43 protein-coding genes and 2 pseudogenes are annotated in these 45,871 nt (G+C 73.7%); 18 read left to right on the plus strand and 27 right to left on the minus strand.

Features of this window, described 5'->3' with window-relative positions:
- Positions 1-635, plus strand: a 635-nt coding sequence (locus ACEPPI_RS22220; protein ID WP_373917001.1) for a CAP domain-containing protein, incomplete at its 5' end; no start/stop codon positions are given.
- Between the two features lie 212 nt (positions 636-847).
- Entirely contained in the window at positions 848-3,322 is a 2,475-nt protein-coding gene (locus ACEPPI_RS22225; RefSeq protein WP_373917002.1) for a Helicase associated domain protein, read from the plus strand.
- A 10-nt stretch (positions 3,323-3,332) separates the two neighbouring features.
- Here the strand turns inward: ACEPPI_RS22225 and ACEPPI_RS22230 are convergent, their stop codons facing one another.
- Positions 3,333-4,724 (minus strand): glutamate decarboxylase, encoded by a 1,392-nt coding sequence (locus ACEPPI_RS22230; protein ID WP_373917003.1) that lies wholly within the window; start codon positions 4,722-4,724, stop codon positions 3,333-3,335.
- Between the two features lie 300 nt (positions 4,725-5,024).
- Here ACEPPI_RS22230 and ACEPPI_RS22235 point away from each other — a divergent pair, with 300 nt between their 5' ends.
- The gene (locus ACEPPI_RS22235) at positions 5,025-5,417 is read left to right on the plus strand and encodes a tyrosinase cofactor (RefSeq protein ID WP_030229777.1); all 393 of its coding nucleotides are present in this window, start codon (positions 5,025-5,027) and stop codon (positions 5,415-5,417) included.
- Positions 5,414-6,262 (plus strand): tyrosinase family protein, encoded by an 849-nt coding sequence (locus ACEPPI_RS22240; RefSeq protein WP_373917005.1) that lies wholly within the window; start codon positions 5,414-5,416, stop codon positions 6,260-6,262. The genes ACEPPI_RS22235 and ACEPPI_RS22240 overlap by 4 nt, the downstream gene beginning before the upstream one ends.
- On the opposite strand, the gene ACEPPI_RS22245 is transcribed toward ACEPPI_RS22240, so the two are convergent.
- Positions 6,217-6,921: a response regulator gene (locus ACEPPI_RS22245; protein ID WP_373917006.1), complete on the minus strand. Its 705-nt coding sequence runs from the start codon at positions 6,919-6,921 to the stop codon at positions 6,217-6,219. The genes ACEPPI_RS22240 and ACEPPI_RS22245 overlap by 46 nt on opposite strands.
- Positions 6,918-8,738 (minus strand): ATP-binding protein, encoded by a 1,821-nt coding sequence (locus ACEPPI_RS22250; RefSeq protein ID WP_373917039.1) that lies wholly within the window; start codon positions 8,736-8,738, stop codon positions 6,918-6,920. The genes ACEPPI_RS22245 and ACEPPI_RS22250 overlap by 4 nt, the downstream gene beginning before the upstream one ends.
- A gap of 155 nt (positions 8,739-8,893) precedes the next feature.
- On the opposite strand from ACEPPI_RS22250, the gene ACEPPI_RS22255 reads away from it, so the two are divergent.
- Together ACEPPI_RS22255 and ACEPPI_RS22260 are read left to right on the plus strand one after the other, a co-directional pair.
- Positions 8,894-10,309: a cation:dicarboxylate symporter family transporter gene (locus ACEPPI_RS22255; RefSeq protein WP_373917007.1), complete on the plus strand. Its 1,416-nt coding sequence runs from the start codon at positions 8,894-8,896 to the stop codon at positions 10,307-10,309.
- 289 nt (positions 10,310-10,598) lie between these two features.
- On the plus strand, positions 10,599-12,368 hold the full coding sequence (locus ACEPPI_RS22260; RefSeq protein ID WP_373917008.1) for a S8 family serine peptidase: 1,770 nt from the start codon (positions 10,599-10,601) through the stop codon (positions 12,366-12,368).
- Here ACEPPI_RS22260 and ACEPPI_RS22265 read toward each other — a convergent pair.
- From ACEPPI_RS22265 to ACEPPI_RS22280, 4 genes are all read right to left on the minus strand, one after another.
- The gene (locus tag ACEPPI_RS22265; RefSeq protein ID WP_373917009.1) at positions 12,365-13,756 is read right to left on the minus strand and encodes an alpha/beta hydrolase family protein; all 1,392 of its coding nucleotides are present in this window, start codon (positions 13,754-13,756) and stop codon (positions 12,365-12,367) included. The genes ACEPPI_RS22260 and ACEPPI_RS22265 overlap by 4 nt on opposite strands.
- 86 nt (positions 13,757-13,842) lie before the next feature.
- Positions 13,843-14,511 carry a (2Fe-2S)-binding protein gene (locus tag ACEPPI_RS22270; RefSeq protein ID WP_373917010.1) on the minus strand — a complete coding sequence of 223 codons (669 nt, stop codon included), beginning with the start codon at positions 14,509-14,511 and terminating at the stop codon, positions 13,843-13,845.
- An 83-nt stretch (positions 14,512-14,594) separates the two neighbouring features.
- Positions 14,595-15,848 carry an MFS transporter gene (locus tag ACEPPI_RS22275; protein ID WP_373917011.1) on the minus strand — a complete coding sequence of 418 codons (1,254 nt, stop codon included), beginning with the start codon at positions 15,846-15,848 and terminating at the stop codon, positions 14,595-14,597.
- A gap of 119 nt (positions 15,849-15,967) precedes the next feature.
- Entirely contained in the window at positions 15,968-16,774 is an 807-nt protein-coding gene (locus tag ACEPPI_RS22280; protein WP_373917012.1) for an alpha/beta fold hydrolase, read from the minus strand.
- A 140-nt stretch (positions 16,775-16,914) separates the two neighbouring features.
- On the opposite strand from ACEPPI_RS22280, the gene ACEPPI_RS22285 reads away from it, so the two are divergent.
- Positions 16,915-17,601 (plus strand): GNAT family N-acetyltransferase, encoded by a 687-nt coding sequence (locus ACEPPI_RS22285; protein WP_373917013.1) that lies wholly within the window; start codon positions 16,915-16,917, stop codon positions 17,599-17,601.
- A 63-nt stretch (positions 17,602-17,664) separates the two neighbouring features.
- Here the strand turns inward: ACEPPI_RS22285 and ACEPPI_RS22290 are convergent, their stop codons facing one another.
- The 3 genes from ACEPPI_RS22290 to ACEPPI_RS22300 form a co-directional block, all read right to left on the minus strand.
- Positions 17,665-18,693 (minus strand): TolB family protein, encoded by a 1,029-nt coding sequence (locus ACEPPI_RS22290; RefSeq protein ID WP_373917040.1) that lies wholly within the window; start codon positions 18,691-18,693, stop codon positions 17,665-17,667.
- Between the two features lie 91 nt (positions 18,694-18,784).
- Positions 18,785-20,047 carry an MFS transporter gene (locus ACEPPI_RS22295; RefSeq protein WP_373917014.1) on the minus strand — a complete coding sequence of 421 codons (1,263 nt, stop codon included), beginning with the start codon at positions 20,045-20,047 and terminating at the stop codon, positions 18,785-18,787.
- Positions 20,048-20,049: 2 nt separating this feature from the next.
- A complete protein-coding gene (locus ACEPPI_RS22300) occupies positions 20,050-20,931 on the minus strand; it encodes an alkaline phosphatase family protein (protein ID WP_356222217.1) in 882 nt (293 codons plus the stop codon).
- Between the two features lie 263 nt (positions 20,932-21,194).
- Between ACEPPI_RS22300 and ACEPPI_RS22305 the strand changes: the two genes are divergently transcribed.
- Positions 21,195-22,640, plus strand: coding sequence for an alpha/beta hydrolase-fold protein (locus tag ACEPPI_RS22305; protein WP_373917015.1), 1,446 nt, complete (start codon positions 21,195-21,197; stop codon positions 22,638-22,640).
- Here the strand turns inward: ACEPPI_RS22305 and ACEPPI_RS22310 are convergent.
- Positions 22,618-24,072 (minus strand): carboxylesterase/lipase family protein, encoded by a 1,455-nt coding sequence (locus tag ACEPPI_RS22310; RefSeq protein WP_373917016.1) that lies wholly within the window; start codon positions 24,070-24,072, stop codon positions 22,618-22,620. The two genes, ACEPPI_RS22305 and ACEPPI_RS22310, sit on opposite strands and share 23 nt — an antisense overlap.
- Positions 24,073-24,189: 117 nt before the next feature.
- On the opposite strand from ACEPPI_RS22310, the gene ACEPPI_RS22315 reads away from it, so the two are divergent.
- Together ACEPPI_RS22315 and ACEPPI_RS22320 are read left to right on the plus strand one after the other, a co-directional pair.
- Positions 24,190-24,525, plus strand: a complete 336-nt coding sequence (locus ACEPPI_RS22315) for a hypothetical protein (protein WP_373917017.1) — start codon at positions 24,190-24,192, stop codon at positions 24,523-24,525.
- A gap of 95 nt (positions 24,526-24,620) precedes the next feature.
- Positions 24,621-24,908: a chaplin gene (locus tag ACEPPI_RS22320; RefSeq protein ID WP_285538223.1), complete on the plus strand. Its 288-nt coding sequence runs from the start codon at positions 24,621-24,623 to the stop codon at positions 24,906-24,908.
- A 74-nt stretch (positions 24,909-24,982) separates the two neighbouring features.
- Here ACEPPI_RS22320 and ACEPPI_RS22325 read toward each other — a convergent pair.
- The 4 genes and pseudogenes from ACEPPI_RS22325 to ACEPPI_RS22340 form a co-directional block, all read right to left on the minus strand.
- Positions 24,983-25,346: pseudogene (locus ACEPPI_RS22325) on the minus strand (transposase); the annotation flags it as partial.
- Positions 25,347-25,419: 73 nt separating this feature from the next.
- The gene (locus ACEPPI_RS22330) at positions 25,420-26,283 is read right to left on the minus strand and encodes a tyrosinase family protein (RefSeq protein WP_373917018.1); all 864 of its coding nucleotides are present in this window, start codon (positions 26,281-26,283) and stop codon (positions 25,420-25,422) included.
- A 25-nt stretch (positions 26,284-26,308) separates the two neighbouring features.
- Entirely contained in the window at positions 26,309-26,689 is a 381-nt protein-coding gene (locus ACEPPI_RS22335) for a tyrosinase family oxidase copper chaperone (RefSeq protein WP_373917019.1), read from the minus strand.
- 59 nt (positions 26,690-26,748) lie between these two features.
- On the minus strand, positions 26,749-27,279 hold the full coding sequence (locus ACEPPI_RS22340) for a GNAT family N-acetyltransferase (protein WP_373917020.1): 531 nt from the start codon (positions 27,277-27,279) through the stop codon (positions 26,749-26,751).
- Between the two features lie 206 nt (positions 27,280-27,485).
- Here ACEPPI_RS22340 and ACEPPI_RS22345 point away from each other — a divergent pair, with 206 nt between their 5' ends.
- On the plus strand, positions 27,486-27,689 hold the full coding sequence (locus ACEPPI_RS22345) for a hypothetical protein (RefSeq protein ID WP_373917021.1): 204 nt from the start codon (positions 27,486-27,488) through the stop codon (positions 27,687-27,689).
- Between the two features lie 11 nt (positions 27,690-27,700).
- Positions 27,701-28,513 carry a hypothetical protein gene (locus tag ACEPPI_RS22350; protein WP_373917022.1) on the plus strand — a complete coding sequence of 271 codons (813 nt, stop codon included), beginning with the start codon at positions 27,701-27,703 and terminating at the stop codon, positions 28,511-28,513.
- 88 nt (positions 28,514-28,601) lie between these two features.
- Here the strand turns inward: ACEPPI_RS22350 and ACEPPI_RS22355 are convergent, their stop codons facing one another.
- Genes ACEPPI_RS22355 through ACEPPI_RS22365 form a run of 3 tightly spaced genes read right to left on the minus strand, consistent with a single transcriptional unit; the run spans position 28,602 to position 31,902 of the window.
- Positions 28,602-29,720: an acyl-CoA dehydrogenase family protein gene (locus ACEPPI_RS22355; RefSeq protein WP_373917023.1), complete on the minus strand. Its 1,119-nt coding sequence runs from the start codon at positions 29,718-29,720 to the stop codon at positions 28,602-28,604.
- Positions 29,717-30,907 (minus strand): acyl-CoA dehydrogenase family protein, encoded by a 1,191-nt coding sequence (locus ACEPPI_RS22360; RefSeq protein ID WP_373917024.1) that lies wholly within the window; start codon positions 30,905-30,907, stop codon positions 29,717-29,719. The genes ACEPPI_RS22355 and ACEPPI_RS22360 overlap by 4 nt, the downstream gene beginning before the upstream one ends.
- Positions 30,904-31,902 carry an NADPH:quinone oxidoreductase family protein gene (locus ACEPPI_RS22365; protein WP_373917025.1) on the minus strand — a complete coding sequence of 333 codons (999 nt, stop codon included), beginning with the start codon at positions 31,900-31,902 and terminating at the stop codon, positions 30,904-30,906. Before ACEPPI_RS22365 ends, ACEPPI_RS22360 begins: the two co-directional genes overlap by 4 nt.
- A 291-nt stretch (positions 31,903-32,193) precedes the next feature.
- Between ACEPPI_RS22365 and ACEPPI_RS22370 the strand changes: the two genes are divergently transcribed.
- Positions 32,194-33,327 (plus strand): hypothetical protein, encoded by a 1,134-nt coding sequence (locus ACEPPI_RS22370; protein WP_373917026.1) that lies wholly within the window; start codon positions 32,194-32,196, stop codon positions 33,325-33,327.
- Between the two features lie 185 nt (positions 33,328-33,512).
- On the opposite strand, the gene ACEPPI_RS22375 is transcribed toward ACEPPI_RS22370, so the two are convergent.
- Complete coding sequence (locus tag ACEPPI_RS22375) at positions 33,513-34,277, minus strand: PIG-L deacetylase family protein (RefSeq protein ID WP_373917027.1); 765 nt, start codon at positions 34,275-34,277, stop codon at positions 33,513-33,515.
- Positions 34,278-34,526: 249 nt separating this feature from the next.
- Here ACEPPI_RS22375 and ACEPPI_RS22380 point away from each other — a divergent pair, with 249 nt between their 5' ends.
- Positions 34,527-35,123 (plus strand): DUF6232 family protein, encoded by a 597-nt coding sequence (locus ACEPPI_RS22380; protein WP_373917028.1) that lies wholly within the window; start codon positions 34,527-34,529, stop codon positions 35,121-35,123.
- Positions 35,120-35,443, plus strand: coding sequence for a hypothetical protein (locus ACEPPI_RS22385; protein WP_373917029.1), 324 nt, complete (start codon positions 35,120-35,122; stop codon positions 35,441-35,443). Before ACEPPI_RS22380 ends, ACEPPI_RS22385 begins: the two co-directional genes overlap by 4 nt.
- 75 nt (positions 35,444-35,518) lie before the next feature.
- On the opposite strand, the gene ACEPPI_RS22390 is transcribed toward ACEPPI_RS22385, so the two are convergent.
- Positions 35,519-36,604: an S-(hydroxymethyl)mycothiol dehydrogenase gene (locus ACEPPI_RS22390; RefSeq protein WP_371675281.1), complete on the minus strand. Its 1,086-nt coding sequence runs from the start codon at positions 36,602-36,604 to the stop codon at positions 35,519-35,521.
- Between the two features lie 73 nt (positions 36,605-36,677).
- Positions 36,678-37,679 (minus strand): LysR substrate-binding domain-containing protein, encoded by a 1,002-nt coding sequence (locus ACEPPI_RS22395; protein ID WP_373917030.1) that lies wholly within the window; start codon positions 37,677-37,679, stop codon positions 36,678-36,680.
- Between the two features lie 70 nt (positions 37,680-37,749).
- On the opposite strand from ACEPPI_RS22395, the gene ACEPPI_RS22400 reads away from it, so the two are divergent.
- The 3 genes from ACEPPI_RS22400 to ACEPPI_RS22410 all read left to right on the plus strand — a co-directional run bounded on the left by ACEPPI_RS22400 (position 37,750) and on the right by ACEPPI_RS22410 (position 40,499).
- Complete coding sequence (locus ACEPPI_RS22400) at positions 37,750-38,682, plus strand: dihydrodipicolinate synthase family protein (protein ID WP_373917031.1); 933 nt, start codon at positions 37,750-37,752, stop codon at positions 38,680-38,682.
- A 34-nt stretch (positions 38,683-38,716) separates the two neighbouring features.
- On the plus strand, positions 38,717-39,343 hold the full coding sequence (locus tag ACEPPI_RS22405; RefSeq protein WP_373917032.1) for a hypothetical protein: 627 nt from the start codon (positions 38,717-38,719) through the stop codon (positions 39,341-39,343).
- Positions 39,344-39,731: 388 nt separating this feature from the next.
- Positions 39,732-40,499, plus strand: a complete 768-nt coding sequence (locus ACEPPI_RS22410) for a transglycosylase SLT domain-containing protein (protein WP_373917033.1) — start codon at positions 39,732-39,734, stop codon at positions 40,497-40,499.
- Positions 40,500-40,631: 132 nt separating this feature from the next.
- Here the strand turns inward: ACEPPI_RS22410 and ACEPPI_RS22415 are convergent, their stop codons facing one another.
- From ACEPPI_RS22415 to ACEPPI_RS22440, 6 genes and pseudogenes are all read right to left on the minus strand, one after another.
- Positions 40,632-41,237, minus strand: a complete 606-nt coding sequence (locus tag ACEPPI_RS22415) for a response regulator (protein ID WP_373917034.1) — start codon at positions 41,235-41,237, stop codon at positions 40,632-40,634.
- Positions 41,234-42,490 (minus strand): sensor histidine kinase, encoded by a 1,257-nt coding sequence (locus tag ACEPPI_RS22420; RefSeq protein WP_373917035.1) that lies wholly within the window; start codon positions 42,488-42,490, stop codon positions 41,234-41,236. The genes ACEPPI_RS22415 and ACEPPI_RS22420 overlap by 4 nt, the downstream gene beginning before the upstream one ends.
- Positions 42,491-42,493: 3 nt before the next feature.
- Positions 42,494-43,213 carry an ABC transporter permease gene (locus ACEPPI_RS22425; RefSeq protein ID WP_373917036.1) on the minus strand — a complete coding sequence of 240 codons (720 nt, stop codon included), beginning with the start codon at positions 43,211-43,213 and terminating at the stop codon, positions 42,494-42,496.
- Positions 43,210-44,184 (minus strand): ATP-binding cassette domain-containing protein, encoded by a 975-nt coding sequence (locus ACEPPI_RS22430; protein WP_373917037.1) that lies wholly within the window; start codon positions 44,182-44,184, stop codon positions 43,210-43,212. The genes ACEPPI_RS22425 and ACEPPI_RS22430 overlap by 4 nt, the downstream gene beginning before the upstream one ends.
- A gap of 86 nt (positions 44,185-44,270) precedes the next feature.
- Entirely contained in the window at positions 44,271-45,182 is a 912-nt protein-coding gene (locus tag ACEPPI_RS22435) for a squalene/phytoene synthase family protein (RefSeq protein ID WP_373917038.1), read from the minus strand.
- Positions 45,183-45,258: 76 nt separating this feature from the next.
- Positions 45,259-45,871 (minus strand): annotated as a pseudogene (locus ACEPPI_RS22440) (hypothetical protein); the annotation flags it as partial.

Consider the following 45,871-nt stretch of genomic DNA (forward strand, 5'->3'; position numbering starts at 1 on the left):
GGGGCACCGAGGCGGGCGGCGGCGCGCCCGCGTCCCCGCTGGCCGCGCTGTCGGCCCCCGACGCGAACGCGGGGGCGCCCTCCGCCTCCGGGTCGGCCTCGGCCTCCGCTTCGGCCTCCCCCTCGCCTTCGGCGTCCGCTTCCGCTTCGGCCTCCCCCTCGCCCTCCACCAGCTCGTCGAAGTCCCCCGCGCCCACGCCTGCGAAGACCAGCGCTCCGCGCCCGGCCGCACCGGCTCCGGCGCCCGCTCCGGCGGGCGTGGCGGGACAGGTCATCGCCCTGGTCAACTCCGAGCGGGCGGCGGCCGGCTGCGGGCCGCTCAAGGAGGACGCGCAGCTGCGCTCCGCGGCCCAGGGGCACTCGGAGGACATGGCGCAGCGGGACTACTTCTCGCACACCGACCCGGACGGGGGCGACCCGGGAACGCGGACGACGGCCGCCGGGTACCGCTGGTCGACGTACGGGGAGAACATCGCGAAGGGTCAGCAGACGGCGCAGGACGTGATGGACGCGTGGATGAAGAGCCCCGGTCACCGGGCCAACATCCTGAACTGCTCCTTCAAGGACATAGGCGTGGGCATGCGCCCGGGTGCGGGCGGCCCCTGGTGGACGCAGAACTTCGGCGCCCGCATGTGACCGGCCGTCCTCCGCGAACGGCCGGCCGCCCCCGGGTGACCACCCGGGGCCCGCGGCGGTCCGGATCCGACCCGTCCGGACGCAATGGTGCGGACGTGACAGTGCGGACGTGACCGTCCGGACCTCCCCCTTCCCCTGTTTGTCTCAGAATCCGGGCAAGATAGGACCTGGAGCAGAACGGGCAGATCAACGGGGACGGGGTGACGAGTCGGATGGCGAAGCCGCAGTTGCGCGCGCATCAGCGCGAGGCCGTCGACGCCGTCGTCCGCGCCCTGGAGCCCCCGGCCGACGGCCGGCTCCCCGGGCGGGGCCTGCGCACCCAGGTGATCATGGCGACCGGGTCGGGCAAGTCCCTGGTCGCCGTGCGCTCCGCCGAGGAGTTGCGGGCGGGGCGGGTGCTCGTCCTGGTTCCCTCGCTCGACCTGCTCGTGCAGACCGCGTCCGCCTGGCGGGCGGGCGGCCGGACCGGACGCGCCCTCGCGGTGTGCTCGCTGCGCGGCGAGGAGGCGGGACTGCCGACCACCACCGATCCGGGCCGACTGGCCCGGTGGGGCACCGGGCCGGTGGAGCGGGTGACCGTGTTCGCCACGTACGCGTCGCTGGGGCAGGGCACCATCGAGCGGGCCCACCTGGCGGGTCTGCCGCCGTGGGACCTGATCGTGGTCGACGAGGCGCACCGTACGTCGGGGCGGATCGGCAAGCCCTGGGCGGTGGTCCACGACAACACGCGCATCCCCTCCGCCCGCCGGCTGTACATGACGGCCACCCCCCGGGTGTGGCGGGACGGGGAGGACCCCGAAGCCGAGGGGGCGGAGGACGAGTACGGGGAGGGGCCCGCGCGCGCCCGGGGGGCCGGCGGGCTCCGGGGCCGGGGCGAGCTGGTGGCCTCCATGGAGGACGATCCGCAGGGGCCGTTCGGCGCCCGCTGCTACACGCTCCCCTTGTCGGAGGCGATCGACCGGGGCATCTGCGCCCCGTACCGGGTGGTGTGCGTGGACATCAGCGATCCGGGCTTCCGGTCGGCGGTGCTGCTGGGTGCGGACGGCCGTTCGGACCGGGTGCGCGGGATGCGGCTGGCGGCGCTCCAGGCGGCGCTGGTTAAGGCCGCGGCGGACCAGGGGTTCCGGCGGACGCTGGTGTTCCACCATCTGACCAAGGAGGCCGAGGCCTTCGCGGCGGGGCTGCCGGCGGTCGCGGCGCGGCTGCGGGCCGCGAGCCGGCCGGCGCTGCCGGCGTACCCGCGCACGGTGTGGGCGGACTGGCTGTGCGGGCAGCACACGGCGGCCCACCGGCGTCGCGTGCTGGAGGCGTTCGCCGCGGACCGGGTCGCGGACAAGGCGTTCCTGGGCAGCGTCCGGGTGCTGGGCGAAGGTGTCGACACCAAGGAGTGCGACTCCGTGTTCTGGGCCGACGTGCGCGGTTCCATGCCGGATCTGGTGCAGGCCGTGGGCCGGGCGCTGCGGATCCGGCCCGGAGAGGGGAAGGTCGCCTCGCTGGTGGTGCCGGTGCTGCTGGGGCCCGGGGAGTCCCCCGAGACGATGCTGACCTCACGGGCCTACGGGGACCTCGCACGGCTCCTGGAGGCGCTGAGGGCGCACGACTCACGCCTGGTGGAGGCTCTGGCCCAGCCGCAGGCACCGGGCCGCCCGGCGTCGGCGGCCGGTGCGGGCGGGAGCACCGGCGGCACCGGGCCGGGCGCCGCGGCGCTGCTGAGCTTCTCCACGCCCCGGGATCCGGCGCTGCTGGCGGCCTTCGTCCGGCTTCGGGTGCTCAACCCGGAGCACACGCGGTGGCGGCGCGGGGCGGAGGCGGCGCGGATCTACGCGGCGACGGCCGGGGACCTGCGGGTGCCGTTCGCCTACCGGGTGCCGGAGTCCGGCGGGCAGTGGCCGTCGGCCCTGGCGGGGTTCCCGCTGGGCCAGTGGATCGCGGACGCGCGGCGCACGTACCGCCGGGGCGCGCTGGGCCGCGAGCGCATGCGGGAGCTGGACGGACTCGGCATGGTGTGGAGCCATTTCGACGTGGCCTTCGAGGAGGGGCTGGCGGCGGCGGGGGCCTGGGCCGCCGAGCACGGGCACCTGCTGCCGCCGGTGGACGCCACCTGGCACGGGGCGCCCGTCGGGGTGTGGATGAAGAACAACCGGGCCGCCGCGCGCCGGGAGGGGCCGGGGGCGCTGCCGGAGGAGCGCCGGGAGGCGCTGGACCGGATCGACCCGTCCTGGTGTCCCGTCTGGGACATCGGCTGGCAGCGGGCCTTCCACCTGACCCGGGTGCACCTGGACGCGGGCGGCCGGGTTCCGCCGGTTCCCGGCCGGGTGCTGGTGCAGGGCGAGGACCTGGGCGGGTGGGTGCGCGCCCAGCGGCTGGGGTGGGAGCGGCTGGGGTGGTCGCAGCGGTGGCTGCTGGAGCACACGCTGGGGCTGGCCCCGGCACCGGAGGCGGAGCGTCCGCCCGCGCGCCGCAGCCATGCCTCCGCGTGGGCCGGGTATCTGGAGGCGGCCCGGCAGTTCCACGCCCGCGAGGGGCACCTTAAGGTCCCCCGCCCGCACGTGGAGCGGTGGGGGGACCAGGAGCTGAGGCTCGGGGCGTGGATCGCCAACCAGCGCTCCCGCGCGGCGGGGCTGGCGCCGGAGCGGGCCGCCGCGCTGACGGCCCTGGGGATGCGCTGGTCCCGCTCCGGCCGGTGACCCGGGGCGGTCAGTGGTGGAAGCCCGACCTGGGTTCCGTGGTGGGGACCGGCTGCGGGTGGGCGGCCAGGTGTTCGACGGCCGCCCGCATGTCGGTGACGAGCAGGGCGATCTGGTCGCGGGTCACCCCGTGGCGGATCAGGACGCGCTGGATGAGGGTGTCCTGACGGTCCGCCGGGAGCGGGTACGTGGGCACCTGCCAGCCGCGCATCCGCAGCCGGTCGGAGAGGTCGTAGAGGGTGAACCCGGCGCCGGCCGGGTCGGCGAGCATGTAGGAGACGGCGGGCAGCCCGCCCTGGCCGTCGTAGAGCAGGGTGAAGGGGCCCATGCCGGCGATCTCCCCGGCCAGGTACTGGGCGGTGTCGGCGCAGGACTGCTGGACGCGCCGGTAGCCGCCGCGGCCCAGCCGCAGGAAGAGGTAGTACTGGGCGATGACCTCGCCGCCGGGGCGGGAGAAGTTGAGGGCGAAGGTCGGCATGTCACCGCCGAGGTAGTCCACGTCGAAGACGAGGTCGGCGGGGAGCAGATCGGCGGTGCGCCAGACGATCCAGCCGACGCCGAGCGGGGCGAGCCCGTACTTGTGCCCGGAGGTGTTGACGGAGGCCACGCGCGGCAGCCGGAAGTCCCAGACCACGTCGGGGTGGAGGAAGGGGGCGACGAAGCCGCCGCTCGCCGCGTCCACGTGGACGGGGATGTCCCAGCCGTGCTCCTGCTGGATCCGGTCGAGCTCGGCGGCGATCTCGGCGACGGGTTCGTAGTCGCAGGTGTAGGTGACGCCGAGGATGGCGACGACCCCGATGGTGTTCTCGTCGACGTGGGCGGCGAGCTGGTGCGGGAGCAGGCCGGTCGCGCCGGGCTCCACGGGGACCTGCCGGAGCTCGACGTCGAAGTAGCGGGCGAACTTCTCCCAGCAGATCTGCACCGGGCCGCAGACCAGGTTGGGCCGGTCCGCCGGTTTGCCCTCCCCCCGGCGGCGGGCCCGCCAGCGCCATTTGAGGGCGAGGCCGCCGAGCATGGCGGCCTCGCTGGAGCCGGTGGTGGAGCAGCCGGTGCCGGAGGTTCCGGGCGGGGCGTTCCAGAGGTCGGCCAGGATATTGACGCAGCGGGCCTCGATCTCGGCCGTCTGCGGGTACTCGTCCTTGTCGATCATGTTCTTGTCGAGGCACTCGTTCATCAGGCGGTGCACGCCGTCGTCCGACCAGGTGGTGCAGAAGGTGGCCAGGTTCTGGGCGGCGTTGCCGTCGAGGAGCAGCTCGTTGTGGAGGAGCGAGTAGACCACCTCGGAAGGCGAGTGGTCGTCGGGCATCCGGTACTTCGGGAGGATCTGGCCGCTGAGGGCGGACGTGAACACGTCCGTATCGGCGTCCCTGGCGTTCGCGTCCTTCGTCTGATGAAGAGCCATATCGGGACTATAAGGTGCAGATCGTTATGAAGTCGACTTCGGCACCTCTCGGGAAACGCTTGAGGAAAGCGGGGCGCGAGCCGCACCTTCCGGCCGACTCCGGCGTGTGATCCCCTCCATAACAACCTCGTCACGCCGGAAGAATTACCGTCCAGTAGCATTTCCCCCGCAGATCTTCCCGCACCGGCCGTCGGAGCCGACGCGAACGGGGAAGATCATTTCATTTGTTCTACACACAACTTATCCACCGATGTCCTGATAGCGGCCAACTGCCCCCATGGCCCTGATAGTTCTTCGGCCATGAACAAGATCACCCGTCGGCAGGCCTTGGGCACCACTGCCGGCGCACTCACCGTCCTCGGCATCGCGGGCGCCACCGCGCACGCCGCCGCCACCGACTCCCGTGCGGCCACCACCCCGGCCGGCACCGTCGACGAGGTGTACCAGGGCCGCCGGATCCAGATAGCCCCCGGCACGGGGGGCGGCCACCACGGCGGCCACCACTCCCCCGGTCTGCCGACCGTGAAGATAGACGGCCGCGAACTGCACGTGATGCAGAACGCGGACGGCACCTGGATCAGCGTCGTCAACCACTACGAGACCTTCGCCGACCCGACCTCGCTGGCCCGTGCCGCGGTGCGCGAGCTCCAGGGCTCGCAGCTCGCCCCGATGCAGATGGGGGGCATGGCATGACCGTCCGCAAGAACCAGGCCGCGCTCACTCCCGAGGAGAAGCGCGCCTTCACCAACGCGCTGCTCGAACTGAAGCGAACGGGCCGCTACGACCGGTTCGTCACCACCCACAACGGGTTCATCATGAGCGACACCGACTCGGGCGACCGCGTCGGCCACCGCTCTCCCTCCTTCCTCCCCTGGCACCGCCGCTTTCTCCTGGAGTTCGAGGCGGCTCTTCAGGCGGTGGACGCGAGCGTCTCGATCCCGTACTGGGACTGGACCGCCGACCGCACCACCCGCTCCTCCCTCTGGGCCGCCGACTTCCTCGGCGGCACCGGCCGGGCCCGGGACGGGCAGGTCATGGACGGACCCTTCTCGTACGCGACGGGCAAGTGGGAGGTAGCCGTACGGGTCGACGGGCGCAACTACCTGCGCCGCGCGCTCGGCGAGGGCGTCGCCCAGCTGCCGACCAAGGCCGAGGTGGACGCCGTTCTGGCGATGCCGGTCTACGACATGGCGCCCTGGAACAGCTCCTCCAACGGCTTCCGCAACAACCTGGAGGGATGGCGCGGCGCCAACCTGCACAACCGGGTGCACGTGTGGGTCGGCGGCCAGATGGCCACCGGGGTCTCGCCCAACGACCCGGTGTTCTGGATGCACCACGCCTTCGTCGACAAGCTCTGGGCCGACTGGCAGGCGAAGCACCCGCAGTCCCCCTACCTGCCGGCCGCCGGCACCGCCAACGTGGTCGACCTGCGCGACACCATGCGGCCGTGGAACGACGTGACCCCGGCCGACATGCTGGACCACCGCAAGTTCTACACGTTCGACACGGAGCCGGCCGCCGCCGCCAGCCAGCGGTAGTGCAGTTCGGGGCGGCCGACCTGACCGTACCGGGGGGTGCGGTCCGCCCGGCCGGTGTCCACCAGGTGCTCCAGGTACCTGCGGGCGGTGATCCGCGAGATCCCGGCCGCCTCGGCCGCCCCCGCGGCGGTCAGCCCCTCGGGCGCCGCCCGCAGCAGCGCCGCGACCCGCTCCAGGGTCGGGGCGCTGAGCCCTTTGGGCAGTTCCGCCGGACCGGGCGCGCGCAGTGCGGCGAGCGCCCGGTCCACGTCGTCCTGACCCGCCGCCTCGCCCGCCGACGCCCGGAACTCGGCGTAGCGCAGCAGGCGTTCGCGCAGGGTCGGGAAGGCGAAGGGCTTCAGTACGTACTGCACCACGCCCAGCGAGACGCTCTCGCGGACCACCGCCAGGTCCCGGGCCGAGGTCACCGCGATCACGTCGACGGGATGCCCGGCGGCCCGCAGCCCGCGCGCGAAGCGCAGCCCGTGGCCGTCGGGCAGGGTGAGGTCGAGGAGCAGCAGGTCGACCCGGGTCCGTTCCAGCACCCGGGTGGCCTCCGCGAGGGAGTGGACGGCGGCCACGGCCGTGAAGCCGGGCACCCGGCCGACGTAGAGCGCGTGCGCGGCGGCGGCCACGGGATCGTCCTCGACCACCAGCACCCGCACCTCGGGCGCGCTCACGACGCACCGCCGGCGCGGCGCTGACGGGGGATGCCGGGCCCCGGCCCATGTCCGTCACCTGCCGTGTCCCGGCCGGGGCCCGGCGGCGCGTCCCGGCCGGAGCCCGGCGCCGTCTCCGGCGCCGCTCCGCGTCCCGGCTCTCGGCCGGCTCCCGGTCCGGCCCCGGGCGCTGCTGCGGATCCCGGCTCCCCCGGTGACCCGGGCCGCGTGTCCGGCTCCCGCGCCTCCGCCGCTCGCGCCGTCTCCCCGCAACCGGCCCGGCCGGAGCCCAGCGGCAGGCTGACGGTGAACTCCGCGCCCCCGGCCGGCCCGGAGACCGCGTCGACGGCCCCGCCGTGCCGGTGGGCCACCTGGCGGACCAGCGCCAGCCCCAGGCCGCGCCCCTCCCCCTTGCCGGACCAGCCGCGCCGGAACACGTCCACCCCCTCGGGCAGTCCGGGGCCGTTGTCGGCGACCCGCAGCAGCAGTTCGTCCGCGTCCCGGCGCACGGTGACGGCGATCCGCGCTCCGGGCACCCCCATGAGGGCGTCGACGGCGTTGTCGATCAGGTTGCCGAGCAGGGTGACGAGGTCGCGCGCGGGCGGGAGACCGGGCACCCCGTCCATCCCCTCGACGGCCCCGCCCGCACCGCTGTCCGGGGTGACGACCAGCTCTATGCCCCGCTCGTGCGCCTGCGCCGCCTTGCCGAGCAGCAGGGCGACCAGCACCGGCTCTCCGACGGCGGTGACCACCTCGTCGGTCAGGGCCTGGGACAGCTCCAGTTCCGCGGTGGCGAACTCCACCGCCTCCTCGCTGCGGCCCAGTTCGATGAGGGAGACCACGGTGTGGAGCCGGTTGGCCGCCTCGTGGGCCTGGGAGCGCAGCGCCTGGGTGAAGCCCCGCTCGTGGTCCAGCTCCCCGGTGAGCGCCTGGAGTTCGGTGTGGTCGCGCAGGGTGACCACGGTGCCGCGGCGGCCTCCGCCGGCCACCGGTGAGCTGTTGACCACCAGCACCCGGTCGGCGGTGAGGTGGACCTCGTCGACCCGCGGCCGGTCGGCGAGCAGAGCTCCGGTGAGCGGGGCGGGGAGGCCGAGGTCGGCGACGCCGACGCCGGTGATCTCCGCGCGCAGGCCGAGGAGTTCGCGACCGGCGTCGTTGACGAGGGTGATCCTGCGGTGGCCGTCGAGCATCAGCAGCCCCTCCCGGACCCCGTGCAGGGCCGCCTGGTGGTAGTCGTACATCCGGCTCAGTTCGGCGGCGTTCATCCCGTGCGTGTGGCGGCGCAGCCGCGCGTTGACCACGTACGTGCCCGCGCCGCCCAGGGCCAGCGCCCCGGCCGCCACCCAGGCGAGGGCCGAGAGCTGCTCCGCCAGCCGGTCGCTGACGGCGCGCACGGTGATCCCCGCGCTGACCAGGCCGACGATCCGGCCCTCCTCGTCGGCGAGGGGGGTGACCACGCGGATGGAGGGGCCGAGCGTGCCGGTGTAGGTCTCGCTGAAGGTCTCGCCGCGCAGGGCGGGGGCCGTGTTGCCGAGGAAGCGTTCGCCGATGCGACGCGGGTCGGGGTGGGTCCAGCGCCGCCCGTCCGGGGCCATGATCGTCACGAAGTCCACGCCCGAGTCGGCGCGCACCCGCTCGGCGTAGGGCTGGAGGGCCGCCGAGGGGCCGGCCCCGCTCCCGCCGCTTTGGACGGCGTCGCGCACCGACGGGGAGTCGGCGACGGACCGCGCCACGGCCCCGGCCTGGCGCCGGGCGGCGTCCTCGGCCTGGTCCCGGGCGGTCGCGTACGCGAAGACCGCGCATCCGGCGACGACGACGGCGACCAGCAGCACCTGCATGGCGAAGAGCTGGCCGGCGAGGCTGCGGGGCGGCCGAGGGAAGCGGAGCATGGCGCTCAGTGTGCACCCGGCCATGAACTCAATGAACGGAAGGGTGACCGGGGTCACAGGGTGGGCGATGGTCTCCCGGAACACATTCACCACCAGGAGGCGACGTGGCCGCCAGGCGCGACAAGACCCATTATCTCTACATCGCGGTGATCGCCGCGGTGCTGCTCGGCATCACCGTGGGCTTCGCCGCTCCCGGCGTGGCTGTCGAGCTCAAGCCGCTGGGCACCGGCTTCGTCAACCTCATCAAGATGATGATCTCGCCCGTGATCTTCTGCACGATCGTGCTGGGGATCGGCTCGGTCCGCAAGGCCGCCAAGGTGGGCGCGGTCGGCGGACTCGCCCTCGGCTACTTCATGGTCATGTCGACGGTGGCCCTCGCGATCGGGCTGGTCGTGGGGAACCTCCTGGAGCCCGGCAGCGGGCTGCACCTGACCGAGGCGGCCCGGCACGCCGGGGAGGCCCAGGCCAAGGCGGGCGGCGCCGAGAGCACGCCCGAGTTCCTGCTCGGGATCATCCCGACGACGCTGGTGTCCGCCTTCACCGGGGGCGAGGTGCTCCAGACACTGCTGGTGGCACTGCTGTGCGGGTTCGCGCTCCAGGCGATGGGCACGGCGGGCGAACCGGTGCTGCGCGGGATCGGACACGTGCAGAAGCTGGTGTTCCGGGTACTGGCGATGATCATGTGGGCGGCACCGGTGGGTGCCTTCGGGGCGATCGCGGCGGTGGTCGGAGCGACCGGCATCGACGCGCTGAAGTCCCTGGCCGTGATCATGATCGGCTTCTACACCACCTGCCTGCTCTTCGTCTTCGTCGTACTCGGCACCCTGTTGCGCGTGTGTACGGGCGTCAGCATCTTCGCCCTCCTGCGGTACCTGGGGCGGGAGTTCCTGCTGATCCTGTCGACCTCCTCCTCGGAGTCGGCGCTGCCGCGGCTCATCGCGAAGATGGAACACCTCGGCGTCTCCCGGCCGGTGACCGGCATCACCGTGCCGACCGGCTACTCCTTCAACCTGGACGGGACGGCGATCTACCTGACGATGTCCTCCCTGTTCGTGGCGGAGGCCATGGGCAAGCCGCTGGCGCTCGGCGAGCAGATCTCGCTGCTGCTCTTCATGATCGTGGCCTCCAAGGGCGCCGCGGGGGTCACCGGGGCGGGTCTGGCCACGCTGGCCGGCGGGCTCCAGTCACACCGGCCCGAACTGGTCGACGGCGTCGGCCTGATCGTGGGCATCGACCGCTTCATGAGCGAGGCCCGGGCCCTGACCAACTTCGCGGGCAACGCCGTCGCCACCGTGCTGATCGGAACGTGGACGAAGGAGTTCGACCGGGAGCGGGCCACCGAGGTCCTCGCGGGCCGGATGCCCTTCGACGAGACCACGCTGATCGACGACGGGCACGGAGCCCGCCCCGACGAGGCGCCCGTCGCGGTGCCCGCACCCTCGACGGACTCCTCCGCCGCCCCCTCCGCCGCCCCCTCCGCCGACCCGTCGGCCGGGGCCAAGGACGGTGTGCCGGCCTGACCGGCGCACCCGCGGGATCCGGCCGGGCAGGGCTCGCCCCCACGGTGCCCAGCCCGGCCGGTGTCCCTTCTCCGGGAGGCGATGGGGCGACGAGCCCCCGCCAACCGCCATTTTCGGCCAATCGGCCGGTAACTCCGCTGCGCTAAAAGGTACTTCCCTCCAGGGTGGCCCGTCTGACATCTTGCGTCCACCACTCGTTTCGTACGGCACGGCAGATGCCAACAGCACCGCTGTGCCATCGGAGGACGCATTGATACCCCACATATCCAGCCGACCCCGACGTAGCCTGGTGATGGCGGCCGCCCTCGGCGCCGCCCTCGCCTTCGGAGCGCCCGCCGCGATCGCCGGCACCGCTCCCGTCAACCCGAACGGCTCCGCCCCGGCTTCCGCTCCGGCGGCCGCCCCCAAGGCTGCGGCCCCGGCTTCCCAGAGTGCGACCTGGGCCGCCGGCACCCGTGCCTACCTCGTGATCAGCGCCCCCGGCGACAGCACGGCGATCCGCTCGGCCGTCACCGCCAACGGCGGCACGGTCTTCTCGTCCTTCGACGCGATCGGCGTGATCGTCGCCCACTCCGCCTCCGCCACCTTCGCCTCCACCATGCGCGGCGTCAGCGGGGTGCAGCAGGTGGGCGCCACCCGTACCTCGGACGTCCCCGCCGACGCCTACAACCCGGCGCTGCCCGCCAACCCGGCGCAGTCCTCCACCGCGGCCGGCGAGCCGGTCCGCGCGGACATGAGCCAGATCAAGGCCGACCAGGCCTGGGCCGTCACCACCGGCTCCCCGTCGGTCAAGGTCGGCATCCTGGACACCGGTGTCGACGACCAGCACCAGGACCTGGCCCCGAACTTCAACGCGGCCGACTCGGTCTCCTGCGCCTACGGCAAGCCCGACACCCGTACCGGCGCCTGGCGTGACGTGGACACCCACGGCACCCACGTGGCGGGTACCGTCGCCGCCGCCAAGAACGGCAAGGGCGTCGTCGGCGTGGCCCCGGGAGTGAAGATCTCCGCGGTCCGCGTCGCCGAGCCGGGCAACTCGTTCTTCTTCGCCGAGAACACCATCTGCGGCTTCGTGTGGGCCGGTGACCACGGCTTCAAGGTCACCAACAACAGCTACTACACGGACCCGTGGCAGTTCAACTGCCCGGACAACATCGACCAGGCCGCCATCATCGAGGGCGTCAAGCGCGCCCAGGAGTACGCCGAGAGCAAGGGCTCGCTCCAGATCGCCGCGGCGGGCAACGAGGACTACGACCTCGCGCACAAGACGACCGACACCGCGAGCCCCAACGACTCGACCCCGGTCACCCGCACCATCACCAACGCCTGCATGGACATCCCGACCGAGCTCCCGGGCGTGGTCACCGTCGCGGCGAACGGCACGGGCGTCACCAAGGCCTCGTTCTCCAACTTCGGGCAGGGCGTCATCGACGTCGCAGCCCCGGGCCAGGACGTCTACTCCACGCTGCCGGGCGGCAAGTACGGCACCAAGAGCGGCACCTCGATGGCCACCCCGCACGTGGTGGGCGTCGCGGCGCTGATCGCCAGCGCCAACCCGGGCATCACCCCGGCGCAGATCCGCGACAAGCTGGCCACCCAGGCCAACGACATCGCCTGCCCCGCCGACGGCCGCTGCACCGGTACGACCGCGAACAACTCCTTCTTCGGCGAGGGCCAGGTAGACGCCCTGAAGGCGGTCGGCGCCACCCCGCCCGCGGGCAAGTACTTCGAGAACACCGCGGACTTCGCCATCGGTGACAACACCACCGTGGAGAGCCCGATCACCGTCTCCGGCGTGACCGGCAACGCCCCGGCCACCCTCAAGGTGGGCGTGAACATCGCGCACACCTACATCGGTGACCTCAAGGTCGACCTGGTCGCCCCCGACGGCTCCGTCTACACGGTCCACAACCGTGCGGGCGGCGGCACCGACAACATCAACCAGGTCTTCACCGTCAACGCCTCCTCCGAGGTCGCGAACGGCACCTGGAAGCTGCGGGTGAACGACAACGCCGGCGGCGACACCGGCAAGATCGACTCCTGGAACCTGACCTTCTAGGAGCGGTCCGGGCGGAGCGTCGCCTCCAGCCAGTCGAAGACGACGTCGCAGTGCTGCTGCGGGGCCATCGGGGAACAGTGCAACTGTGCCCCGGTGGCCTCCGTCATCTTCACGTACTCGCGCCGCGAGCTCAGCAGGTCGTACATCTGCCGCGGCTGGCCCGGGTAGAACAGCTCGAAGTCGTAGTCCAGGACGAGCGTCGGCGCCTTGATCCGGGGGACCAGCTTCGTGATGTCGAGGCCGATGGCCACCTGCGCGGGCGTCCAGAGGTCGGTGAGCACCTTGCCCGCGCGCGCCTGGCGCAGCGCCTGCCGGTCGAAGATCTCGAAGCGCTTCTTGACGGTGAACGCGAGCTGCGGGGTCAGCTCGGGGACCACCTCCTCGTTCCAGACCCGGTTGGTCTCCGCCTTGTCCGGCGTGACGACGTCGCGCAGCTCCTTGTCGAAGCCCAGCCAGGGGCTGACGCAGCCCGGCTGGCAGACCACGGCGGCCAGGCGGTGCTCGAAGGCCGCGGCGCGGGCGACCAGGTTGCCGCCCATGCTCAGGCCCGTGAGGGCGATCCGGGCGGAGTCCACGTCCTTGCGGGCCGCCAGCCAGTCGACGAGCGGTGTGACCACCTTCTCCCAGCGGGTGGTGAAGGGGATCTCCTCGACGAAGAGCAGCTGTCCCTGGCCGGGGCCGTCGTAGACGAGGGCGTTCCAGCCCCGGTCGAGGGCGGCGGACACTCCGTAGGTCCACATGTCCACGTTCTGCCCGTCACTGCCGTTGGTGAGGATCACGGTGGGGCGCGGCCGGGCGGGGCCCTCGGGACGGAAGAACCAGACCGGCAGGCGCGTACCACCGTACGGGACCTCCGCCCGGACGGCGGCCGGGGAGCACAGCCGGGTGAAGGCGTCCCAGGCGGTGCGTCCGGCGAGGTAGACCGCCTTCTCGTCGGCGGGTGAGGTGGTGCCCAGGACGTAGAAGAGGGCCTGGGCGTAGTACTGCGCGGCGCGCAGCGAGCGGAAGCGGCGGGTCTGCGGGGGGACGTCCCCGCCGTGGCGCCCCGCGGCGGGGGGCGCCGCGAGCCGGTCGCCCCAGGCGCGGAAGGTGTCGGTGTAGCTCTGCTCGGACAGGCCGGCGGCGTTGACCGCGTTGACGGCGGTCAGCACCTCGCCGACCTCGGAGGCGCGCATCCCGGCCGCGCCCAGGGCGAGGAGCCCGGCGAAGTCGAAGCCCGGGTCCGCGAAGAGCTTCATGGCCCCGGGTGCGGGATCGGCGGCCGACGCGGACGGGGTGGGCGCGGCGTGGGCCGTGCCCGGCAGGGCGAGGGAGCCGGCTCCCGCGGCGAGACCGGTGAGCGCGGTGCGGCGGGACACTCCGCCCGGCCGCGATGTGGGGGCGTTCATGCAGCGGACGCTAGGTGAAGCTCCGGCGGACCGCCCGGCCGCCGCACCCCCGGCTGCTCCGAACGGCCCCCCGGGCCACGGCGCGGCTACCTGGTCCGCAGCACGCAGTCCCCGCAGAGGCCGCCGCCGGGCACCCGGTAGTACAGGCAGCAGCTGCGCCGTACGAAGGCCACCCCGAGCCCCTCCTCGTGGACGAAGGTGCCCGTGCCGGCCAGGGGCCCGCCGTCGGCGAGCAGGGCTCCGGCCAGCTCGACGGCCGGTCGTGCCGGGACCCGGTCGAGCAGCACGCGCAGCGCGCCGACGAGCCCGGAGGCGGCGTTGCCGCGCAGCACCTTCGCCGAGACCCCGTACCGCTCGCGCAGCGCGGCGTCCAGTACGGCCAGGTTCCCGAGCACGCTCTCGCCGAGGGCCGCGGCCGGCCGGGCGGCCGGCTCGGGGAGCCACAGTTCGAGCGAGCCGGCCGCGGGCAGGCGCCACCACAGGCGGGCGGGGTCCAGGTCGGGGATCGCGCCGCCGAGCGCGGCGCAGCCCAGGCCCAGCGACCACAGCCGCGAGGCGATCCCGAACTGCGCGGTCGAGGCCGCCACCCGGCCCGGACCGCTGCCGATCCGCCGTCCGACCTCGGCCACGTAGGGCGCGAGGTGCTCCCCGTACAGCTCGTCGAGCGGCCGGAACCCGGGGCCGGGCGGTCGCTCGCCGTGCGCGACGGTGAAGAAGGGGCCCACGGCGGCCAGTCGCCGCAGTACGTCGTCCATGGACGGATGATCGCAGCCGACGGCCCGGGTCCCCGCGGCCGGGTCGGCCGCGGGAGCCCTCGGGGCGGGGGTTCCCGGGCGCCCTACGCGGCCACGCCCCCGGCCGGTACGCCCCCGGCCGGTACGTCCTCGGCCCGCGCGGCCGACCGGGCCCGGCGCACCGCGGGGCCCATCGCGTAGGAGGCGGCCAGCAGCAGGGCGCCGAGCAGCAGCCAGCCGGGGATCCCCCACAGCAGGAGCAGCGAGGTCAGCAGCAGCGGCCCCAGGGTCCGGGCCACCGGCACCCCGGTGCCGAAGAAGCCCTGGTACTGGCCCATGTGCTCGGCGGGAGCCAGCGAGAAGCCGATCTGCCAGGACCCGGCCGACTGCCGCATCTCGCCGTCGGCCTGCAGCGCGGCGCCCACCACGAGCAGTGCCGCGGCGGCCCATGCGGCCCCCGGCAGCGCCGAGGCGGCGAACACGGCGCACGACAGGGCCATCAGCAGCCCGGAGACCCGCAGGGCCCGCGTGGCGCTGTCGAGGTCGGTCACGGGCCGGGCCGCCCGTACCTGGAACAGCATCACGGCCACGGTGTTGAGCACGAACAGCGCCGACACCAGCCAGCCGGGAGCCTGGGTGCGCTCCACGATCCACAGCGGTATGGCCAGGCTGAGCAGCGGCATCCGCAGCAGCAGCACGGCGTTGAGCAGGGTGACCAGCGCGTACGGCCGGTCGCGCAGCACCGCCAGCCGGGGCGCCCCCGCCGCCCGGTCCGCGGCGGGCGGCACGGCGGGCAGGGTCGCCAGCAGGGCCGCGCATCCGAGGAAGCTCAGGGCGTCGAGGGCGAAGACCACGAGGTAGGCCCGCTCGGTGCCGGCGCCGAGCGCCAGGCCGCCCAGTGCCGCCCCGAGGGCGAGTCCGGCGTTGAGCGTGGACTGGAGGTGGGCCAGCACGCCCGTCCGCTCCCCCGGGGCGACGAGCCCCGCGAGCAGCGCCTGCCGGGCGGCCGCGAGACCGCACTGAAAGACGGCGTAGAGGACCACGGCGCACAGGAAGGCCCCGTAGGACCGGATGAACAGGAAGGAGGCCACGGACGCGGCGGTGGCCAGGGCCAGGAGCACCGAGGTGCCGCGCGGTCCCCGCCGGTCGGCGAGGGCGCCCAGCGGGACCCCGGCGACCGAGCCGACCGCCCAGGCGAGGGTCAGGCCCAGGCCGATCTGGGCGGGTGAGAGGCCCACCACCCGGGTGAAGTAGAGGGCCGAGCACACGTAGTAGGCGCCGTCGCCGACCGAGTTGCTCAGCTGGGCGGCGGCCAGGCGGCGCGGGGCGCCGGGGGCGGGCAGGAAGCGTATCGTCACCGGTCCATTGGATCAGCGGAATGGCCCATTCGGCTGGTCCAATGGGGGGCGGTTTCGATGGGCCACCCGGCAGCCCTGCCGACCCCCTGCCGACCCCCGGCCGGCAGGGGGTCGGCCGGTCACAGGGCGGCGAGGAACTCCAGCAGCGCCCGGTTGAACTCCTCGGGCCGCTCGACGCCCGGCAGGTGGCCCGCCCCCTCGATCACGGTGAGCCGGGCGTGCGGGGCGAGGGCGCACATGCCCTCGGCGTCCGCAACCGGGGTGTACACGTCGTCCGCGCCGACCAACACCAGGCAGGGCACGGTCTCGGGCAGCTCCGCGAGCACGGGCCGGTAGTCCGGCCGCTCCGCCCGCCCGCGCAGGGCCGCGGCCGCCCCCCTGGGGTCGGTGGCGCGCATCATCGCGCTCACCCGGGCGGCGGCCCCGGGCTGCGCGATGAGGTTGTAGGGGGCCAGCATCTTGTCCATGACCTCATCCGCGTACGGGGCCATGCCCTCCTCCAGGAGCCGCTCGGCGAGCTCCCTGCGGAACTTCACCCCCTCCGGCGTCTCCGGCGCCGGGGAGGTGTCGCTGAGTACGAGCGCCCGTACCAGACCCGGGTGGCGCAACCTGACCTCCAGTGCGATCTGCCCGCCCATGGACACTCCGCCGACGACCGCCTGTTCGATTCCCAGATCCGCCAGCAGCGCGGCCGCGTCATCGGCGAAGCGGGCGAGCGTCGTCTTTTCCTCCAGAGCCGGGCTCTCCCCGTATCCTCGCAGGTCAGGGGCGATGACTCGATATCCCGCAGCCGTCAGGGCAGTCGCCTGGGGCACCCACATCGAGCGGTTGAACGGGTGTCCGTGGAGCAGGATCACGGACTGTCCGTCGCGCGGACCAAAGTCATCAAAAAACGATGTCGCGCCATTGCCAAATTGGGGGTTCATGAGAGGACTTTAAGGGGCTACATTGAGCCACTCGCGTTCACCTGACAGCCCGTTGCCTTTCACCCGCGTTTTGCGCGGGGGGTGACGTCAGGAGCGCAGACTGTGCAACCACCCCACCGCCCAGAAGGACCGAAGGCTCCGTGCCCGTACCCGTACTCCTCGTTGGCCGCTCCGTGCGGCTTGAGCCCCTCGCCCCCCACCACACCGAGGCCCTGGCCGTGGCCGGTGCCGAGGATCGTACGACTTACGCCTTCACTCCCGTGCCGCACGGGTTGCAGGCGTCCCACGAGTACATCGACCGCGCCCTCTCAGATCAGGCAGCGGGTCGATCGCTTGCGTTCGCCGTGGTCAGAGCCACTGACGGGCGGGTCGTCGGTTCGACCCGGTTCCTGGAACTCGACTACTGGCAGGGCCCGCTGGTGTGGCCCGCGGTACCGGGGGTCCCCTTCGGGGATCCGACGACCGCGATCCCCGATGCCGCCGAGATCGGCAACACCTGGCTGTCGCCGGGTGCCCAGGGCACGGGGATCAACACCGAGGCCAAGCTGCTCATGCTCCGCCACGCCTTCGAGACCTGGGGCGTGCGCCGCATCTCCCTGCGCGCGGACGCCCGCAACGGGCGCTCGCGGGCGGCGATGGAACGTCTCGGCTTCACCTGCGAAGGGGTCCGCCGGGCCCATTCACGGGGGCTGGACGGCGCGGTGCGCAGCACGGCCTTCTATTCCGTGCTCGACGAGGAGTGGCCCACCGTCCGCTCCCTCATCGAGCTGCGGATGTCCGGCGCCCAGCCCCGCAAGCGCCGGCGCAAGACGCTGATCCCGGCGTAACGGTCCTGCGACCCCTCCCGGCCCGCCCGCGACGGCGTTCCCGTCCCGGCCCTCCTCAGCGGCTCAGCCGAGGAAGGCCGGGGCGAGGGCCGAGGGCATCAGCCGGGCGGGGGCTCCGCTGCCGTCCGCCGGCAGGGAGTACAGGTCGGCGCCGAAGTCGCCGGGCAGGGAGTAGACGACGGTCCGGTCGTCGCTCCACACCACCTGGTCGTCCACGCTGCGCTCCTCGGCGAGCGGGGTCTCCTTCATCGAGGCCAGGTCGAGGAGGTAGAGGCGCCACGGGGCGTCGGCCGACAGGCCGGGCACCCGCTTCTTGAACACCAGCCGGGTCCCGTCCGGGGACAGCGAGGGGCATTCGAGGTTCTCCCGCAGGGTGGTCACCGTGCGCGCGGCCAGGTCGCCCCGGACCAGGTAGGTGTGTCCGCCGGTGGCCAGCGTCGCGTAGAAGGTCTTCTCGTCGGCGGCGAAGGTGACCCCCCAGAAGTTCACGTCGGCGTTGCGGTAGGTCTCGCCGTCCTTGCGGATCGTGAAGTCCTCCAGGGTGGCGTCGTACTTCCCGGTGCGCAGGTCCAGCAGTGAGGTGCGGGTGGAGAAGTTCGTACCGGCGTACGAGTCTCCGCCGACGAACACGGTCCAGGCGACGAGGTGGCCGCCGGGCGAAACCCGGGCGCGGGTCGGGATGCCGGCCAGGGGGCGGTCGGTGATCTCCTTGAGGTGCGAGTCGAGCACCACGGCCCGGTAGCTCTCCTGCACGGCGCCCTCTTCCGCCCGGAGGCAGATCCCGGTGCCCCCGGCGGAGTGGAAGCGCAGGCACTTCACCCCGGAGGCGGTCCGTGGGCCCTCGGGCGCGTCCGCCGGGACGGTGGCGAGCTCGTCGCGGAAGGGACCCCAGGCCATGTTGCGGAAGACGAGTCGCCGCCCGCCGCCGTCCGGGGCCAGGGTGACCTCGCCGTGGGAGACGGCCGGGCCACCCGCCCGTGCGTGGTTCTTCTCGTCGGCCCGCGACGAGGCACGGACGAAGGCGAGCACCCCCACGACCGTGAGCAGGACGACCGCGCTCACCAGGATCAGCATCCGGCGCCGCGGGGTCATCGGGGACGGGCTCGCCGGGGACGGGGCCTCGGGGGGCGTGGTCGTGGGGGGCGTGGCGGTCATCGGGGCCTTTCGGGGAAAGCGGCGGGGATCAGGCGTCGGCGGGGCGGAGGCGGACGCAGCAGGCGACGGCCACGGCGAGCAGCACGGCGGCCACGGCGAGGGCGGGGCGGGCCCCCCACAGGGTCCAGGCGGCGCCGAAGCCGAGGGAGGCGGCGAACCGGGCGAGGGCCTGGCCGGTCTGGACGAGGGCCAGCCCGCCGCCGCGGTGCTCCTCGGGGACGGCCCCGGCGGCCTCGGCCATGAGCACGCCGTCGGTGGCCGCGTAGAAGCCGCCGTGCAGCAGGAGCACCGCGTACGGCAGGGCGGGGTGCCCGCCGCCGGCCAGGAGCAGTCCGTAGACGAGCAGCAGCGCGAGGTGACCGCCGAGGAAGACGCGGCGGCGGCCGACGCGGTCGGCGAGCCGGCCGAGCGGCAGGGCCAGCAGGAAGAAGGCGGCCGCGGTGCCGAGCGGGAGCAGGGCGAACCAGCGGTCGGCGATTCCGGTGGCGCGCTGGAGCAGCAGGAAGACGAAGGCGTCGCTGACGGTACACAGGCCCAGCAGCAGGGCGCCGAGGCTGATCCGGCGCAGGTCGCGGCGGCGCAGCAGCCCGAGGGAGGCCCGCAGGGAGACGGGCTCGGCGTCGGGGGCGGGCACGGCGCGGCGGCCCGGTACGAACAGCACCAGGACCAGGACGCCCAGGGCGGCGACGCAGGCGCTGACGGTGAAGACGGCGTCGTAGCCGCCTGCGGCGCCCCGCAGGATGAGGAAGGCGAGGATCGGCCCGATCAGCGCGCCGGCGGTGTCCATGGCCCGGTGCACGCCGAAGGCCCGGCCGCGGTCCTCGGGGGTGGCGGCCAGCGAGATCAGGGCGTCGCGCGGGGCGGTGCGCAGGCCCTTGCCGGTGCGGTCGAGGGCGAGCACGGCGCCGATCGCGGGCAGGGTGTGCGCGATCAGCAGGAGGGGCTTGCACAGGGCGGAGAGGCCGTAGCCGATCCCGGCGAGTGCCTTGTGGCGGCCGAAGCGGTCGCCGAGGTGGCCTCCGGTGAGCCGGACCAGGGCGCTGACGCCGTTGTAGACGCCGTCGAGCAGGCCGAAGCCGAGCGGGGAGAGCCCGAGTCCGGCGACGAGGTAGAGCGGGAGCACGGCCGTGACCATCTCCGAGGAGACGTCGGTGATCAGGCTGACCGTGCCGAGGGCGAGCACCGTGGGGGCGAGGGCGGCGCGCCGCCCCGGGCGGGTGCCCGGGGCGACGGCCTGCGACTCGGGGAGCACGGCGGGCGCGTTGTTCGCGCGCGAGTCCGCGACGTACATGGTCAGGAGGTCCAGATCCCCGTGATGTCGGTGGCGGTGGCGGCGTTCCCGGCGTGGGTGGTCAGCCCGGCCAGGTCCTCCAGCGTCCGCAGCATGTCGTAGTGGTTGTACGTGGTGCTCGACGTGGAGCCGGGGGTGACGGGCTGGCCGTAGAGCACGGTCGGGATCTTGTTCCCGGCGAGCCGGTTGTCCTCGTCGAAGGTGACGACCAGGAGGCTGTTGTGGGTCTTGGCCCAGTCGGCGTAGGCCTTGAGGTTGTTCTTGAGCCAGGTGTCGCCGGTGCCGACGGAGCAGTCGTGCATGTCGCTGCAGAGGTTCGGGACGACGAAGGACACCTTGGGCAGGGTGGTGTAGTCCGTGGGGAACTGCGTCATCGTCTTCGCCGTGCTGGTGGGCACGTTGGAGAAGGCGAACCAGGGGTTGTGCTTGCGGGCGTAGTTGCCACTGGAGCAGGTGGTGGAGCCCTGGCTGGGGAGGGTCTCGTTGTAGCTGGCCCAGCTCTTGCCCGCGGCTATCAGCTCGGAGGCCAGATTGGGCGCGGAGCTGAATCCGGGCGTGTAGCAGCTGTCGCCCGTGACGCCCTGGTTGGAGCCCGAGAAGAGCTGGAGGTAGTTGGGCTGGCTGGGGTGGGTGATGCCGAAGGAGTTGGTGAGGTTCGCTCCGCCCGTCTTCAGGGAGTTGATGTACGGGGCGCTGGAGCTGCCGATGACCTGGCTGTAGGCGTGGTTCTCGAACACCACCACGACGACGTGGTCGGGGGCGGGCAGGGCCGCGGCGTGGGCGGGCTGTGCGGCTCCGATGCCCGCCCAGAGCGCGGTGCCGGCGGCGGTGACGGCGAAGGCGGTGGCCAGGGCGGCCTTACGACGGGACCATGAAGTGGTCATGCCAAACACGGGACGTACCTCCGGGCGTGAGGGGGTCTGGGGGCGGCGGCGCGGACGCACCATACCCAGGGGCATGTGCATGGGCCAGGGACGGTGGACCAACAGCACGGGAACAGCGCGGGCCCGCCAGGCGACGGGTAACGACCTCCCCCCGGAAATCTCAAGAGAAGTAAAAATGAGGAACCCGGAAGGACTATCGTTCATCATTCGAACGGAAGCAGTCCAACCCCAAACGGGGCAGCAACAGCCGGAGACCACCGCAGATGTCGCACGATTCCGACGGGCAGTACCAGCCGCCGTACCGGCCGGACGGGCAGTACCCGCAGCAGCCCCCGTACGGTCAGCAACAGGGCCGACAGCAGGGCCAGCCGCAGTACGCGCCCCAGGGCCGCTCCCAGCCTCCCTACGGCCAGCCCCCGCAGGGCCGCCCCCCGCAGGGTCAGCAGCCCTACGGCCGGCCCGGGTACGCACAGCCGCAGCAGGGCGGGGCCCCCTACGGCCAGAACGGCTACGGGCAGCAGGACCAGGGGTACGAGGCCCCCACGATGCAGCAGCCCCGCTACGAGCAGCCGCCCTACCAGCAGCAGCACCAGCAGCAGCAGCAGCAGTACGACCAGTACGACCAGTACGAGCCCCCCTACGGGGAGGAGCCCCCGCGCCGGAAGTCCAAGGCGAAGAAGTGGATCATCGCCGGAGTCTCGGTCCTGGCCCTCGCGGGCATCGCCGCGGGCGCCATGAGCTACTTCGAGATACCGCCGTTCACCGACAAGGGCGAGGCCGTCTCCTTCGGTAAGCCCGCGGGCGACAAGGGCGGGGCGGCCAAGGCGGCGCCCAACTCGAAGATGTCGATGCCCACGAACCCGACGGCCCAGTTCAAGAACGCGTCGACCCTGTCGGACGGCACCCACGTGGCGGTCACCGAGCTGGACGGCAAGAAGTCCGGCTTCAAGGGGAAGGTGTGGGTCTGGGCTCCGAAGGAGTACAACGACCCCAAGTTCGCCAAGAGCGGCTTCCCGGTCATGATCGCCCTGCCCGGCGGCGCCGGCTACCCGATGAACTACTGGATGGGTACCGACCTCAAGCTCCAGTCCAGCATCAGCCAGTGGTACTCCGAGGGGAAGAGCAAGCCCTTCATCCTGGCGATGCCGGTGCTCAACCCGCAGCCGGACGAGCCCAAGGCCATCTACTGGGACGGCTCCGACATCCCGGGGCAGCCCAAGATGGGCACCTGGCTGACCGACGACGTCCCGGACCTGATGCGGGAGAACTTCCGCACGATCAAGTCGCGTGACGGCTGGGCCTTCATGGGCTCCTCCACCGGCGGCTTCTCCAGCCTCAAGGCCGTGCTCAAGTACCCGGAGAAGTTCAAGGCCGCGATCTGCTCCGGACCGGACATCGTCCCGGACTCCCCCCTGTGGGTGGGCCATGACAAGGAGAAGGCCGAGAACAACCCGGAGCTGCTCGCCAAGCAGCTCATCGACAAGAAGGGCCCGGACGTCTACCTGGCCTTCCAGGTCGGCGACAACGAGAGCAACAAGAAAACGCTCCCGGACGTGCAGAAGTTCGTCTCCACCTATACCAAGGGGCCGATCCACACCAGCCTGAGAGTGATCCCGGGCGGCCAGCACAACGCCAAGACCTACGTGCCGAACATGGGCGAGGGACCGATCGAGTTCATCAGCAAGGTCATGGAAGGACCAGTGGAGTAACAGCCTCCGCACGCACTGCCTCCGGCTCCGGCCCGCCGAACACCTTCGGCGGGCCGTTGCCGTTCCAGGGCTCCCAGCCGGGGTCCCCGGTCACCGCGAAGCGCACCCACGCCGCGTGCATCTCGTCGGCGAGCGCCTGCGGGGCGTCCGGCCCGGCCAGCCAGGAAGACTCCGGTACGCCGAGGGTGTCGAAGACGAAGCCGAGCTCCAGGGCGTGGCAGGCCCCGAGGCCCGGTACGCCGCTGGGCCAGGCGAACTCGTACAGGTGGCTCGGCGCCGCCCGCCGGGCCCCGGCGATCCGCCGCAGCGGGTCGCGCAGCAGCCGGTCGGTCATCAGGTGCCCGGTCAGGTCGGCCGGACCGGCCCCGGGCAGGGCGGCGCGCAGCGCCCGTACGGCGACCCGGTCCTTGCCGCTGCGGACCCGGCCCAGCGCCACCGCCAGCGGGCCCAGCCGGTCCAGCAGCCGCATCGCGCCGGTCGGCGCGAGCCAGAGCCGGTGTTCCTGGGAGGTCCAGCCCAGCAGCAGCGGCACCTCGGAGGCGACTGCGGCCTCCAGCGGGTCGCCTGGCAGCGTGGCGGGGTCGGTGACCAGGCCGAAGGCGGGGCCGCCGAGCACCGGGGAGGAGCGCCGCAGGACGGCCTCCTGGGCGGTGAGCAGGGCCGGCAGCCCGGCCGCTGCGAAGGCGGCCGCCGTGGCGGGCACCTTGAGCAGCGAGGCCATCCGGCGGACCATGGCGCGCACCTTCTCGCGCGGCAGCGCCTCGGGGGCTCCGCTCTGCAGGACGGCCCGCGCGAACAGGCCCTCGGCGCGGGGGGCCGCGAGCAGGGCGCCCACGCTGATCGCCCCGGCGGACTCCCCGAAGACGGTGACGCGGCCGGGATCGCCGCCGAAGGCCGCGATGTTGTCCCGGACCCATTCGAGGGCGGCGATCTGGTCGAGGAGGCCGCGGTTGGCGGGGGCGTCGGGGAAGAGCCCGTAACCGAGCACGCCGAGGCGGAAGTTGACCGAGACGAGCACGACCCCGTCGCGGGCGAAGGCGGAGCCGTCGTAGACGGGGACGGCGGAGGAGCCCCGGGTGTGGGCGCCGCCGTGCAGCCACACCATGACGGGCAGCCGGGCCGCGGGCGCCGTGTCGGGGGTCCACACGTTGACGGTGAGGCAGTCCTCGCCGGGGATCTCCGGGTCGGGCAGCAGGGCGGCGAAGGTCTCGGGGTAGGGCACCTTGGGGGCGGTGGGGCCGAACTCCCCCGCGTCGCGTACGCCGTCCCAGGCCCGCGGGGGTCCGGGGGCCGCGAAGGCGCTCGGGCCGACGGGCGGGGCCGCGTAGGGGACGCCCCGGAAGACGGCGGTCCCGCCGGGGCCCCACCGGCCCTCCACCGTGCCGTGTGCGGTACCTGCCCGGGGCCGTCCGCCGCCGCTCGCCGTGCTCATCCGTGCTCTCCTCGGTCCTCGCCCGTCGGTCCTCACCCGCGCTCCGGGCACGGTCGCACAGGCGTGCCGGGGGTGACAAGGCGTGACCCGGGCCGGGGCCGTCCTGGTTGGACCGGCATGCGAACCGTTCGGAACCCCCGCGCCCCACGCGTCCTGTCCGCCCTGCTGCTGGCCGCGGCCGGCCTCTCGGGGGCCGTCGGCCCCGCCCTGGCCGCCGGGCCCGACTTCCAGTACGTCGGCCAGGACGACCGGGTCCACGGCGTGGCCTCCCCAAAGGGCTGTGTCGAGGCGGAGGGCGGCGGCACCCGGGCCGTCACCAACCGGACCCGGGCCACCGCGACCCTCTACCGCGAACCGCGCTGCGCGGGGCCGGCCGTGGCGGTCCTGCTGCCCGGAACGGTGACCCAGGTGCGGCAGTACTTCGCGTCCGTCCGGTTCTCCTTCACCGGGTAGGCCCACGGACCGTGACCACTCGGCTCCCGCCGCGTTGTATGCCATGTCAAATGCCGCAACCACTGCGGCGCCCCACATCTCACGAGGAGATCTTGATGTCGCGTATCGCGAAGGCGTTCGTCATCACCGCTGCTGCCGGTAGCGCCCTGGCCGCCGGTGCGGGTCTGGCGGCTGCCGATGCCGGAGCGCACGGTGCGGCGGTCGGCTCCCCCGGTGTCCTGTCGGGCAACCTCGTCCAGGTTCCGGTCCACGTCCCGGTCAACGTCTGCGGCAACACCGTGAACGTGGTCGGCCTGCTGAACCCGGCCTTCGGCAACACCTGCATCAACGCGTCGGGCGGCGAGCACGGCGACCACCACACCCAGGGCGGCTACGGCGGCTGACCACCGGCCCGAACTGACGAGAAGGGCTCCCGCTCCCCACGGGACCCTGTTGGTCAATTCCGCCCCGCTGGATCTCATCCAGCGGGGCGGAGTGCTGCGAAGGGTGAGATGCGGGCTTTGGCGAGTGGTCTGCCGGTGAGCCAGGCGTCGAGGCGGGCGAGGTTGATGGCGGCGCCGGTCAGCTGATGCTGTAACGGTTTCGGCAAGGCCGCGGTAGCGGGATCGGCGCAGGCCGAAAGCCTGGACGGCTTGGGAGATCGCGCCCTCGACGCCGGCTCGGTGGCCGTAGCGGCGGCGCCACTGGTCGGTGTCCTGCTCGGGCCGGGTCTGCTGGAGGATGTCGTGCTCGACGCGGCGCCGCAGGGTGAGGTTGCGGCCGGTCTTGGCATCGGTGCACGAAGTCCTCAGCTCGCAGGGGCCGCAGTCCCGGGCGGCGAACCCCCCGTGCCCCCCGCGCCCCCCGTCCCCCGGGCCCCGGCCCGCCCGGGAGACGGGGCCCGGGGCGGGGAGCTCACGCGTAGCGGTAGACGCCCTGGTGTCCGTACATCTCGCGCGGGCTCACGTCCCACGGCGGCATCGGCTCGTCGAGGGCGATCACCCGGCCCCGCTGGAGGTCGCCCGGGGCGAGGGGGGCGGCCGGCAGGTAGCCGGAGTCGGGGTGGCGCTGCTGCCAGCGGTCCCACAGCAGGTCCACGAAGGCGTGGTGCAGCCAGAAGGCGGGGTCGTTGGGCGCCGTGCCGCCCGTCATGTGGCCGCCGACCCACTGGTGGACCTTGTTGTGGTTGCGCCAGCGCTCGCTCTTGGGCGCGGCCCAGCCCTCCAGCTTGTTGCGGAAGCCGCCGTCGGCGGCGGTGGAGTCCCAGGGCGAGCTGTCGTAGAGGGGGTCGTCGAGCGCCCACTGGAGTTCGGCCGGGGTGGGCAGGGAGATCGGGTTGCCCGGACGGCCGAGGTTGCGGGTGAGGAACCGGGCCTCGGTGATCCCCACGGTGATCGTCCAGTTGCCGCGTTCGTAGGCGAAGGGGCCGGTCATCACCTGCCGGTCGCTCTCGCGGCCCGTGCCGCCGAGGAAGTCGTCGGCCCACAGGGAGGAGACGGGGCTGGTGTCGGTGGTCCAGTCCCAGTACGGGACGGACACCCCCGGGTCGAGGGACCGCAGCTCCTTCTCGAACTCCAGCAGGTAGCGCCGGTGCCAGGGGAAGAAGGACGGGGACATGTGCCCGACGCGCAGTTTGCGGTCCCGGTCGGGCACGAAGTACCGGTCGTGGGTCCGCACGAACTCGTCGTACGTGCCGTTGCGCTTGAGCTCCAGCACGGCCGCCGTGAACCGCTTCTTCTGGGCGCCGGTCAGGTCCTTCTGGTTCTGCCGCGTGTACAAGGCGGGGCTCCTCCCGGGATGTCCGTCAGCCGTGGTGCGGGGCCGCGAGGGCCAGCTGGTTGGTGCCGAGTTCGTCGACGGCGGCCCGGGCCAGCTCCACCGGGGTCGCGAAGGACTCGAAGTGGTTGACCCCGCTGAGGTAACTGCCGTCGGCACGCCGCATGACGTGCAGGGGACGGCCGTCGATGCGCACCGCGGCCCCCGCGAGGTCGACGCTGATGTGGCGGCCGCGGTACGTCTCCTCGGTGAGCGGCGCCGGGGTGAGCGTCTGGCGCGGGCGCCGGGCCCCGAGGACGGGGGCCAGGACCGCGGCCGTGCCGGCGAGCACGGCCGCGGTGAAGGCCGTACGCAAGACCGTGCGGCGGCTCGGTCGGGCTGCTGCTGCTGCTGCTGCTGCTGCGTACATACGGTCTCCCTCGCTCGGTGTTCCGCGCTACGGGGTCTAACGCGGCGTGGCGGGCGAGGTCACCTCCGCTCGGGGTGCTTGTAGTAGAGGGTCGTGGGGCGCAGCCGCCCGGCCGGGTCGGTGGCGTAGTCGGGGATGGTGCCGGCCTCGGTCCAGCCGGCCGCGCGGTAGACCCGTTCGGCCGGACTGCCGGTCTCCGTGTCGAGAAACAGCAGGACGATCCCGGCGACGGCGGCCTGGTGCTCGGCCTCGGCGAGCAGGGCACGGGCGGTGCCGCGGCCCCGGGCGGACGGGTGGACCATCAGCTTGCGCAGTTCGGCGCGGTGGCGGCCGTTCGGCTTGGTCTCCCGGTGCCAGCCGACGGTGCCGTCGAGCCGGCCGTCGGGGCCCCGGGAGATCCAGAGGGCGAGGGTGCCCTCCTCGACCGTGGGCAGCAGGGAGTCCCACCAGTCGGCGGACTCCTCGTGGCCGAGGCCGGTGAGGAAGCCGAGGGAGGCTCCGTCCGCGACGACGTCGCGCAGGAGGGCGGCGAGTTCGTCGCGGTGGGCGCGCAGTGCGGGCGCGGTGAGGCGGGTGAGGGTGGCCGTCATGGGGCGAGGATAGGAATCCGCCCGTGGCGCGGCGCGGGCGGGGCCGGGTGCGGGCCCCTGACGGGACGGCCACCGACGGCGAACCGGCGGACGAACCGGCGGACGGACCGGGGTGCCGGGGTGTCCGTGTCGCCAAGTCACGCACTGTGTAAGCTGATTGGTGAAGATCATTTATTGATCCACGTCAGACTTCTGGGGGACCACACATGAATCCGACCACCCGTAACGCCGCCGTCGTCGCGGCCGCCGTCGCCGCGCTCACCGGAGCGGCCACCGCCGGTTCCGCGAGCCCGGCCGCCCCGGCCGACCGGGACGGCATCAGCGTCGTCGCGCACATGGCGATGGTCTCCCCTCCCGCCACCCCGGCCGAGGGCACCCTGGCCACGGTCCAGCACGGGTACCTGTCGTAACGGCCGCCCGCATGGACGATCCACTGGCCGCCCCGGCGGCCGGTCCGACCGTGGTGGAGAGGCTGGTCGAGCTCTCCACCCGGTTGCAGGCGATGTGGGAGGCCACGCCGACGGTGATGCTCCCGGGCTGGGGGCACCCGTTCCGGTCCCTCGCCGAGCTGCTCCCCGAGCGGGACCTGCTGCTCGCCGACCGGAACCCGCAGATGGTGCCGCTGCTGTGGTACCCGGCGCTGCGCGCGCCCGGACCCGCCGGCCCGGTGGTCGAGGTCTTCGACCACCTGCCGGGCGACCGGCCCGCGTCCCCGCTGATGCTGCGCCGGCAGGACCTCGCGGGTCTCTACAGCTGGGCGGTGTGCACCGCCTCGGCCGTGGAGTGGATCGGGAGCGTCACCGGCGGCGCGCCCCTGGTGGAGGTGGGCGCCGGATCCGGCTACTGGGCACGGCAGTTGTCCCTCGCCGGGGTCGGCGTCGTGGCCACCGACCTGCATCCCGTCGAGGGGAACGGCTTCACCCACGGCTTCCGTTACGCCGAGGTCGAAACGCTCGCGGCGGCCGAGGCGGTGCGCCGTCACCCCGGGCACACGCTGCTGCTGGTGTGGCCCCCTCCCGCGGACCCGATGGCCGTACGGGCCCTGCGCGCCTACCGCGGGGATCTGTTCCTCTACGTCGGCGAGGGCCCCGGCGGGATGTGCGCCGACGCCGCCTTCTTCGCGGAGCTGCGCCGCCACTGGACCGTCGAGGCCGTCTGCCGGCCGACGGTCCGCTGGCTGGGTCACGCGGACCGCGTCACGCTCTACCGCAGGCGCCGTCCGAAGCGGCCCTGACGCCGCGGCCGGCCGGGCGGGCCCACCCGCCCGCCGGTCCACCGGGCCGGGTCCACCGGGTCACCGGGTCCACCGGCCGGCCGCGGCTTCAGGCCGGCGCGGGGAGTTCCGCGAAATCCGCCACGAGGCCCAGGTGGTGGCCCGTGGTACCCAGGGCGAGGGAGTCGGCCTTGGCCCGCTTGAGGTAGAGGTGGGCGGGGTGTTCCCAGGTCATGCCGATGCCCCCGTGCAGCTGGACGCACTCCTCGGCGGCCCGGACCGCGACCCCCGAGCAGTAGGCCTGGGCGACCGCGACCGTGAGCGGCGCGTCGGGCGACACCGTCGCGAGGGCGTCGGCTGCTGCGCGGGCCGCCGCGCGGGCGGAGGCCACGTCGAGCCAGAGCCGGGCGAGACGGTGCTTGAGGGCCTGGAAGGAGCCGACGGGCCGGTTGAACTGGTGGCGGCCCCGCACGTGGGCGACGGTCTCGGTGAGGCACCACTCGGCCAGGCCGAGCTGTTCGGAGGCCAGCAGTCCGGCGCCGGACAGCAGTGCTCCGGCGACGGCCGCCCGCGCGGTCGCGGGGTCCGCGAGGCGGGTGCCGGGGGTCCCGTCGAGGGTGACGGTGGCGAGCGGCCGGGTGAGGTCCAGCGGGACGGCCGGGGTCAGCCGGGCCCCGGCCGCGGGGACGGCGTACAGCCCGGTGTCGGCCAGGACCAGCAGGACGTCGGCCGCCGTCGCGTCGGCCACGGAGGTGACGGTGCCGGTCAGCGCGCCCCCGCCGGACTCGCGCGGCGGCCGGGGCAGGGGGGCGCCGGGGGCCTGGGTGAGGGGGAGGGCGGGGACGCAGATCTGCCGTCCGGCCGCGAGTTCGCGCAGCAGGTCGCCGGCCTCGGCGGTGTCGCACCCGAGCAGGATCTCGGTGGCCAGGACGCAGCCGGTCAGGTACGGAACGGGGGCGACGGCCCGGCCGAGCTCCTCCAGGACCACGGCGGCCTCGCGGTGGCTCGCGCCCGCTCCCCCGAGCTTCTCGGGGACGAGCAGCCCGGCGGCGCCGATCCCGGAAGCGAGCGTGCGCCACAGAGCGGGGTCGTGCGGGCGACCGCTCTCCGCGCGGGCCAGCACGGTCGCGGGAGCGCAGTGGTCGGCGAGCAACGCCCTTACGACGGAGCGGAGTTCCTCCTCGGTGTCGGAGTAGAGCAGGTCGAGGGAGGCGCGCGAGGCGGTCATCGGGCGAGGTCCTTCCAGGCGATGTCCTTGTCGTCGCGCGGTTCGGCGGGCAGACCCAGGACGCGTTCGGCGACGATGTTGAGGAGGATTTCGCTGGTGCCGCCCTCGATGCTGTTGCCCTTGGCGCGCAGGTAGCGGTAGCCGGCGTCGCGGCCGGTGAAGTCGACGGTCTCGGGGCGGCGCAGGGTCCAGTCCTCGTAGAGGAGTCCCTCCTCGCCGAGGAGTTCCACCTCCAGGCCGCTGATCTCCTGGTTGAGGCGGGCGAAGGTGAGCTTCATGCCGCTGCCCTCGGGGCCCGGCTGTCCGGCGACGAGTTGCTGGCGCAGCCGCTCCCCGGTGAGCCGGGCCACTTCGGCCTCGACCCACAGGCCGAGCAGCCGCTGGTGCAGGGCGTGGGTGCGCAGTGCGGGGCGTTCGCGCCAGACCGCGGCGACCGGGCCGATCATGCCGCCCTCGCGGGGGATGCGCATCCCGCCGATCGAGACGCGTTCGTTCATCAGGGTGGTGCGGGCAACGGCCCAGCCCTGGCCGACGGCACCCAGGCGGTGCGCGTCGGGGATCCGGACGCCGGTGAGGAAGACCTCGTTGAACTCGGCCTCGCCGGTGATCTGGCGCAGGGGACGGACCTCGACCCCGGGGGCGCGCATATCGCAGAGGAAGTAGGTGATGCCCTGGTGTTTGGGCAGGGTGGGGTCGGTGCGGGCGATGAGGATGGCCCAGCGGGCGGTATGGGCGCTGGAGGTCCACACCTTCTGGCCGTCGACGACCCACTCGCCAGTGGTGTCGTCGAGGACGGCGCGGGTGCCGAGGGCGGCGAGGTCGGAGCCCGCGCCGGGTTCGCTGAAGAGCTGGCACCAGACCTCCTCCCCCAGCCACAGGGGACGCAGGAAGCGCCGCTTCTGCTCCTCGGTCCCGTAGGCGAGGATCGTGGGGGCCGCCATGCCGAGGCCGATGCCGATGCGGCGCGGGTCGTTGTCCGGGGCCCCCGCGGCCTCCAGTTCGGCGTCGACGACGGCCTGCAGCGAGCGGGGCGCACCGAGGCCGCCGAGGCCCTCGGGGTAGTGCACCCAGGCGAGTCCGGCGTCGAAGCGGGCGCCCAGGAAGGCGGGGCGGGCGGTGGTGGCGGGCGGGTGCGCGGCGAGCAGGGCCCGGGTACGGGCGGCGAGCTCCTCGGCGGTGGGCGTCATCGGTCGGCTCCGTCCGGGGCGGGCGCGTCCTGGGAGGGCAGGGACGGTACGACGACCAGCCGGCCGGTGGTGGTGCCGTCGGCGAGGCGCTGGACAGCGGCGGCCGCCGCGGCCAGCGGGACGCGTTCGCTGACCAGCGGTGTGACGAGGCCCTCGGCGGCCAGGCGGGTGAGCTCGGTGTGGCAGGCGAGGACGGCGGCGGGGTCCTTGGCGGCGTACAGACCCCAGTGCAGGCCGAGGATGGCGTAGTTCTTCACCAGGGCGTGGTTGAGCGCGGGCGTGGGGACGGTGCCGCCGGCGAACCCGACGACCACGATCCGGCCCTCGAAGGCCACGCACTTGGTGGAGGCGGTGTAGGCGTCGCCGCCGACCGGGTCGTAGACGACGTCGGCCCCGCGCCCGGCGGTGAACTCCTTGACGCGGGCGACCAGGTCCTCGGCGGTGCGGTCGATGACCAGGTCACAGCCCAGTTCCTCGGCGGTGCGCGCCTTGGCCTTGCCCCCGACGACCCCTATGACGGTCGCTCCGGCAGCCTTGCCGAGCTGGACGGCGGCGCTGCCGACGCCGCCCGCCGCGGCGTGCACGAGCAGGGTCTCCCCGCTCTGCAGCCGGGCGCGGCGGTGCAGGCCGAACCAGCCGGTCTGGTAGCCGATGTGCAGGGCGGCGGCCTCGGCGTCGTCGAGGGTGTCCGGGGCGGGCAGGAGGGCGCGCGCGGGGGCGGTCACGTACTCGGCGAACCCGCCGTGGGGCAGGCTCGGGTTGGCGATGACGCGGCGGCCGTCCTCGGTCTCCCCGCAGATCTCGACGCCCGGTGTGAAGGGCAGCGGCGGCTTGATCTGGTACTGGCCGCGGACGAGGAGCGCGTCGGGGAAGTTGACGTTCGCCGCGAGCACCCTGAGCCGCACCTCGCCCTCGCCGGGCACGGGTTCGGGTACCTCTTCGAGACGCATGGCCTCGCGGGGTTCGCCGGTCGTGTGTACTCGCCATGCCTGCATCCGGGGCCTCCAGCCGCCGTCGAGGGACCACGCTCGGCGGCATACTAAGCGGTCGCTTGCACCCTTGGGAACCCTTGACCGGCCCGTGCCCCCGTCAGGTGCCACCGGTGACCGGGGCGGCCGCTTCCGAAATTCAGACACACGAACGACGGGTTAACTCATGTGTCTGGAGATAGCATCAACACGCCGCTTTCACACGGCATATGACGCAATGGGGGATCACGTGCGCCCGAGCGGGCACCGCTCCGGGCGCACGGCCGCGCCACCACCGCACACCACAGGGGGAATCCGATGAACAGCACGCCCATGAGACGGGGCGCCTCCGCGGCCGCCGCCGCGATCGTCCTCGCCTCGATCGTCACCGCCGCGGGCCCGGCCTCGGCCGCCACCACCTGCACGCCCAGGATCCAGGTACTGGGCTCGACCGGGTCGTCCCTCCACAACCCGGGCAACCGGCAGGCCGAGGGGGTCAACGACCTCGGCAAGGGCAACCTGTCCGTCGGCGTCTCCGGCGGCCTGCCCGTCTACTGGACCGGGACCACCCTCCACAAGGTCCCGCTGCCCGCGGCGGTCCTCGACGGCGAGCTGCTCGCCGTGAACAAGAACGGCCTGATGGTCGGCCGGATCTTCACCGGCGGCGGCTACGTGTTCACCTACCGGGCGGGCGACGCGGCGATCACCCCGCTGCCCGGGAGCGACGACCCGTACGGCGAGGCCGACGTCAACGACGCCGGGTACGTCGTCTCGCGCAACCGGGCGGGCGTGGGCCTCGTCTGGAAGGACGGCCAGAAGGTCCGCGAGCTCGCGCCGCCGGCGGGCGCCGATCCGCACACCCGCGTCGACCTGGTCACGGGCATCAACAACAGGGGCGACATCCTCGGCACGGCCAAGGTGGACTACACCGACGACGGCGACAATCAGCATTGGGACGTCACCCCGGTGCTCTGGCCCGCCGGCGGCGGCCCGGCCGTCTCCCTCGCCCCCAGCGGCGGCGGCAAGTACCAGGAGAGCTTCGTCCAGGGCCTCGACGAGAGCGGTCGCGTCGTCGGCTACGACTGGTACGGGCCCGGGTACGCGTACAAGCCGTGGACCTGGACGGCCCCGTACACCGCGCCCGGCACCTCCCCCGGTGTGCTGAACCCGTTCCCCTACGGCACCTTCGAGGCGATCAGCCCCACGACCAACGTCAGCGTCGGCACCGCCAAGTTCCACCCCGACGAGCCGACCCAGGCCGACCAGGCACAGCTCTGGCCGGGCTCGGGCCCGCTGCTGGCCCTGCCGCGGCTCGCCGCGGACAAGGCCAGCATGGCCGAGTCGGTCTCCGACGACGGCCGGGTCGGCGGGGCCGCCGTGAACGCGAAGGGCAAGCTGAAGCCGGTGATCTGGACCTGTGCCACCAAGCAGGCGTACCTGCCGAAGCCGTAGGCCCGTCACGGGCATGGCGATCTGAGCGCCGACGCGCCATCGATGCCCCATGACGGACAACGCTCGGCGTGGCCTGCCCGCGCCACCGCCCCTCGGTGCTCGCCGGTCTCCGTGGAGACGGTGTCGATCACCGTGGCCCGCACCCCCGCCCTACCTGATGGACCGTCAGGTCAGGGCGGGGCGCGTCAGCGGGGGAAGACCTCGAACGCCACCGCCGGACGGCCGCCGAAGCGGTCCGCGACCCGTTCGGCGTTGCCGGTCAGGAAGGTCCGCACGTACTCCTCCGGGTCCTGGTCGGTCAGTACCTCGATGTACGCCTTGTGCTCCATCAGGGACCTGACGGAGCGCTCCAGTCCGGGGGTGGCGTCGGCCGCGTGGGTCGGCGTCGCGGTACCGGCCACGGCGACCCACCGCACTCCGTCCCAGGGTTCCAGTCCCCGCTCGGAGATCAGCTCCGGGAAGATCCAGCGGTTTCCCGCGTCGGCGGCGGCGTCCAGGGTGGCCCGGCCGACGGCCCGGTGGTCGGGGGTGTTCCAGGAGCCACCGCCGCCGGGGCCGCCCCAGGTGTCCCGGTGATTGAGGGTGATCACCAGCTCGGGGCGGTGCCGCCGGATGGCCGCCGCGATGTCCCGGCGCAGACCGAGGCCGTACTCGACGACCCCGTCGCGGTGGCCGAGGAACTCCACCGTGGAAACCCCGACGACGGCCGCGCTCGCACGCTGTTCGGCCTCGCGCAGCGGGGCGCACTCGTCCGGGGCGATGGTGTCGATGCCCGCCTCCCCGCGCGTGGCCAGGACGTAGACGACCTCGCGGCCGCCGTCCGTCCAGTCGGCGACGGCCGCGGCGCAGCCGTACTCCAGGTCGTCGGGGTGGGCGACCACCGCGAGGGCACGCTGCCAGTCGGTGGGCATCGGCTGCAAGGGCGCCTGCTGATCGGCTCGTTCGCTCATGCTCCGCACCCTAGCGCCGTGGACGGAAAGGTTTGCCGGGTCGCGGTGTTCGGTGCGGTGCGTCGCAAGGCGGAGGGCCACGGGGCCGGAATTCGCCTTGCGGCAGGGGCATGACAGGTCGTTAATAGGGCTCCGCTCCGACCCGGCTCCGTCTCAGGGGGATGCATGGAAACGAACGGGCCACCGCCACCAGAGCAGTCACCACCGTTGCCCCCACCGCCGTCGCGGCCGCGGCCCGGCGCACCGCAAGTGCCGCAGGGCCCGCCGGGGCAGCCGCCGGCCGGCTACGCCGGGCTGCCCTCCTCGCTCGATCTCGCCGTCACCAAGCGGCTGTTGTGGGTGGGCGGGGCGGTGTACCCGCTGCAGAACGTCGCCCGCGTCTACACCTTCGTCCTCAAGCCCCGGCGCAAGGAATCCGTCGTCACCTTCGCACGGCGGACGGCGCTCACCCTCCTCGCGGCGCTCGGCTTCACCGTGTTCGGGACCATCGCGGGCTTCCTGGCCCCCAGCGCCGACACGACCTTCGACGGTACCATCCGGTTCGTCTGGATCGCCTCCGGGATCGGCCTCCTGTACTACTTCGCGGACATGATGGCCGTGCTGACGGCGGCCTCCCACTTCGTCCTGGCCGTCGAGTCCAACGGGCAGTCGACCGCCCTCGTCACCGGCCGTCCCGACCACCTCAACGGGCTCGTGCACCAGATCGCGTACGCGATCGAGAACCCGGACACGGAACTGCGCGTGCGGGTGGAGCGTCTGACCATCAGCAATCCCAGCCACTACTACTTCGGCGACACCGTGAACATGTACGGCGGCCAGGGAAACTCGGGGGTGACCCACGGATGAGCGGCGACACCGTGAACATGTACGGCGGGCAGGGCAACCAGGGCATCGTCCACCAGCACGCGGCGCCCGTTGCCCCGTCCGCGGAGCAGGCCGTGCGCGAACTCCTCGCGCTGCTCGCGGAGCTGCGCGCGCAGGTGCCCGACGAGTCCGCGCGGTGCATCGACTCCGCCCTCCCGGCCATCACGGCCGACGCCGCCGTTCCCCCAGCGGAACGGCACCGGGCGCTGATGGCGGTGGCCGGCATCGCCGCCACCGTCGGGGCGATCGGGACACCCGTGCTCGAAGCCGTCCGCGCGCTCCTCGCGCTGCTCGGCGCCTGACGGGGAACCCCGGACGGGTGACCGGCCCGCGGGTGCGCCCGCGGGCCGGCCACCACCGGAGGTGGCCGGGTCGGGTCAGAACTGCACGACCGAGCGGAGCACCTCGCCGCGTTCCATACGGGCGAAGGCGTCCTCGACCCCGTCGAGCGGGATGGTCTCGGAGACGAAGGCGTCGAGGTCGAGCCGGCCCTGGAGGTAGAGGTCGATCAGGAGCGGGAAGTCCCGCTCCGGCAGGCAGTCCCCGTACCAGGAGGACTTCAGCGCGCCGCCGCGCCCGAAGACGTCCAGGAGCGGCAGTTCGAGCTTCATCTCCGGCGTCGGTACGCCGACCAGCACCACCGTGCCCGCGAGGTCGCGGGCGTAGAAGGCCTGCCGGTAGGTCTCTGGGCGGCCCACCGCCTCGATGACGACGTCCGCGCCGTTGCCGCCGGTCAGCTCCTGGACGGCCTTGACCACGTCCTCCGTGCGCCCGTTGACGGTGTGGGTGGCGCCGAGGCCGCGCGCCCACTCCAGCTTCCGGTCGTCCAGGTCCACGGCGATGATCTTCGAGGCGCCCGCCAGCCGGGCACCGGCCACCGCCGCGTTGCCCACTCCCCCGCACCCGATGACGGCGACCGAGTCGCCGCGCCCGACGTTGCCGGTGTTCAGGGCGGCGCCGAGGCCGGCCATCACCCCGCAGCCGAGGAGCCCGGCGGCGGCCGGGGAGGCGGCCGGGTCCACCTTGGTGCACTGCCCGGCGGCGACCAGGGTCTTCTCGGCGAAGGCCCCGATGCCCAGCGCCGGGGAGAGCGGGGTGCCGTCCTCCAGGGTCATGGGCTGGGTGGCGTTGTGCGTGGCGAAGCAGTACCAGGGACGGCCACGCCGACAGGCCCGGCAGGTGCCGCACACCGCGCGCCAGTTGAGGACGACGAAGTCGCCGGGGGCGACCGAGGTGACGTCCGGTCCGACGGACTCCACGACGCCGGCCGCCTCGTGCCCGAGGAGGAAGGGGAACTCGTCGTTGATCCCGCCCTCCCGGTAGTGCAGATCGGTGTGACAGACCCCGCAGGCCTGGATCTTGACCAGGGCTTCGCCCGGCCCCGGGTCGGGCACGAGGATCGTGGTCGTCTCCACCGGTGCGCCCTTGCTCCGCGCGATGACACCTCGTACGCGATGCGTCACGTCATACCCCGTTCTGATCGGATCGGTCTGGATCATCGAACGTACACGGGCGCCGCCCGGTACGGGAGTTGCGTCACGCTTCCGCGCGCGCTGCGGCCAGATCCGGTGGTACGGCGGCCCGCAGGGCGGCCGTGAAGGCGGCCACGGCGGGGTGGGCCCCGGCCCCGCCGCGGAAAGCGATCTTGGTGCGGCGTTCCATGCGCAGGCGGACGAGGTTCACCCCGGGCCCGGCCGGCCCGGTGACGCCGAGCTGCGGCACCACCGCGACCCCCTGGCCCACGGCGACCAGCGCGAGGACGGTGGCGAACTCGTCCACCTGATGGCGCACCCGGGGGGTGAACCCGGCGGCCCGGCAGGCCCGGACGGTCATGGCGTGGCAGAGGGTACCGGGGGTGGCGGTGATCCAGGGATCGTCCCGGTGCGCGCGCAGGACCGCGTCCTGCGCGGGACCGCCCGCGGGCGGGGCGTCCGGGTCTGCGGGGTCGGGGTCCGTGGGGGCGGGGACCGTGGGGGCGGGGACGGACATCGGGGTGGTGGCGGTGGGCGCCGGGGTGGCCAGGTACATCGCCTCCCCGTACAGCGGCCGCGTGGCCAGCCCCGGCTCGGGCGGCTCGGGGACGAGGTCGTACTCGTGCACCAGCGCCACGTCCAGGTCCCCGGCCCGCAGCGCGTGGGCGACCGCCGCCGGGTCGGTCTCGGACACCATCGGCTCCAGCCCCGGATGGCGGCGGGCCAGGTGCACCAGGGCGGCCGGGACGATGGCCCGCGTGGCGGTCGGGAACGCCCCGATCCGCAGGGCGCCGGCCAGACCGCTGCGGGCCTCGGCCAGATCGGCGTCGGCCCGTTCCAGCCGCTCCAGGACGGCGTCGGCGTGCCGGACCAGGTTCTGGGCGGCCGGCGTGAGCCGGACCGTGCGGCCGGTGCGCTCCAGCAGCGGCAGCCCGGCCTCCCGCTCCAGGACGGAGAGCTGCTGGGAGACGGCGGAGGGGCTGAAGGACAGGGCCTCGGCCACGGCGGCGATGGTGCCGCGGCGGGCGAGTTCCCGCAGGAGCCGCAGGCGGCGTACGTCGAGCATCGGCCCAGCTTACGGTTCGAGTAAGGAATGCGAACTGGATTCGATGCTCGCAGCGCGCCAAGCTCGTCCCATGCGACTGGACACGCACGAAACGACGGCGGACACCTCGGCGGACACCTCGGTGCTCGACGGGATCCACGTCCCGCTCGTCACCCCCTTCGACCGGGCCGGGAACGTCGCCGCGGAGGCCCTGGAGGCGCTCGCGCACGAGGCGCTCGACGCGGGCGCGGCCGGGATCGTGACCCTCGGCACCACCGCGGAGACGGCCATGCTGGAGGAGGCCGAGCGCGATCTGGTCACCGAGGTCTGCGCCCGGGTCTGCCGGGAGCGGGGAAGCCTGCTCACGGTGGGGGCCGGGGCGAGCGGGACGCGGGCGAGCGAGGCCGCACTGGCCCGGCTGGCACGGTGGCCGGGGGTGGGGGCGGCGCTGGTGACGGTGCCGTCGTTCGTACGGCCCTCGGCGGCCGGGGTACTGGCGCACTTCACGCGGCTGGCCGGGGTGAGCCCCGTACCGCTGGTGGTCTACCACATCCCCTACCGGACGGGGCAGCCGCTGGACGCGGTCGCGCTGCGGGCGCTCGGGGCCCTGCCCGGGGTGGCCGGGCTGAAGTACGCGGGCGGCGGCATCGACCAGGAGACGGTGGCACTGCTGGGCGACCTCCCGGACGGGTTCGCCGTCCTGGCCGGGGACGACGCGTACCTGTCACCGATGCTGGCGCTCGGGGCGGTCGGCGGGATCCTGGCCTCGGCCCATCTCGCGACGGAGCGCTTCGTGGAGCTCGCGGCGGCGTGGCGGGCCGGTGACGTGCCGCGCGCACGGGCCCTGGGCCACGCGCTGGCCCGCCTCTCGGCGGCGGCCTTCGCGGAGCCCAACCCGTCGGTGGTCAAGGGCGTACTGCACGCACAGGGCCGGATCCCGACCCCGGACGTACGCCTCCCGCTGCTGCCGGCATCACCGCAGGCGGTCGCGGCCACCCTGAAGGAATTGGCCGAAATCCGCTAGGCGCGGAGGGGTCGATCCCCTGTTCACCGGGGCCATGGGGAACGGTGCGACGGGCTCGGGGCCGGGCGCCCTCGCCCGGTCGCGCCTGCTCGTGGCGCACGAGGGACGCCGGCTGAGGAGCCTCGCCCTGTGGGTGGCCCGGCGCAGGGACGGCGTCGGGGCGGGGGACACCGCCGCCGGGTACGCGCGGGCCCAGGCGCCGACCTCGTACGGGCTGGTCTTCGTGTTCGCGCTGGAGACCGCCGGGGTGTCGTTCATGCTCGCCCCGTATCCGGTGGCCCACCTGGTGATGCTGGTCCTCGACCTCTACACGGTGCTCCTGGCGCTCGGGCTGCACGCGGCAGCGGTCACCCGGCCCCACGTGGTCGGGCCCGCCGGGGTGCGGGTGCGCCACCGCACCTCCCTCGACCTGTGGATACCGGCGGAGCTGATCGCCTCCGCCCGCGAGGAACTCCGCTTCCCCGACGCGAACCGGTCCGAGGAGGGGGTCCTGGACGCGGCCGTGGCCGGTCAGACCTCGCTCACCCTGGAGCCGGTCCGGCCGGTCACGGTGGTCGGGGCGTGGGGTGGGCGGGCCCGGGTGCGTACGGTGCGGTGCCACGCCGACGAGCCGCGGGCCGCCGTGGCGGCGATCCGGAAGCTGCTGCCCGCCGCCCTCTGAGGCGCGGCGGCGCCGGAAAAAGTCCATGATGGGCGATTCGCCGCCATCGCCCCGGTCGCCCGAATCGGCAGCATCGGTCGGCTAATTGGCCGTATTGCGCGAAGCGGTATTCCGACCCGCCAAACCGTGACGTCAGTCACGCGCGCCCGTTCAACATCAATTCCCGCGCCGCGCCGATTTCCTTTTCCCGGAAAGGGAATCGCCCCTTTCCGGGATCTCCATTCAAGGTCATTTACCGGACCGCGGACGGGAAGTCGATCTCCTCGGGGAATTCACACCTTGTTCCGGTCCCCCGCGCTCGCCTACGGTCACCCTCACTCCCGGCGGCCGCACACCGAATCCGGTCGGCGCCAGGGCTCTCCCGTACCCCCACGTGAGGAACAGCGCCATGTCCGCAAAGGGTAAGCACCGTCGGCCGAAGCAGCACCGGATCGCCCGCAGGCTGGCCTTCGCCGGCACGGGAGGCGCGGCACTCGCCCTCCCGCTGATCAGCGCCACCACCGCCGGCGCCGCGGTCACCCAGCCTGCCGCGGCACCCGCGGCGAGCACCCTCGCGCGGCCCGCCGTACAGCCGGCGGCGCAGCCCGCCGCCGAAAAGGCGGCGCTCTCCCTCACCTATTCCGTGGTGGGCGGCGATACCCTTTCGAAGATCGCGGCCGATCATTCCGTGAGCGGCGGCTGGCAGACCCTCTACGCCGACAACCGCAGCGTCATCGGCGCCGACCCCTCGGTCATCCGCCCCGGCCTCAAACTGCGCCTCGGCGCCGCGGCCAAGGCCGCCGCCGCCAGGGCCACCTCGGTCACGGCGGCCGTGGTCAAGCCCACGGCGACGTACGCCAACAACCTCGACGGCTGGATCCGGGAGTCCCTGGACATCATGGCCCGGCACGGAATTCCCGGCAGCTACGACGGAATCCACCGCAACGTGATGCGGGAGTCCTCGGGCAATCCCCTGGCCATCAACAACTGGGACTCCAACGCCGCGGCGGGCATTCCCTCGAAGGGCCTCCTCCAGGTCATCGACCCGACCTTCCGCGCCTACCACGTCCCCGGCACGCCGATGGATTCGTACGACCCGGTCGCCAACATCACGGCCGCCTGCAACTACGCGGCCGCCCGCTACGGTTCGATCGACAACGTCAACGGCGCGTACTGACGCCCTTCACGCAGGCCGCGCCCGGCTCGGTCGCGTCCGGCCCGGTCGCGTCCGGCCCGGTCGCGTCCAGGTACGGTGCGGCCGCCCGGTGTCGGGCCTTGCCCGCCGGTCTCGCGCACCACTCCCGTGCGGTCAGAGCCACCCCTGGCGGCGGGCCGCCCGTACGGCCTCCATGCGGTTGCGGGTGCCCGTCTTGCCGATGGCCGCGGAGAGGTAGTTCCGTACCGTCGATTCGGACAGGTGCACCCGGCCCGCGATGTCGGCGACGGTGGCCCCGTCGGAGGCGGCATTGAGGACGTCGACCTCGCGCGGGGTCAGCGGGTTGGGGCCGGCGCTCAGGGCGGCGGCCGCCAGGGACGGGTCGATCACCTTCTCCCCGGCGAGCACCCGGCGCACGGCGACGGCCAGTTCCTCCACCGGGCCGTCCTTCACCAGGAACCCGGCGGCCCCCGCCTCCATCGCGCGGCGCAGGTACCCCGGCCGGCCGAAGGTGGTCAGGATCAGCACCCGGCAGCCGGGCAGCCGGGTGCGCAGCTCGGCAGCGGCGTCGAGGCCGCTGCGGCCGGGCAGTTCGATGTCGAGGAGGGCGACGTCGGGGCGGGCTTCGAGCGCGGCCGCCAGGATCTCGTCCCCGGCAGCTACCTGGGACACCACCTCGATGTCCTCTTCCAGCCCGAGCAGCAGAGCCAGCGCGCCCCGCATCATGCCCTGGTCCTCGGCCAGCAGGACCCTGATCATCGACCCTCCCCGTCCTCTTCCCCACCGGCCGGCTCCAGCGGCAGTTCGGCGGTGACCCGGAACCCGCGGCCCGGGGCCGGTCCGCTGCCGAGGGTGCCTCCCGCCAGGGCGAGCCGTTCACCGAGGCCGGTCAGTCCGCTGCCCGGCGGGGTCGAGCCTACGCCGTTCCCGTCGTCGGTGATCACCAGTACGGCCCGCTCCGCGCTGCTGTGCAGCTCGATCTCGCAGGTGGCCGCTCCGCTGTGGCGGATGGCGTTGGTGGCGGCCTCGCGGACCACCCAGCCGAGCAGTGCCGCGGTCTGCGGCGGCAGCGGGGGCCCGGACTGGCGTACGACGGGCTCGATGCCGGCGGCGGTCAGCGCGCCCCTGGCCCGGTCGAGTTCGGCGGCCAGGCTCGCCTCGCGGTAGCCGGTGACCGCCTCCCGGATCTCGGTGAGCGCCTGCCGGCCCACCGATTCGATGTCGCGGACCTGGTCGAGGGCCGCGTCCATGTCCCGGGGCGCGATCCGGCGGGCGGCCTCGGACTTCACGACGATCACCGAGAGGGTGTGGCCGAGCAGGTCGTGCAGGTCGCGGGAGAAACGCAGCCGCTCCTGGTCGACGGCGGCCCGGGCCAGCTCCTGCCGGGTGTCACGGAGCTGCTTGACCGTCTCCGACAGGGCCAGGATCGCGGCGGTGACCATGCCCGACAGAAAGGTGCCGTAGGCGATGCCGAGGGTGTCCATGCCCCCCGACCGTCCCGCGACCACCGCGGCCACGGCGGTCACGCCGAACATCACCGGACCGAGCCGGCGGCCCCGGACGACCGCGCCGGTGGCGAGGCCCAACAGCGGGAAGAACAGCAGCCAGTTGCCGCCGTAGGCCAGCGCGAGGGCGCAGGTGACCGCCCCCAGCGCGACCAGGCACCAGCGGGTGCCGGGCGCCTCACGGGCCTCCTTGTGGAAGGCCCGGAACACCAGGGTGACGTAGAGGGAGTTGAAGGCCAGCAGACCCACGACGCCGACCCAGGGGTTGGGGGTCTTGCCCTGGACGATGTTGGAGACCGCCCCCATGCCGAGCAGCAGCCAGGGCAGCAGGGCGAGGGCGTTGGGCGGACCCGCCGGCACCGCCGGGTCGTGCACGCCGTCGGGGGCGCAGCCGCCTGCCCCGCGGGTCCGCTGCGCCGCCCGCCGCGCGATCCGGCGGACCTGCCGGCCGGACTCCCGCTCCCGTCCGGTTGCCTGCCCGCTCCGCATGTCCGTTCCCCGCTCCATCGATCACACCTTCCTCGCGGACCGACGGTACGAGAGCACCGCGTACGAGGCGAACAGCAGGGCCCACACCGCGACCACCGCGGCGGCGGCCGTGCCCGGGGCGGCGCCGGCGGCGAGGGACTGGCCGAGTTCCGCGAAGCGGCGGGTGGGGGTCAGCTCGGAGAGGGAGCGCAGCCACCGCGGGAACGTCTCGACCGGGAACCAGAGACCGCCGAGGATCGAGAGCGCCAGGCTGCAGCCGACGTTGACCAGGCCGGTGCTCTGGGCGGTGAGCCGGTAGCCGTTGCCGATCCCGAGCAGGGTGAAGGGGAGCGCGCCGAGCCACAGGACGAGGGCGACGGCGGCCCACTGCCAGGCGTCCATCCGGACCCCGTTGACGAAGGCGCCCGCGGCGAGCACCGCGGCGATGGCGGGCAGGACGATCACCGAGCCGGTCAGCGCCCGGCCGGTCACCACCTGGCGCGGGGTCATCGGGGTGACCCGCAGCTGCCGCAGCCAGCCGCTGCCCTTGTCCTCGGCGACCCCGGTCCCGGTGGACAGGGCCGCGCCGAGGGCCCCGTAGGCGGCCATCGCCACCATCGAGGCGGTCTTCCACTCGGGGTCGACGCCGCCGAGGTTGGTGAAGAGGAGGTACATCAGGACCGGCATGCCGATGCCGAAGACGACGAAGGAGACGTCGCGCAGGGTGCGCCGCACTTCGAGGCGAACGTAGGCGGTGATCATCGGGCGTTCCCCCCGGAGGCGGTGGCGCCGGTGAGGGCGAGGAAGACGTCGTCGAGCGAGGGCGCGGTGACCTCGATGCCCCGGACCGCGCCGAGGGCGGCGAGGGCGGTCACGGTGGCGTCCGGGTCCCGCGTACGGAGCCGGGCGCGGTCGCCCCGCACCTCGACTGCGTCCACCCCGGGAAGGGCGGCGAGGTGGCCCGACGCGCGGCCCGCCAGGTCGACGCAGACCAGCGAACCGCGGGCGGCGGTGCGGCGCAGCTGCTCCCCGGTGCCGTCGGCGACGATCCTGCCCCCGTCGAGGACCAGGATCCGGTCGGCGTGGGCGTCGGCCTCCTCCAGATAGTGGGTTGAGAACAGCACGGTGTTGCCGCGCCGGGCGTAGGCCCGCATGGAGCCCCAGAAGGCGCGCCGGGATTCCACGTCGAGGGCGGCGGTCGGCTCGTCGAGCACGATCAGCTCCGGGTTCCCGGCGAGGGCGACGGCGAAGCGGACGCGCTGGGCCTGCCCTCCGGAGAGCCGGTCGACGCGGCGCCCGGCGAGGTCGGTGAGGCCGGCGAGGCCGAGCGCCTCGGCGACGGGCAGGGGCGCCGGGTAGGTCCGGGCGATGAAGGCGACGAGCTCCCGCACGGTGATCCGCGGTACGGCGCGCCCCTCCTGGAGCATCGCACCCACCCGCCCGGCCCGCACCGCCTCGGCCGGGGTCCGGTCGAAGAGCCGGACGCTGCCCGCGTCGGGCTCGTCGAGGCCGAGCAGCAGGCCGATGGCGGTGGACTTGCCGGCGCCGTTGCGGCCGAGGAGGGCGACGGTCTCGCCGCGCCGCACGTCCAGGTCGAGCCCGGCGACGGCACGGACGGCGCCGAAGGACTTGGCGGCGTGCCGGAACCGGATCGCGGGCACGTCCCCGTCGGGGTCCGGGACCTGCTGGGGTGCGGTGCGGGCGGGGTGCGCCGCGCTCGGGGTCTTCGTCATGTCCCCCACGCTACGAACGGGGCCCCCGACCCGGCAGATGCGCTCGTACGGACCCGGGCAGTACGAATGTCACGGGTCCGCCGGGGTCACCGGACGGCGCGGGCGCGGGCGCGGGCCCGCACGAGGGTGCGCAGCGGGGCGACGAGGCCGTATCCGGTGTCGCGGCGCAGGACGGCGGTGCCGGCCCTTTCCACCGAGGTCAGTTGGTGGTCCATCAGTTCCGTCATGGCGGCGATCACCGGGCGCAGCCCCGGTTCGGCGAGGTCCAGGATGCCGTCGGTGTCGGCCAGGGCCCGGCGGGCGAGGCGGGTTTCGGCGTCGAGGAGGGCGCGTACGGCCGGGGTCTCACGGGCCCCCTCCAGGTCGGCGCGGGTCACGCCGTGCTCGTCGAGGCGGGCGCGCGGGATGCAGAGGCGACCTTCGGCCAGGTCCCCGGACAGGTCGGCGAGGAAGTCGACGCGCTGGGCGGCGTCGACGAACCGGCGCCAGCCGGCGGCCTGTTCGGGGTCGGGGCCGCCCTCGTACTGGAGGCCGGTGAAGACGAGGACCCCGGGCCAGGCGTAGGCGTCGAGGTAGGCCTGGAAGTCCTCCTCGGCGGCGAAGCCGTCGAAGGCCGCCTCGGCGGTGGCCGCGCCGTCGAGGAAGCGGGTCACCCAGGACCCCGGCAGGCCCCGGGTGCGCACGGCGTGGGCGTAGGCGCGCAGCAGGGGGTCGGGGCTGTCTCCGGTGGCGAGGGCCGCCTCGACACGTCCGGCCAACGCGGCGGTGGCGGAGGTCCGTTCGGTCGGGGTGCCGGTCTCGGCGACGTCGTCGACCCGGTTCATGAAGGCCAGTCCGGCGGTGAGCCAGGGGACCAGGGGCGGGGCGGCGAGCAGGCGCAGGGTGACGTAGGGGGCCGGTTCCCGGCGCATGACCCGGCGGGCGGCGTGCGTGTAGTCGTCCCGCAGGCGGGGGGTGGTGATCCCCGCCCGGGTGAGGGTGGTGCGCCAGCTGGGCATGGTGGCCGTGCTCCTCGAAGCGGTGCGGTGGTGCCGGACGGGTCGGACCCGTACGCGCGCGTACGGGTCCACGGTGTCAGAACTTGACGACCTTCTTGACCTGGCCGTCGGTCCCGGCGAGTACGTAGCCGCCGCGGCCGTACTCGTCGCTGAGGTAGGTCCGCATGCAGGGGACCTGGTCCATCATCCAGGGGTCGACGACGACGTACCGGGACGACGGCTCCTGGAGGCCGATTTCGCGCGTGGAGGTCTCCAGGAGGGCGGGCAGCGCGTCCCAGCCGACGGCGGCCATGTCGATCAGGGGGTCGCCCTGCTTGACCGTGCCGGCGGGGCCGGTGTGCCGGACGGATCCGCCGCGGTACTCCCAGTAGTCCAGGGTCTCCGCGCCGGCGGCGGTGGGGACCGAGGCGATGACGTACTCGTCGTAGACACTCATCTTGGCGAAGGTGGTGGTGCCGGTCTGCTGCTTGAGCGCGGCGAGGGCGGTGCGGATGCGGTCCGGGGTGAGCAGGCTGCCCTTGGGGGCGGTGGCGGCCCGGCTCGCCGGGCCGCTCGTGCGGGGGCCCAGCACAGGGGCTGCGGGCGCGGATCCGGAGGGGGCCGAGCCGGCGGGGGTGGCGGTCGCCGGGAGGCTCGCGCCGCCGGGCTTGGCCCCGGCCCCGCTGCCGGTGTCCCCGTCGCGGAGAAGC

The organism is Streptomyces sp. AB3(2024) (genome assembly GCF_041862025.1).
Taxonomy (GTDB): domain Bacteria; phylum Actinomycetota; class Actinomycetes; order Streptomycetales; family Streptomycetaceae; genus Streptomyces.

Bases quoted from the DNA above. Each gene is read 5' to 3' on its own strand.
- ACEPPI_RS22395 (WP_373917030.1), bottom strand. From the start codon at position 37,679: ATGCTCGACGTACGCCGCCTGCGGCTCCTGCGGGAACTCGCCCGCCGC.
- ACEPPI_RS22225 (WP_373917002.1), top strand. From the start codon at position 848: ATGGCGAAGCCGCAGTTGCGCGCGCATCAGCGCGAGGCCGTCGACGCC.
- ACEPPI_RS22250 (WP_373917039.1), bottom strand. From the start codon at position 8,738: ATGCAGGTGCTGCTGGTCGCCGTCGTCGTCGCCGGATGCGCGGTCTTC.
- ACEPPI_RS22230 (WP_373917003.1), bottom strand. From the start codon at position 4,724: ATGGCTCTTCATCAGACGAAGGACGCGAACGCCAGGGACGCCGATACG.
- ACEPPI_RS22270 (WP_373917010.1), bottom strand. From the start codon at position 14,511: ATGGACGACGTACTGCGGCGACTGGCCGCCGTGGGCCCCTTCTTCACC.
- ACEPPI_RS22405 (WP_373917032.1), top strand. From the start codon at position 38,717: ATGGGGAACGGTGCGACGGGCTCGGGGCCGGGCGCCCTCGCCCGGTCG.
- ACEPPI_RS22235 (WP_030229777.1), top strand. From the start codon at position 5,025: ATGAACAAGATCACCCGTCGGCAGGCCTTGGGCACCACTGCCGGCGCA.
- ACEPPI_RS22320 (WP_285538223.1), top strand. From the start codon at position 24,621: ATGTCGCGTATCGCGAAGGCGTTCGTCATCACCGCTGCTGCCGGTAGC.
- ACEPPI_RS22375 (WP_373917027.1), bottom strand. From the start codon at position 34,277: ATGAGCGAACGAGCCGATCAGCAGGCGCCCTTGCAGCCGATGCCCACC.
- ACEPPI_RS22430 (WP_373917037.1), bottom strand. From the start codon at position 44,184: ATGACGAAGACCCCGAGCGCGGCGCACCCCGCCCGCACCGCACCCCAG.
- ACEPPI_RS22305 (WP_373917015.1), top strand. From the start codon at position 21,195: ATGTCGCACGATTCCGACGGGCAGTACCAGCCGCCGTACCGGCCGGAC.
- ACEPPI_RS22300 (WP_356222217.1), bottom strand. From the start codon at position 20,931: ATGACCACTTCATGGTCCCGTCGTAAGGCCGCCCTGGCCACCGCCTTC.
- ACEPPI_RS22435 (WP_373917038.1), bottom strand. From the start codon at position 45,182: ATGCCCAGCTGGCGCACCACCCTCACCCGGGCGGGGATCACCACCCCC.
- ACEPPI_RS22345 (WP_373917021.1), top strand. From the start codon at position 27,486: ATGAATCCGACCACCCGTAACGCCGCCGTCGTCGCGGCCGCCGTCGCC.
- ACEPPI_RS22340 (WP_373917020.1), bottom strand. From the start codon at position 27,279: ATGACGGCCACCCTCACCCGCCTCACCGCGCCCGCACTGCGCGCCCAC.
- ACEPPI_RS22370 (WP_373917026.1), top strand. From the start codon at position 32,194: ATGAACAGCACGCCCATGAGACGGGGCGCCTCCGCGGCCGCCGCCGCG.
- ACEPPI_RS22310 (WP_373917016.1), bottom strand. From the start codon at position 24,072: ATGAGCACGGCGAGCGGCGGCGGACGGCCCCGGGCAGGTACCGCACAC.
- ACEPPI_RS22420 (WP_373917035.1), bottom strand. From the start codon at position 42,490: ATGGAGCGGGGAACGGACATGCGGAGCGGGCAGGCAACCGGACGGGAG.
- ACEPPI_RS22280 (WP_373917012.1), bottom strand. From the start codon at position 16,774: ATGAACCCCCAATTTGGCAATGGCGCGACATCGTTTTTTGATGACTTT.
- ACEPPI_RS22265 (WP_373917009.1), bottom strand. From the start codon at position 13,756: ATGAACGCCCCCACATCGCGGCCGGGCGGAGTGTCCCGCCGCACCGCG.
- ACEPPI_RS22425 (WP_373917036.1), bottom strand. From the start codon at position 43,213: ATGATCACCGCCTACGTTCGCCTCGAAGTGCGGCGCACCCTGCGCGAC.
- ACEPPI_RS22400 (WP_373917031.1), top strand. From the start codon at position 37,750: ATGCGACTGGACACGCACGAAACGACGGCGGACACCTCGGCGGACACC.
- ACEPPI_RS22355 (WP_373917023.1), bottom strand. From the start codon at position 29,720: ATGACCGCCTCGCGCGCCTCCCTCGACCTGCTCTACTCCGACACCGAG.
- ACEPPI_RS22315 (WP_373917017.1), top strand. From the start codon at position 24,190: ATGCGAACCGTTCGGAACCCCCGCGCCCCACGCGTCCTGTCCGCCCTG.
- ACEPPI_RS22365 (WP_373917025.1), bottom strand. From the start codon at position 31,902: ATGCAGGCATGGCGAGTACACACGACCGGCGAACCCCGCGAGGCCATG.
- ACEPPI_RS22240 (WP_373917005.1), top strand. From the start codon at position 5,414: ATGACCGTCCGCAAGAACCAGGCCGCGCTCACTCCCGAGGAGAAGCGC.
- ACEPPI_RS22410 (WP_373917033.1), top strand. From the start codon at position 39,732: ATGTCCGCAAAGGGTAAGCACCGTCGGCCGAAGCAGCACCGGATCGCC.
- ACEPPI_RS22335 (WP_373917019.1), bottom strand. From the start codon at position 26,689: ATGTACGCAGCAGCAGCAGCAGCAGCAGCAGCCCGACCGAGCCGCCGC.
- ACEPPI_RS22415 (WP_373917034.1), bottom strand. From the start codon at position 41,237: ATGATCAGGGTCCTGCTGGCCGAGGACCAGGGCATGATGCGGGGCGCG.
- ACEPPI_RS22360 (WP_373917024.1), bottom strand. From the start codon at position 30,907: ATGACGCCCACCGCCGAGGAGCTCGCCGCCCGTACCCGGGCCCTGCTC.
- ACEPPI_RS22290 (WP_373917040.1), bottom strand. From the start codon at position 18,693: ATGACCCCGCGGCGCCGGATGCTGATCCTGGTGAGCGCGGTCGTCCTG.
- ACEPPI_RS22295 (WP_373917014.1), bottom strand. From the start codon at position 20,047: ATGTACGTCGCGGACTCGCGCGCGAACAACGCGCCCGCCGTGCTCCCC.
- ACEPPI_RS22385 (WP_373917029.1), top strand. From the start codon at position 35,120: ATGAGCGGCGACACCGTGAACATGTACGGCGGGCAGGGCAACCAGGGC.
- ACEPPI_RS22350 (WP_373917022.1), top strand. From the start codon at position 27,701: ATGGACGATCCACTGGCCGCCCCGGCGGCCGGTCCGACCGTGGTGGAG.